The sequence below is a fragment of the Kribbella sp. CCNWLW201 genome (genome assembly GCF_037203805.1).
Lineage (GTDB): Bacteria > Actinomycetota > Actinomycetes > Propionibacteriales > Kribbellaceae > Kribbella.
In genome coordinates this window covers 1-56,283 of record NZ_JBBCBQ010000013.1, presented here as the reverse complement: position 1 = coordinate 56,283, position 56,283 = coordinate 1, and the positions used below count along the sequence as shown (strand labels likewise).

Here is a 56,283-nt window from a genome sequence, read left to right as displayed (position 1 = left end):
TTGTCGCCAAGGTGGAGGAGCGGGTGCGGGCCGGGCTGCCACCGCGGAGCGTGGTCAGCGTGACCGGGTTGCACCTCCGCGAGCAGGAACAGGACGCGCTGCGGCGCGGCGTGTACGAACGCCAGCCGATGTTCACCCGGATCACCCCGGACGGCGTCGAATGGTCCGACGGCCGAACCCTGCCCGTGGACGCGATCCTCTGGGCCACCGGCTTCCGCGCCGACCTGGCCCACCTGGCCCCACTTCGCTTGCGCGAACCCTCCGGCGGCATCCGCATGGACGGCACCCACACAGTCCTCGACCCCCGCATCCACCTGATCGGCTACGGCCCCTCAGCCAGCACAATCGGCGCCAACCGAGCCGGCTTCACCGCCGCCCGAGACCTCCGCAACCTCCTCCGCGAGGCCGCCGCCTGAAGCGTCTCCGGATCAGCTCACCTGGGCGGGTACCTCTTCGGGTTTCTGTTGGGTGCTGGACCAGTGCTGGTGCCGCCGTACTGCGATTGGAATGAGCAAGCCGGCGGTGAGGAAGATGAGGGCGGTGAGGAGCCAGCCGGGCCAGCCCCAGCCGATGGCGATGGTGGTGAGGATGAGGGGAGCGATCATGTCGCCTGCCTGGCGGCCCATGGCGTAGGCGCCCTGGTACTGACCCTGGGCGCCGGGTGGGGCAAGTTCGAAGCTGATCCCCCAGCCGCCGGCGGACTGAAGCATTTCGCCGAACACGTGGACGAGTGCGGCCACGATCAGCAGTCCGATGGTGACCGCGCCCGAGGTGACGTCGGTGAGGGCCAGCACCACGCACGCCACGGCCAGCAGCAGGCCCGCTCGCCGGCCGGCCCTCGCTGCGCCTGTCAGGTGTTCGGTTCCCCGGGCTACCCGGATCTGCAGGAGTACGACGGCGACCGAGTTCAGCACCATCAGGCCGGCGATCAGCCAGCGCGGCGCGTCCGTCGCGGTCGCCACCCAGAGCGGTATCGCGACCTGGGCCATCGCGGCGTGCATGGTGAGCACCCCGTCCAGCGCGACGAACGCGAGGAACGGCCGATCCCGCAGCGCGGTCAGCGCGGACGGACCGGTCGCCGCCGCCACCCGTTCCACCTCCGGCATCCCGAACCGGACCAGCCCGGCAGTGACCAGGTACGTCGCTGCGTTCGCGAGCAAGGCGATCACGTACACCTCACGCCGGTCGACCGCCAGTACGATCCCGGCCAGGCCCATCCCGACCGCCATCCCGACATTCGTCGCGACGCGCAGGATCGCCCGGGTCCGGACCCGCTGATCGGCCGGTGACACTCCGGCGATCAGGGCACCCTTGGCACCACGCTGACCGGAGTCCGCAACCGCGGTCACTGCAGCGATCACGACGTACACGGGAAACGAACGGACCTGGGTCAGTGCGGTCATCGTGACCGCCTGTAGGAGCAGGAAGCCTACGTACGCGCGATTAGGCCCGAGCCGATCCGCGATAGTACCGAGCGGCGTGCTGGCCACCAGCCCGACGAGGCCCGCGACAGTCAGGCCGATGCCCACGTGGCTGACGGACAGACCAGCCGCCCGAGTCAGATAAAGGGCACCGATCGCAAAGTAGAGGCCGTTTCCGAGAGTGTTGACCAGCGTGGCGAAAACTAGCCGACGTACAGCGGGCGGAAGAGATGAGGTCACAGCCGTCCACTCAACAACCCCTCGGCCGACCGACCCGTTGGACTGCAGGAATCCGTCAGCTCACCAGGTCCGCCGGGTCAGCACCTCGCCTCAACCAACCACGGCAGCCCGAGACCACCTGCGGTTGACCCGCGAGCAGCGCGAGCGCGAAAGGGTGGGTGGGGCTGCAGGCGTAGCACGCGTCGGAGGAGGGTGCGGAGCAGGCTGCGGGGGTCGGGGTCAGCGCATGACTAGGTTTAGGAGGTCTTTGCCTAGGTTGTGGAGGGCGCTTTCGTCCAGGCGGTAGGCGACGAAGCGGCCTTGGCGTTCGGCGGTGACTAGGCCGGCTCGGGTGAGGGCTCGGAGGTGGCGGGTGACCTGGGTGGGGTGGAGGCCCCAGAGGCCGGCGATCTCGCCGGCGGTGCGGGGTTCGCTGGCTACGGCTCGGCAGACGAACAGGCGCTCCGGGGCGGCCAGGGCCTCCAGGCGCGCGCGGACCTGTTGGGCGGTGGGTACGACGGGTCCACGTCCCACCGCGGGGTAGATGACGGTGAGCGGCTCGCCGGGGACCTCGCCGAGGAACAGGTGCGGTGCGATGTAGTTGCTGGGGACAAGCAAGAGAGACCTTTCGGCCAGGTCGATGCGTTTGTTCTGCACCTTCTGCACCAGCAGGCTGTCCTTGTCGCGCACGCTGATCGCACCGTCGAGCGAGCACAGCATCGCCGCCACCCCGTCGCGGACCGCCAGATCACGGTCCTGCCGACCACGCGCAGCCAACGCGTCGCGCGACTGCTCCCACACGTCCTCGAACCACTCCGACCAGCAGTCGTCGAGCAGCTCGAGGAACCGCCGTACCGGCTCCGCTGGATCAGTCAGGAGCGCCTCAACGAGCGCTCCGACGGATCGGCCTCGGCTACGCGCCCAACGCAGTACGGCGTCTGTGTCGGTGGTCCTGCTGTTCGACGGCAGGCCGCGCAGCGGGCGAATCAGGTCGGCCGCCAGGTCCTCGGGATTGCGCGACCTCAGCCCCTCCAACTCGTCCTGCCAGGTCGGCATCCCGGTCGCTGAACTCGTCGCGAAGCAGCGGGACCGGATCGCCCGCACAGTCCAATTCCATTGCGCCAGCTCTTCCCGCAGTACGTCGGATAGTCGTACACCAGCCGCCCATTCGGTCCGGCCGTGGTGGCGCGGTTCGGCCAGGACGTGCAGGGCGCAGCCGAGTTCGATCAGTGGTGAGGCGACGTGGCGGATCCGCTCCGGGTCGAGCCGGCTGATCCCGGCGAGGACGTTCGGCACCGGCTCGGTCAGTCCTTCAGCTTGAACTCGAGGTCGGTCTCCCAGTCGTTCATGTCCGGGACCTCGCGCGGGTCGGACTTGTAGATCTCCAGCCGGGCCGTCCAGTTGTTGCCGTAGGCATCCCACTCCAGGCCCTTCTCGGACGCCCAGGCGAGCAGGTCGCGGGTCGCGTCGAGCAGGCCGTCCGGGTGGCCGTGGTGGGTGACGGTGGCGTACCGGCCGGCCGGGAGTACGCCGGTGACGATCTCGCCCTCGCCGTGGTGCAGGTCGTCGACCGGGAACCCGATCTCCAGCACCAGGCCGGCGTCCATGTCCACCACGTCGTACTTGAAGAACGGCGCGTCGTTCGGCGCGATCTCGTGCGCGGCCAGCCAGGACACCACCTCGCCCATCCGGTCGGCGAAGGCCCCGATCCCGTCCATCGCGACCTTCCCCCGCAACGCGACGTACGGCCGCTCAACCCGCTCCACGATCTCCGGCATCCCACACCCTCCCGACTCGGCGCTCCCCCTCAACCTAACGCCTGCCGGATGGCGTAGGTGTCTTGGTACTCGCGCCAGCCGGCGATCTTCCCGTCCCGCACCCGCAGTACGCCGATGAAACGCGCAGCGGCCCGTTGCCCGGTCGTGGTGACCACCCCGCCGAGCTCGTACTCGACGACCGCGACCTCCGGATCCAGCGTCTCGTGCACAGCCAGTTTGGTGAACCGGTCGAACCTCGCCGGGAACCCGGCCCTACTGGGTACGGCGAACGCGAGCCACTCCTCACGCCCGTCCCACCGCAGCGGACCACCCGGCGCGAACGGCACCTCCATCACCACGTCCTCGGCGAGCAGCTCGTCCATCGCCGCCGGATCCCCGAGCCAACCCTGTCCCATCCGATCGATCACCGCATGCAGATCCGACATCGCCGCCTCCAGAAGATGAGTCACCACTCAGGTTTCACTCGACTATAGTGAGTGGCCACTCAGCTTTCAACGAGAGGGCAGCGGAATTGCGGACGGACGCACAGCGGAACCGGACGGCGATCCTGGCCGCGGCGGCTGAGACCTTCGCCGAGCACGGGCCGAAGGCGACGACCGAGCAGGTCGCGATCCGGGCCGGCGTCGCGGTCGGCACGGTGTTCCGGCACTTCCCGACCAAGGACGCGCTGCTGGTCGCGATCATGAAGGAGTCGCTGCAGCGCCTGACCGAACTGGCCGCCAACTCGACGCTGTTCGACTTCGTCAGCGCGGTCGTCGACGAGGCCGTGCGGACCAGGACGGTGGTCGCGGCGCTGGCCGGTCCGGAACTCGATCTCGGTGACGCGTTGCGGGGACTGACCGACGAGATCGCGCGACTGCTGAAGCAGGCGAAGTCGGCCGGCGAGGTGCGTGCCGCCGTACGCGTGGATGAGGTGATGGCATTGATGACCGCGGCGGCTCAGGCTGCGCAACTGGGCGGCTGGTCGGTGGGACTGCGGCGGCGGACGCTGGCGATTATCTTCAGAGGTCTGGCGCCTGGGTGAGGCTTTGGCGTGTACTTGGGTGGGGGTGATCGCGATGATTCGCGTCAGGTTCATCAAGGTGTTGTTCGTGGCTGTCGCCGTCCTGTTGTTCGGCCTGCCGGCACCGGCCTCAGCCGAGCCGACCACACCACTCACGTATCCGCCCGGGGCTACGGCGACGCGGTTCACCGGGCTCGCGTTCGATACCTGCACGGCGCCGACGGTCGCGCAGATGACGGCCTGGAAAGCCTCGCCGTACAAGGCGATCGGGATCTACATCGGCGGCGTGAACCGCAGTTGCGCGCAGCCGCAACTGACGCCGAGCTGGGTCAGTAGCGTGACGCGGATGGGCTGGCGGCTCGTCCCGATCTACATGGGCTACCAGGCGCCCTGCACGACCCGGACCAACGCGGTGAAGATGACAGTGCCGTCCGCGACCTTCCAGGGAACCCTGTTGGCCGGATACGCCGCCAGGGATGCCCGCGCGCTCAATCTGCTGCCAGGCAGCGCGATCTATGCCGACATGGAGCACTACAACGCGGCCGACGCGACCTGCAAGACGACGGTACTGCGCTACCTGTCGGCCTGGACGAAGGAACTCCACCGGTTGGGCTTCCTGTCCGGGGTGTACGCCCACCAGAACTCCGGCGCAGTTCACCTCGCGTCAGCGTACAACTCCACGTCGTATGCACGACCCGACGCACTGTGGATCGCCCGCTGGGACGGCAACAGCTCACTGACCGGCTGGCCGACTGTGCCCAACACCTTCTGGGCGGTCGGCCAGCGCGGCAAGCAGTACGTCGGCGATCACAACGAGACGCACGGCGGTGTGACGCTCAACATCGACAGCGATCGCTTCGACGCCCCGGTCGCGAGTGTCTGGTACACCTACACGGTCCGTACGACGATCTACTCCTACAGCGGCCCGTCGACCGCGTACCCGATCCGCTCCACGATCGCCGCGAACGCCGGCGTACGAATCGTGTGCCAGACCTTCGGCCCGAAGATCGGCACCACCACCGTGTGGAACAAGCTGATCGACGGCACCTACGTGACCGACTACTACGTCCGGACACCCAACAAGACCGGCTACTCCGCCCCCATCCCCGGCTGCAGCAACCCGTTCCAGACGACCATCAACAATCTGACCAGGCGGACCGGCCCAGGTACGTCGTACAGCGCGTACGCGAGTACACTGCCGATCGGCTCACTGGCGTGGATCACATGCCAGCGAGCCGGATCGAAGGTCGGTACGACGTCAGTGTGGGACCGACTGAGTGACGGCAGCTGGGTCACCGACTACTACGTCGCCACCACCAGCAAGACGACCTACACCGCGCCGCTCCGCCGTTGCTGACCTACTGAGCCCAGGGCGGCTGGATTGTCGTACCGTCTGCCATCGTGCCGGTGAAACCAGCGGTGATGGCGACGTACAACTCAGCCGTGCCCTCACCCAGGTTGGTCAGCCGGATCGGCTCGCCCGCTGCGACTACGACGGCGTCGCCGGGGCCTACCTTGTCGCCGTCCGGCGTGATCTGCACGGTGCCACTGAGCACCATGAAGACCTCGTCCCGGTCGATCGTGTGCGGCTCGCCGCCGCCGGCGCCGGGATCGACCGTGAGCTTCCACGTGCACAGCCCGGCCGATCCACGGCTCGGCGCCGCCAGACCGGTGAACCGGACCCCGGGCGCCAACTGGAACGTCGGCGCCTCGTCCGCGCGAATGACCTGCATCGGATCCCCCTTCTGAGATAGTCAAGCTGACTTGACCAAGCCAGCTTGACTATCATGGACGCTATGACGCGTTCGGGCAAGCCAGATTTCGGGATTCTGCTGTTACTCGCGGACCAGGAGTTCGTCCGCGCACTGCGCGCCACGACGGCCGAGCAGGGTTTCGACGACCAGGGCCGGTCGGACGGCTTCGTCCTGCGCACCCTGGCCGGCGGGCCGACCAGTATCAGCGGGCTCGCGGAGCGGCTGGAGATCACCAAGCAGGGGGCGAGTCAGATCGTCGATGACATGGAGCGTCGCGGGTACGTCGAACGCCGTCCCGACCCGTCCGACGCCCGGGCTCGCCTGCTTCAGCTCACGCCAAAGGGTGAGGCCGCACTCAAGGCCGCCCGGCGGTTTCACCAGGCCTACGAACGCAAGCTCCGTCGGCAGTTCGGCGACGAGGTGATCGACAGTATGCGCGACGTACTGACCGCGATGGCCGGTGAAGCCCAGGTCAGTACGCCGCACTTCAGAGCCCTGATGTTCTAGCAGGCGGCTGCAGTCAGCCGGACCCGCCAGACCGGGTTCCAATCGATGTTGTAGCGGACGTATCCCGCGGGCACGCAGCCGAGTTGACCGCCGCTCACGTTGTCCCACCTGGCGCCGGCGTTGTCCGTCTGATTGTTGACAAAGTAGCCGGTGCCGAACCAGTTGCTGACGGAGTAGCCGTCGTACCGAATGAACTTGAAGATGTAGGCGCCGTTGCCGTACGGCACAGCGGCGCACGCATAGCCCGGATGGCACGGCGTGGTCTGGCTTCCCGAGACGAACACACGCTCCACGGCCGGCGACGTCCCCGGCACCGCGGCGATCGAGCGCGACGCTGCCGGAGTGCCGGTGACACCGATCAGGATGGATCCGTCGGCCGCCCGGGTCTGCGTCACCTTCAGGTTCGACGCGGCCGGGTCGACCGGCTTGGCCTGCGCGGCGGGGACCGACGCGGCGGCGGCGAACAGGCTCGCCAGTACGCCGGCAGCCGCGAGGATCTTGCGTTTTCCGATCATGCTTCCTCCCCAGAGACCTGCGCCCGCCGCCAGCGCGGCGAGTCACACCGAAGACGGTAGGACTCGCCGCTGCGAGCGGGCCACGCTTTTCGGTCTGGTCCGAAAAGCGTGACAGGTCAGGAGAAGTACTTCGAGAAGTAGTCGTGCGTCGGCCAGGACTTCACGCCGTTCGCCGCGGTCCACAGCGCCGCGTCGATGTCGCCGTACGACTTGCCGCTGGCGTCGTCGCGGCGGTTGAACAGCGCGGCCCAGCTCATCCCGGAGTAGGTCCGGACCAGGATCGAGAACGTCCCCGGCAGACTGCCGGTGTGCCAGGTGTTGCGGCCGGTGCCGCCCGTGGTCGGGCGCACCTGCCAGCCGAGGCCGTAGTACGAGCCGTTCGTGATGCCGATCTCGGGCTTCGCCCAGATGGCGTTCAGCGAGGTGGTGTTCAGCACGCTGGATCCCGCGTCGAACATCTTCGCCCACTTGACCAGATCCGGCGCGCTGGCGATCCAGCCGCCGTTCGCGTCCTGGATGCGCATGCTGAACGACCCGTACGGCGCCTTGACGACGGTGCCGGAGTTGTCCAGCACGGTCTTGCCGGTGTACTGCGACTCATAGGGCATCTCGCCGGTGTGCTTGGCGATGCTCCAGCCGAGTGCCATCCGGTTGATCTTCAACGGGGTCAGCAGCTTCTGCTGCACATAGGTCTGGTAGCTCAGCCCGCTGACCTTCTCGATCACCCGGCCGGCCAGCACGTACCCGAAGTTGGAGTAGGCGTACTTGCTGCCCGGAGCGAAGTCGAGCTTCTGCCCGGCCATGTACTTGATCTCGTCGGCGTGCTTGAGCTCCATCGGGACGCCGAGGGCCTTCGCGATGACGGCGTCCTTGAAGTTCGGGTCACCCGAGACGTCGCGGTCGAAACCGCCGAGGTGCTGCAGCAGCCGCTTGATGGTGACCGCGGACCAGCGGGTGTCCTTGGTCTGGCCGGCCGGCGGGGTGATCGCGATGATGTTGCCGACCGGCGTGGACAGGCTCAGCTTGCCGTCCTGCACGAGCTTCATGATCGCGGCCGCCGTGATCGTCTTCGACACGCTCGCAACACGGAACAGCGAGGTCGGCTGGACCGCCAGCGTGGTGGACGTGCTGTAGCCGCGGGCAAGCACCAGCCGGCCCTTGTAGGTGACCGCGAGCTGCCCGCCGGTGATGCCGCGCGCCTGCATGAACGACTTCATCTGGTTGTCGAAACCGGCCAGCGCCGAGACCGCGGTCCCGGTCGTCTTCCAGGTCGCGGCGGCATCGGCGGATCGGCTCAGGGGCGTCCCCACTCCGGTGCCGACGGCGGCGGCCGCCCCGGTCGCGACTGCAAGCTTTCCGAGGGTCCGGCGCGTCAGCTCCACGGACGTGTTCTCCTTCAGATGTTCAGGGCAGGGGGTACCGCGGGAGCGAGTCTGTCACCGCAAAGGTCTAGTCGACGGTCTAATCGATCATCGACGCGTACGAGATCACACCGCGGCGGATCTCGTCGACGACGGACCGTGCGGTACGACGCAGCGGCGTGTCACCGGCGGCGTCGGCGACCTGCTCGGTGAGGTCGATGAGCTGCTTGACCCATCGGACGAAGTCACCAGCGGCAAGGTCGGACTCGTACAGCACCTCGGCCAGCGAAGCACCCGACGCCCAACGGAACGCGGGCCAGCAGAACCCGAGGTCCATCGAGCGCAGGAAGTCCACCCGCATGTCGCGTTCGAGCGCGGACAAATCCCGCCAGATCGACCCCATCCGCTCCAGTGCCAGCCGTACGTCGCCGCGCGGCAACCGTGGTGACGTCGGCTCGTCCTTCGACCGCGCCTCGTAGACCAATGCGGCCAGGCACGAGGCCAGCTCCGGAACCGTCAGGTCGTCGAACACGCCCTGCCGCAGGCACTCCGCGGCGACCAGGTCGAGCTCGGTGTAGATCCGCGACAGCCGGTCGCCGGCCTCGGTCGTCTTGTCGCCGTCCAGGTAGTGCAACGCGTCCAGCACCTGGCAGACCCGGTCGAACTGGCGGGCGATCGTGTTCGTCCGCTGCTCGATCTTCCGCTGCACGTCGCGGTTCTCCCGGTCGAGCCGGAAGTACCGCTCCGCCCAGCGCGCGTGGTCCTCACGATCGGAGCAGCCGTGGCACGGGTGAGCGCGCAACTGCGCCCGCATCTCCTGCAGCTCCGGGTCGTCCGCGTGCGTGACGATGTCGCGACCGCGGGAGCGTGACGGCGGGCCCTCCTCGCCGATCATGTCGGTGCGAGTCCGCAGTACCTGAGCCAGCTCGCGCCGCTGCTGCGGGTTGCGCGGGTTGAACTTCTTCGGAATCCGCAGCGACCCGATCGCCTCGACCGGAGTTGGGAAGTCGATCATCGACAGCTTGCGAACCTGACGATCCAGGGTCAGCACAGTCGGCCGCGGGCCCTCACGCTCCGAGCGCATCCCCGGGTCGAGCACCAGCGCGAACCCCGCGCTCCGGCCGGCCGGGATCCGGATGATGTCGCCGATCCGCAGCTTCTCGATCGACTCCTGCGCCTCGACCCGCCGATCGAGTTTGCGCCGCTTGGAGCCCGAGGCCTCGCGGTCCCCGATCTTCCGGCGCAGGTCGGCGTACTCGAGGAAGTCGCCGAGATGGCAGTCGATCGACTCCTTGTATCCCTCGAGCGCCTCGGTGTTGCGCTGCACCTGCCGGGCCAGTCCGACCACGGCCTGGTCGGACTGGAACTGCGCGAACGACAGCTCCAGCATGTCGCGGGCCCGGTTCCGCCCGACCTGGCGGACCAGGTTGACGGCCATGTTGTACGACGGGGAGAACGACGAGCGGAGCGGATACGTACGGGTCGACGCGAGCCCGGCGACCGCGCGCGGATCGAATCCGGGCTGCCAGAGCACGACCGCATGACCCTCGACGTCGATGCCGCGACGGCCGGCCCGGCCGGTGAGCTGGGTGTACTCCCCCGGCGTGATGTCGACGTGCGCCTCGCCGTTCCACTTGCTCAGCTTCTCGAGCACGACCGTGCGCGCCGGCATGTTGATGCCCAGGGCAAGCGTCTCGGTGGCGAACACGACCTTGATCAGGCCGCGCGCGAACAGCTCCTCGACGACCTCCTTGAAGGCCGACAGCAGGCCCGCGTGGTGGGCGGCGATCCCGCGGCTGAGCGCCTCGGCGAAGTCGTGGTACCCGAGCACGCCGAGATCCTCGTCCGGCAGGTCCGCGGTCCGCTCGGCCAGCACCCGCTTGATCTCGTCCCGCTCGTGCGGCTTGGTCAGCCGCAGACCGGACCGCAGGCACTGCACCATCGCGTCCTCGCAGCCCTTGCGGGAGAAGATGAAGTAGATCGCCGGCAGCAGCGCACCGGCGTCCAGCTCCTCGACCACATCCGAGCGGAACGGCGTGAAGTGGGATCGCGACGGCCTGGTCTTCGGCAGGTCGCGGCGCCGGCGTGGTTTGCGCGAGTCGTCGCGGAAGATCCGGTTGTCGTCGCGGGCGATCCGGACCAGCTGCGGATTGACCAGATCCTTCAGATCAGGCTGCCCTGCCTTGGCCGGGTTACCGGACTTGTTCTTCGCCGGTGCGCCGACCCGAGCGGTCGGCGCTTCCCCGGCGAACAGGTCGTGCAGCCGCTTGCCCACCATCACGTGCTGGAACAGCGGCACCGGCCGCTTCTCCTCCAGTACGACGACGGTGTTGCCGCGGACCGTCGCCAGCCAGTCACCGAACTCCTCGGCGTTGCTCACGGTCGCCGACAACGAGACCACGCTCACCGAGTCCGGGAGGTGGATGAGCACTTCTTCCCACACCGCGCCACGGGCCCGGTCGGCCAGGTAGTGCACTTCGTCCATCACGACGTACGACAGGCCGAGCAGGGTGTTCGAACCGGCGTACAGCATGTTCCGCAGGACCTCGGTCGTCATCACGACGATCGGGGCCTCGGAGTTGATCGAGTTGTCGCCGGTGAGCAGCCCGACCTTGTCGGAGCCGTAGCGGCTGACCAGGTCGGCGTACTTCTGGTTGCTCAGGGCCTTGATCGGGGTGGTGTAGAAGCACTTCTGCCCCCGCTGCAGGGCCAGGTGGACGGCGAACTCGCCGACCAGCGTCTTACCGGAGCCGGTCGGCGCCGCCACCAGCACCTGGTGACCGTCCTCGAGGGCGGCACAGGCGCGCAGCTGGAACTCGTCCAGCTCGAAGTCATAGAGCGCCCTGAACTCCTTCACGGCCGGATGCTCCTGGTCCGAGCGGAACGACGCGTACTTCTCGGACGGGCTACTCATGCCCCCAATCTATGCGACGGCACCCCCAAGAAACCGCGCGGCGTGGTCAAGCGCCTCGTCGGCCTCGTCCATGACGCCCACCATGAGCTGGTAGACGTGCGGCGCACCGGCCACAACGTCCAGGCTGACGTCCACCTCCTGCGCTGCAGCCCGGACCGCCAACTGCAGTGCGTCGTCGAGCAGGACCTCGGCCGAGCCGACCTGGATCAGCAACGGCGGGAGACCGGTGAGATCCGCGAGCAGCGGGCTGGCCAACTCGTCCTTCGGGTCGTGGCCGGCGAGGTAGCGCTCGGCGTACTCCGCGATGTGCTCCCGGCTGAAAAGCGGGTCGAAATCACTCCGCCGCTCCAGACTCGCGCCGGACAGCGTCAGATCCGTCCAGGGCGAGAAGACCACCGCGGCGGCCGGTAGCGGCAGGCCTTCCCGGCGCGCGGCCAGCATGGTCGCGAGCGCCAGCCCGCCACCCGCCGAGTCGCCCGCGATGACGATCCGACGACCGCTCTCGAGGAGCTCCTTGTACGCCGCCAGCGCGTCGTCGACCGCGGCCGGGAAGGGGTTCTCCGGCGCGAGCCGGTAGTCGAGCGATACCGCGGGCAGGCCGGTACGACGCGAGAGCGGCGCAGCCAGGTTGGCTCCGGTCCGTGCCGATCCGATCTGGTAACCACCGCCGTGCAGGTAGAGGATCACCGCGTCGCCGTCCGCACCCTCGACGTTGACGTCGAGCGCCGGAACGCCTCCCAGCGTCCGGGGCGTCAGCGTGACGTCGTCTCCCAGCGGCAGGTCCGCGAACAGCGCGTTGAATTCGTCGCGCTGCTGCTCCGGCGTCCGGCCGAGGTCCCCTTTGGAGATCATGCCTCGGGCTGCCGCGCGTTGTTCCTGGCTCATCATCAGCCTCCTGATAGATTCCTTGGAATGTACTTCCTGATAACTAGATTCCGAGGAATCTAATTCCGGGGAACTCTAGGAGCTTCGTGTGACTGATCTCACATCACTGTTCACGGACCTGGTCCGGCTGGAGACACGGCTCTACAACGTGCTCGACGCCCGGCTGAAGGCGGAGCACGATCTACCGCTGGGCCAGTTCGAGTTCATGCGCTACCTCGCCCAGCACGGCACGGCGCGCGTGTACGACCTCGCCCACTGGGCGGCCATCACCGTCGGCGCGACCAGCAAGGCCGTCGACCGACTCGAGTCGTCCGGCCGCTGCCGTCGTACGGCCAACCCGAACGACCGCCGCTCGTCGTTGGTCAGCCTCACTCCGGAAGGCGAACGCATCCTCGCCGCGGCCGCGCCCACCGTCGAGGCCGAGCTCCAGACCTGGGTCGGCTCAGTCCTCCCGGAACGCACCCTCGAGGAACTCGCCACGACGCTCTCGAAACTCCGCCAACGCGCCGAGGTCGACCCCCGAACCGACCGGACAGAGGGGGGCGGATGAGTGGCGGACGCCCAGGCCATCACATTCGCGGCCGACACTCCCGGCTCACGCTGAGGCGAGGGTGCATCGCGCGATTGTGATGGCCTGGCGGTCCGCGTCACCTAGTCGAGGTGGTAGCTGTCGCCGTAGACCTTCCAGCTGAGCGGGGTGTTGAGGTCGAGGTTGCCCTTGCGGACGAAGACGCGCTGGGCGGTGTCGACCCGGCTGGTGTCGCTGTGCGCCTCTTCCTGCTTCATCGCCCACACCCGCGCGTCGAGGAAGGCGTTGAGGTAGGTCGTCTCGTTGCCACCCTGCGCCGGCGGCTTCGCCTTCTGGAGGGCGCGCTTGCGGATATTGCGGAAGCTGGTGGAGTCGGTGCCGTCGCCGTGCATGACGATCGCGTCGTAGTAGATGAACTGGCCGAGCGTCCGCAGCCCATCGGACTTCCCCTGCCTCACGGCGGGGTTGAAGTAGACGCGATCGCGCTCGTTGTTCTGGGCGGTCTTGAAGACGCTGTCTCCCGCGGCGGTCTTCCAGTCCTTGGTGTAGTTCGGGTCCAGGCCTGCGTGCGAATCGGTGCCGTTCACGCGACGCAGGGCGGGCAGGTACTTCGCCAGCACGTTGCCTGGCTTGCGGTCGGCGTACAACTCGACCAGCTCGAGCATGTCGCCGGTGCCGGAGCAGAACCCGATGATGCCGGCGGTGTAGCCGCGGCCGTCGTCGATGTCCTCGATGTACTTGTACTGCGCCTTCCAGTCCAGCGACGAGTTCTCCGCGCTGGAGACCAGCTTCATCGCGATCTCCTTCTTCACCGGATCGTCGAGGCCGGCCGCTCGCGGGGCGGCGATGCGCGGCTCGTACGGTACGGCGAGGGCGGTCGCCGGGGTGGCGGCCAGGGTCAGTCCGAGCAGGAGTGCGGTCCGGCGGGTGGGGCGGTTCGGCATGAGCTCCTCCGAGGGGCGTCCGAGGATGAACTGTTAGGAAGCTTTCCTATCAGATGGTACGCATGCTTAACAGGCTTGGTGTGTGAAGGTTCCGTCTCAGGGCTCGAGGATCAGGCGAAGACGGTCAGGGCGCCCGGGGCGATGGTGATGTCGACCGGGAGGGGGCCGAGGGGCTCGCCGTCGGCGTACGCCGTGATGCCGGGTGAGTCGATCCGGACCGTGCGGCCGCGCAGCATCCGCAGCCGCGGGTCGGTGACGTGCGTGCCCTTGGCGAGCTTCGGGAACATCTGCAGCAGCGTCAGCCGCGAGATCGGCGGGATGATGGTGATGTCCAGCAGGCCGTCGTCGATCTCGGCGCCGGCGCAGATCTGCAGTCCCCCGCCGTACGACGGTCCGGTGCCGACCGCGACCAGCATGGCCTTGGTCTCGATCACCTCGTCGTCGACGGTCACGACGTACTCGAGCGGCTTGAACGTGCGCAGCTCGGCCAGGGTGGCGACGGTGTAGCGGGAGTTGCCCTTCGGCCAGCTCATCGCGTTGGCGCGCTTGTTCACCAGGGAGTCGAAGCCGCCGGCCACGACGGTGGTGATGTATTCGTCCTTCGCCACCGCGAGGTCGACGGTCCGGGTGTTCCCGGCCACGATCAGGTCGGCCGCTTTGGCCGGGTCCTTCAGCGGTACGCCGATACCGCGAGCGAAGTCGTTGCCGGTGCCGGCCGGGATCACGCCGAACGGCATCCCCGACTTGGCCAGCACCTGGGCGCCGAGGTGGATGGTGCCGTCGCCGCCGATCAGCGCGACTGCATCAGCCCCGGATGCGATCACGTCGGCGGAGATCCGGCCGACATCCTCCGCACAGGTCGTCCGGTACTCGTCAACGATCAGCCCGGCCGCTTCCAGCCGACCGCGGACGATCGGCGCCACCCGGGCGCCAAGGCCTTTGCCGGAGGTCGGATTGACCACCAGCGCTATCCGTCTACTCATCAGTCGGCCAGCAGTTCCTCGGTCTTGCGTGCCCGCCGCCGGTCGTTGAGCCGCGAGATGATCTCGGCGACGAAGAACAGCAGGCACATCGGGATCGCCAGCAGGCACATCGTGAACGGGTCACCCGACGGGGTCGCGACCGCGGCGAAGACGAAGATGACCAGGATGATGTACGGCCGGAACCTGCCCAGCGCGGCGCCCGGCACGATCCCCAGGATGTTCAGCAGTACGACGACCAGCGGGATCAGGAACGCGACGCCGAAGACCAGCATCGTGCGCAGGACGAAGTCGAGGTAGTCCGGCAGCTCGACCAGGTTCTGGATGTCCAGCGGGGTGAAGCCGAGCAGGATCTCGATGCCCTTCGGCAGCGTCCAGTAGGCCACCCAGATACCGCCGGCGAACAGCGGAGTGGCGAGCGCGGAGAAGACGTAGGCCCACTTGCGCTCGTTGCGGTGCAGACCGGGCGCGATGAACGCCCACAGCTGGTAGAGCCAGACCGGTGCGGCCAGGATCAGGCCGAACAGCGCCGAGATCTTGATCCGGAAGGTCAGCGCGTTCCCGACACCGGGAAAGGTCAGCTGCGGGGTCTTCTCGTTACCGGCGTCCTTGGCCATCTCGGCGACGCTGGTCAGGAACGGCTTGGTCAGGAAGTCGAAGGCCTGGTTGTAGAAGATCCAGCCGACGATGGTCCCGGCCACGATGGCGAGCACACTGATCACCAGCCGGTTGCGCAGCTCGATGATGTGCTCGCGCAGGGTCATCCGACCCTCGTCGTCCTTCGGGCGACGCTCCTTCGGTTCCTTGCGTCGCCCGAACTTCACCATTGACACAGGTGGGGCGGTCTACTCAGTTGGCCGTGTGCGTCGGCGGCAGTCCGTCGCCCGGCGCCTGGCCGTTCACCTGGTTCGGCTGCTGAGCGGCCTGCGGCTGCGCCTGGGGCGCCGCCTGCTGGGTCGGGCGCTGGGCCGGCTCGACGGAGCCCTCGGTCAGCTCCGCGTCCTTCTTCTTCGGACCGACCTCTTCTTCCCAGATCTTCTTCGACTTGCCGAGCTGCTTCACCAGAGCCGGCAGCTTGGCCGATCCGAACAGCAGCACGACGATGGCGAGGATGATCAGCCACTCCGCGCCCTGGGGCATCCCGATGAGCGGTGCTGCCATGTCGATCTCCCTTTCCCAAAAACTTCTTACTCGTGGCTCAAGCGTGAGAACGTGGGCCGAATACTACGCCGGAGCTCGCTCATCCTCGCGGGTCTGTCCAGACCCGGCCGTGGACATCGCGGCATCCAGCTTGGACTGGGCGGCGACCAACTCACGCGTCAGCGCCTTGCCTTGGCCCCACAGCCTCCGCGCGAGCAGGGCGAGGACGAGCAGCCACACCGCCACCACTCCGAGAAAGAGCAGGAACCAGTACATACCCAGGAGCCTAGCCGGTTCCCGGTGATCGCCCACGCCCTGCGTGGCGTCTCGGTGGACAACGGTGTCGGAACGTGATGGTAAAACCGGGTGTCTGCGGGCCGACGCGGTCGGCCCCCGGGCGGGCAGACTCTGCGGGGACGGAAACTTTCGGTACGGCGAGGGGGCGCGGGAATGCTGCGGATCGGTGTCGAGGAACGGCGGACGCGGATCGGCCGACGGCACCGGCTCGGGCCGGGCGTCCAGGCGGCGGATCCGGTCGAGGCGGCCGCGTCCGTGGTCGCCCTGCATGCCACCGACCCGGCCACGGTCCACCTGTCCGTCGCCGCACGTGTACCAGGCAGTGAGGTCGCGAGCACGGAGCGTGCGCTGTACGACGACCGCACGCTGATCCGGATGCTTGGCATGCGGCGGACTGTGTTCGTCGTACCCACTGCGTTCGCGCCGGTCGTCCAGGCGGCGTGCACGGACGACATCGCGATCAAGCAGCGGAAACTGCTGGTCAAGCACCTGACCGAGGCCGGGATCGCAGCGGACTCCGACGCCTGCGGGAACTGGCTGCGAGCAGTCGAGGAGTCGACCGCCACAGCCCTGGCCCTCCGCGGGTCCGCCACAGCCCAGGAGCTGGCTGCGGACGAGCCACGCCTGCGTAGTCGGCTCAGCATGGCGGAGGGGAAGGCGTACGCCGCTCAGCCCTACGTGACCAGCCGAGTGCTGTTCCAGCTGTCGGCAGAGGGCCGAATCGTGCGCGGACGCCCGTTGGGGACGTGGCTGAGCAGTCAGCACCAGTGGTCGCCGGCGGAGGACTGGCTGCCGGGCGGACTGGGCGACAAGCTCACGGCCGACGAGGCGCGGGTGACACTGGCCCGGGCGTGGCTGTCGTCCTTTGGACCGGGTACGGCGGCCGACCTGCAGTGGTGGGCCGGGTGGACGGGCGGACAGACCAAGAAGGCGCTGGCTGCGGTCGAGGCGGTCGCGGTGGACCTGGATGGTCAGGTGGGTTACGTGCTGCCGGGTGACGAGGCGCCTGAGGTTCCGGTGGAGCCGTGGGTCGCGTTCCTGCCCGCACTGGACCCGACGCCGATGGGCTGGAAGGAACGCAACTGGTACCTCGGTGACCACAAGGCGAAGCTCTTCGACAACACCGGGAACGTAGGCCCGACCGTCTGGGCCGACGGCCGCATCATCGGCGGCTGGGGCCAACCCGAGTCCGGCGAGGTCCGCTTCCAGCTCCTGGAGGACGTCGGCCAGGACACCGTCACCCTGGTCGAAGCCGAAGCCGCCCGCTGGACCACCTGGCTGGCCGGCGTCCGCATCACGCCCCGCTTCCGAGCCCCCTTGGAAAAACACCTCAGCCAAGCCTGATCCCCCGGCCCTCGCCCCGTCCCCGGCCCCTCGCCGCCATTTGAGGGGTCAACCCCTGAGGTGATGGGTTTGGCCGCCGGATTTTGGGTCCGCAACCCACCAACTGCGGGGTTGACCCCTCAAATGGCGGCCGGGGTGAGGGGGTGGAGCGGGCGAGGTTGGGGCAGGTCAGGGGAGGTCGTCGTACGCCGACAAGGCCTCGCGCGCTGTGGCTGCTATTTGGGTGGTGAGGTTGGGTGGGTCGAGGACTGTGGCGGCGCCGCCCAGGCGGAGGACCAGGCGTTGGAGCCAGCCGGTGTCGGCGACGCGGAGTTTGACGATGAGGGAGTTCTCCGGGCCCTCTTCGACCGACTCGTTGGGGTAATACTCGGCGACCCAGCGGGCCGGCGGCGCGAGCCGGATGGTGGCCAGCAGGTCGCGTTCGGACGGCTGGAACATGCCGTTCGACAGATCGCGTGGAGTCGCCTCGGGCGGCGGCTCACTGGGCAGGTCGAGGAGTTTGACGGCTGCGATGCGGTCGAGGCGGAACAGCCGCACGTCCTCCGCCAGTCGGCACCAGGCCTCCAGGTAGGTGCGGCCCTCGGAGACGACCAGGCGCATCGGGTCCACGTCGCGCTCGGTGGTCTCGTCGCGCGACGGGACGTCGTACGTGAGGTGCAGGCGCCGCTTGCCGGCCAGGGCCCGGTTGACTGTCTCGGCGATCTCGGGTGCGGCCGGCTCGACGTGGACGTGGGCCGCCGCGCCCTCACTCGCGGCTGCGGCCTCCCCCGCGGCGCGCTCGAGTTTCCCGATCGCCCGGTCGACCGCGTCCCGGTCCTGCCCCGCGGTCACCTCGCGCAGGGTCCGCAGCGCGGTCAGCAGGGCCAGCGCCTCGTCCGCGGCCAGCCGCAGCGGGCGGGCCAAGTAGTCGGCGTTGTTGATGTGGATGACGCCTTCACCCTCGGCCGCCTCGATGTCGATCTCGATCAGATCGCCCATCTGCGCACCGGGCAGCCCGCAGAACCACAGCACCTTCAGGTCCGCGATGATCTGCTTCGGCCGTACGCCGAACTCCGCGGCTACGTCGTCCACGCGGGCACCGTCGTTCTCCCGCAGATAAGGCACCAACGCCAGCAGTCGCTGCACTTGGTCACGCGCATTGCTCATGCACGTCCTCGCTTCGCTGCGGGCGCGCATGAGCAAGACTCGCTGTGCCTATTGATGAACTCGCTTCGCTCCTTCATCCGGCAACCGTCCTAAGCCGCCACAAGACGCCGTCCAGTACGTCGCCTGGGCCTTCGACCACTGCGTCCGGGCCGTAGGACGCGATCTCCTCGGCCAGCACGCCTGAGTCGGCGTACGGGACGTGCAGGAGGTCCCAGCCCTCCTCGTACGGCTCGATCGCGTTGGCCCGGCGGCGGAGGCTGACACACGAGCCGGTGCGGGCCCGGACCTTCGCCTCGGACGTCGGCCGCGGCGGACCCAGCTCGGCGACGAGCGAGCGCAGGTCGGTGCCCTCCGGGACAGTGAACGCGTTGGCCTCGCCGACCGTCTTCACGTCACCGCCGATCCGGGACAGCCGGAACATCCGGGTGGCCTGACGGTCGCGATCACGGCCGACGACGTACCAGCGACCGTGCCAGGAGACGATCCCCCACGGCTCCAGCGTCCGCGTGGTCGGCTCCGACGCGCCGCTGCGAAGGTGCTGGAACCGTACGGCGGTCCGGCTCACCACGGCCGACCAGAGCGGGTCGAAGGCCGGCTCTGAAGCGCCGACGTGCGGCTCGATCGCGCTCAGCGCGGACTGGTCGGTCTGGATCCCGGCGGCCTTCAGCTTGAGCACGGCCGACGTGGTCGCCTCGGCCAGGCTGGCGTGCTGCCAGACTCTGGCGGCGACACCCAGTACGGCGGCCTCGTCCGGCTCCAGGTGGACCTCGGGCAGCTCGAACACGTCCCGGCGGATGCGGTAGCCGACCTCGTCGGAGAAGAACTTGTCTATGGTGCCCATCTCGATCGGGATGCCGAGGTCGCGCAGCTCGTCCTTGTCCCGCTCGAACATCTTCTCGAAGGCGTCGTCGGTCTGGCCCGCGTACCCCTCGACCACTTCGCGGATGCGTTCCTTGGTCACGTAGGTGCGCGCGACCAGCAGGCAGATGACCACGTTGAGCAGTCGCTCACTCTTCCGCGCCGACACCCGACCACCTTACGGCCTCCGGGCGTCAAAACCCGCCCGCACGCACCGAAATCTTCGAACACCGGTTCGACACACTACAGTCGGTCTGTGATTCGGTGGCGCGACGGTGTGGTGCGTGAGGTCGGTCGGAGCTGGGCCGGTGCGGTTGAACTGACTGTGACGGTTGGTGAGCAGACTGTACGCGCTCTCGCCTACCCAGACCTGGTCGGTACGCCAGTAGCCGGCGACAGGGTGTTGCTGAACGTCGGCGCACTCGACAAGGGCCTTGGGACGGGCGGTTACGCGCTGGTGGTCGCCGTACCGGATCGGCTGCCTGCAGACCCGCCGGAGCACGGCCACCTGGTCAAGGCTCGCTACACGCCGCTGCAGACGATGGTCCTGGGTGCGGACGAGCAGGACTCACCGGACCACGACGTACTGCGTGATGCCGACGACCTCTTCGGTACGCCGGTAGTCGTGGCGGACCTGCATTCGGCGCTGCCCGCCGTACTGGCTGGTGTGTACGAGGCCCGGCCGACCACTCGGGTTGTGTACGTGATGACTGATGGTGGGGCGCTGCCGCTGGCGTTCTCGCGGACTGTGGCTGCACTGCGGGACAGTGGCTGGCTGAGCGGGACTGTGACCGTTGGGCAGGCGTACGGCGGGGATCGGGAGGCTGTCACGGTTCACACCGGGCTGCTGACTGCTGTGCACGTGCTGGCGGCTGAGGTCGTCGTACTGACGCAAGGGCCGGGCAACCTCGGCACTGGGACCCGGTGGGGGTTCTCCGGGGTGCAGTCCGGTGAGGCGGTCAACGCGGTCGGCACGCTGGGTGGACGGGCTGTGGCGTCGCTGCGGATCTCAGAGGCCGACCCTCGACCACGGCACCGGGGTATCTCGCACCACAGCCTCACTGCGTACGGTCGGGTGGCGCTGCAGTCGGCAGATGTCGTCGTACCCGATCTGCCGGGTGAGTTCGGCGATGCGGTGCGTGACGCCGCTGAACCGCTGAAGGCGCGGCACCGCGTCGTACGGGTCGGTGTCGACGGCCTGTACGACGCCATGCGGGCGGCACCGGTGAAGCTGTCGACGATGGGGCGTGACCTCGACGGCGACCGCGCGTACTTCGAAGCAGCCGCCGCTGCCGGTCGCCATGCCGCCGGGCTGGTGGACGTACCACCACCGGGGTTGGGGTCTCAGTACTCCTGATCCACAGGGCTTTCGCGGCGACGCTGGAAGCATGGCAACCATTGCTCCTCCTCAGACACCGCTCACTGCTCACTGGGCCACGTGGATGTGGTTGCTCGCCGTCGGTGCGGGCGTCGCGGAGACCGTGGTCGGCGCGATCGACGCGATCCACGACGGGATCTCCCTGCCCGCCCTGGCGGCACAGCTGGCCATCCGCACCCTGGTGTACGGCGGTCTGTTCGTCACGATCGACCGCGACTTCCGCCACGGCGTCCCGTGGTCCCGCTACCTCCTGGCCGGGCTCCTGGGCACTGTGGGCCTCGCCTCCCTCATCTACCAGCCCATCACCTGGCTGACCGACAACGACCTGACCGCCCTCCCCTGGTCAGCCCAGTTCCTCATCTCAGCCACCCTCCGCGCCGTCCACCTCAGCGCCCTGCTCGCAGCACTGGCGCTGAGCTTCCACCCGGACACCAACCGCTGGGTCAGACACCGAGGCTGAAATGCCGAGGAGCCGGTGTCCAGACAGGACACCGGCTCCTCGGTTCGTTCGTCGGATCAGGCCGGGCTGATCGGCATGCTGTCGATCAGGTCCAGTACGACGAAGGCGGCCTGGCCCTGCTGCGGCGGCAGATGCATCAGGATCCGGCTGCCGAGCGGCACGCCGACGAGGTTCGCCAGCGCGCCGGCGTTCTGCGCACCGGTCGGAGCGATCGGCTGCGCGACCGGCCCCGGCGTCGGCGACTCCTGCGACGGGTCGAACGTGCTGAACTGCTTCTTCCCGGTGTAGTCGAAGATCGTGTAGTTCGTCTCGAGCATGGTGTTCTTCTCGAGCGGCTTGCCGGTGCCCTTGGTGATGATGATCGGCACGCTGTTCTTGGCCGGGGCCTTGTAGCCCTTCGGCACGGTCACCTTGGCCTCGGCGGTGAGCGGACCGGTCACCGTGGGGTTGCCGGCCGGGACCGTCGCCGGCGTACCACCGGAAGGCTTCTTGGTCAGGTCGAAGGCGCCGATGATGTCGACCACGAAGATCAGCGTGTCGGTGCCCTGGATCCCGGCGTCCGGGTTGCCCTGCTCCTTGTATCCCTTGTCCGGCGGGATCGACAGCAGCACCCGGCTGCCGGCCTTCTTGCCGACGAGTCCCTCGTCCCAGCCCGTCACGACCCGGCCGACGCCGATCGGGAACGAGGCCGGCGCACCGCGGTCGTAGGAGTTGTCGAACACCTTGCCGTCGCGCCAGATCTGCCCGAGGTACTGGGCGACCATCAGCTCGCCCTTCTTCACCTCAGGACCGTTGCCCTCCTTGAGAACCTCGGTCACCAGAGCCTTGTCCGGCTCGCCCTCCCGGTGGGTGACGGTCGGCTTCTTGCCGAACTCCTCGGTCACCTTGATCCCGGACTTGCCGAAGTCGTCGGCGGCCTTCTTATCGTCCGATCCGCAGGCTGCCAGGGAAGTCCCCAGCGCCAGCACCACGACCAGACTCAACAACTTGCGCACGAACGAGCACCTCAAACATCCCGGCGCGGGTCCGCGCCGCTCGACTCAGGGGGCAACAACGCGCCCACCCTAGCCTGCACCCCCAACAACACCACTGTCCGCCTGCGTCACCGTTGGATCACACCACGTACGGTCACGGCCGGGGACAAGTGCTTACATGCTGGCGATGAGTTTTTCGACTCGTTCGTCGTGGGACTTGAAGGGGTCCTTGCAGAGGACGGTGCGCTGGGCCTGGTCGTTCAGCTTGAGGTGCACCCAGTCGACGGTGAAGTCGCGGCGGCGCTCCTGCGCGCGCTTGATGAACTCACCGCGCAGCCGCGCCCGGGTGGTCTGCGGCGGCACCGACTTGGCCTCGAAGATGCGCAGGTCGTCGACGACCCGGGTGACCGCGCCCTTGCGCTCGAGCAGGTAGTACAGACCGCGCGGCCGGTGGATGTCGTGGTACGCCAGGTCGAGCTGGGCGACCCGAGGGCTGGCCAGACCGAGGTTGTTCTGGTGCCGGTAGCGCTCGATCAGGCGGTACTTGATCACCCAGTCGATCTCCCGCTCGATCCCGCTCAGGTCGCCGGACTCGATCGCCTTCAGCGTCCGCTCCCACAACGACAGCGCCCGCTCGACGGCCGGCGTACCGAGCTCGCGGCGGTCGACGAAGTCCCGCGCCTTGCTCAGGTACTCGCCCTGGATGTCGAGCGCACTCGCCTCGCGGCCGTTCGCCAGCCGGACCTCGCGGCGGCCGGTCATGTCGTGGCTGATCTCGCGGATGGCCCGGATCGGGTTGTCCAGGGTCAGGTCGCGCATCACGATGCCGGCCTCGATCATCCGCAGCACCAGGTCGGTGCTGGCCACCTTGAGCAGCATCGTCGTCTCGGACATGTTCGAGTCACCGACGATCACGTGCAGCCGGCGGAACCGCTCGGCGTCCGCGTGCGGCTCGTCCCGGGTGTTGATGATCGGGCGGCTCCGCGTGGTCGCGCTGGAAACGCCTTCCCAGATGTGCTCGGCCCGCTGGCTGACGCTGTAGACCGCACCGCGCGGCGTCTGCAGCACCTTGCCCGCGCCGCAGATCAGCTGCCGGGTGACCAGGAACGGGATCAGTACGTCGGCCAGCTTGGCGAAGTCGCCGTGCCGGCTGACCAGGTAGTTCTCGTGGCAGCCGTAGCTGTTGCCGGCCGAGTCGGTGTTGTTCTTGAACAGGTAGACGTCGCCGAAGATGCCTTCGTCGTGCAGCCGCTTCTGCGCGTCGACCAGCAGACCTTCGAGGATCCGCTCACCGGCCTTGTCGTGCGCGATCAGGTCGGTGACCGAATCACACTCACCGGTCGCGTACTCCGGATGGGAGCCCACGTCGAGGTAGAGGCGTGCCCCGTTGCGGAGGAAGACGTTGCTGCTCCGCCCCCAGGACACGACGCGCCGAAACAGGTACCGCGCCACCTCGTCGGGGGTCAGTCGGCGCTGACCGCGAAAGGTACACGTGACGCCGTACTCGTTCTCCAGACCGAAGATTCGCCGGTTCACACACCCACACTACGTGGCAGCTCCGACAAGCGGGCCATGTCTCAGGCGCGCCGTTTCGTGGCGTTATCCCTTTGATGTCAACACACTGCGAGTTGACAGGGGTCCAGACCGGTGGGTGGAACCTCGGGTGGAGGTCTCGTCGACAGTAGTGACGGTGCCGGTTGCGACTGCCAGCGTCGACGTCATGAGGAGACGAACCTTCACTGCCGCTGTCGCATCAACCATCCTCGCCGGGACGATGCCCGCATACGCCGCACGCGGTGAGCTGACCCTGACCCTGCCCGCACCCACCGGACGATGGAGAGTCGGTACGACGACCCGTCACCTGATCGACCGTGATCGGTCCGATCCGTGGAACGGTGCGATGACGCGCGAACTGATGACCACGGTGTTCTACCCGGCGGCCGTCGTACGCGGGTGTCCGCTTGCTCCCCAGCTCACGCCGGCCGCGGCCGCGGTGTTCAAGGGCCTCGACGCCGGTCTTCTCCATCCGGAACTGCCGACCAGCGGCGTCGACTGGGCCGCGACGATGACGCATTCGTACGTCGACGCACCCGCGCTCCCGGTACGACGTCCTGTCCTGCTGTACAGCCCTGGTGGCGCGGACCCGCGGACGATCGGTACGTCGTTGGCCGAGGACCTCGCCAGTCATGGTTATGTGGTGATAATTATGGATCACCCCGGAGAGGCGAGCGAGGTCGAGTTCCCGGGTGGACGACTGCGGACGATCGAGCTGCCGCCGGAGGTTCGCACCGATCCGGTGCTCGCGCGGAAGATGATGACGACGCGGTTCGCGGACGTGAAGTTCGTGCTCGACCAGTTGGAGGATCTGCATGTCGATCCGCAGCGGGTCGGGATCTACGGGCACTCGGCCGGCGGCGCGACCGCGGCGGTGTCACTCGAGGACCCGCGGATCCACGCGGCGGCGAACCTTGAGGGCTACCTGGACACTCTGGACGGCGAGCTCTACCCGATCGCCCGACACGGCACCGACAAGCCGCTCCTACTGGCCGGCACGGACGGCTTCCGCGACGCCCGCTTCGACCGCACCTGGGATGCCGTCATGTCCCACGGCGGCCCGGTGCGGCGCGTCGAACTCCCGAACGCCAACCACTGGATCTTCACCGACTACGCCGCCCTCACCCCGCAGTTGCAGTCAGCCGGCCTGGTCACACCGGAGGCTCGAGCCCGCCTGATCGGCAGTACGTCGTGCGGCATCCGCGCCGTACGACGCCTCGTTCGTACCTTCTTCGACCAGGCCCTGAACTAGAGGTCGACGAGGTCCAGGAGTTGGCCTAGTTCTTTGTGGTCGAGTTCGCGGAGGTCGCCGGTGTGGAGGTTGCCTCGGCGGACTGGGCCGATGGCGGTGCGGGTGAGGCGTTTGACCGGGTGGCCGAGGGCGTCGAACATCCGGCGGACGATGCGGTTGCGGCCCTCGTGCAGGCTGATCTGGATCAGGGTGCGGCCGCGGATGCTCGAGATCACCTTGACGGTGTCCGCCCGGGCGGGGCCGTCGTCGAGTTCGATGCCGTCGAGGAGGGTGCGCAGGACCGCCGGTTTCACGTTGCCGTCGACTTCGGCGACGTACGTCTTGGAGACCTCGTACGACGGGTGCGTCAGGCGGTGCGCGAACTCGCCGTGGTTGGTGAGCAGCAGCAGGCCCTCGGTGTCGGTGTCGAGGCGGCCGATGTGGAACAGGCGCTCGGGGCGATCCTGCACGTAGTCGGCGACGCACGGGCGGCCCTGTGGGTCGGACATCGTGGTGACGACGCCGCGGGGCTTGTTGAGCACCAGGTACACGTGGGCGCTGGTCGGCGGGATGCGTTCGCCGTCGACCCGGATCACCGAGACAGCCGGATCCACCCGCTTGCCGAACTCGGTCACCACCGCGCCGTCGACCTCGACCCGGCCCTCCTCGATCATGATCTCGGCCGTCCGCCGGCTGGCCACCCCAGCCTGAGCCAGCACCTTCTGCAGCCGAATCCCCTCGTGCTCACTCATCGCGCTGCCTATCCCCGCTGCGCGAGAGCTCCGGCTCCTCAGTGGACCCGACCTCATCGGACGGCACCAGCTCGCCCGCCTCATGCTCAACGTCCAACTCGACGGGCTCGTCCGTCCTCAGATCCCCATCAATGCCGGTGTCGCCCTCAGACGGCTCGCCCTCCGCCTCGGTGAGCTCGTCGGCTCCGGCAGGTTCGTCCTCGTCCGCGGACAGCTCGTTCTCGGCGTCGACAGCCTCGCCCGTCGCCTCCGTGAACTCGTCGTCGGCGTCGGCGGGCTCGTCGTCGGTCTGCGCGGGCGCGTCGGTCGGCTCCTGGTTCGGTTCGGCCGGGGTTGCCTCGGCTGCGGGGTCCTCGGGGGTCGCCGGTGGGAGGGTTTGGGCGGCGAGTTCGTCCTCGATGTCGTCCATGTCGGGGAGGTACGGCGCGAGTTCGGGGAGGTCGTCGAGGGACTGCATGCCCATGCGTTCGAGGAAGTACGACGTGGTGCGGTAGAGCGTCGCCTGGGACTCGGTGTCCGCGCCGGCTTCCTCGACCAGGCCGCGGGCGATGAGGGTACGCATCACGCCGTCGACGTTCACGCCACGGATCGCAGAGACCCGGGCGCGGCTGACCGGCTGCTTGTACGCGACCACGGCGAGCGTCTCCAGCGCGGCCTGGGTGAGCCGCGCCTGCTGTCCGTCGAGCACGAACCTCTCCACGTACGGCGCCGCGTCGACGCGCGTGTAGTAGCGCCAGCCGCCACCCACCTCACGCAGGTCGAACCCACGCCCCTGCTCGGTGTACTCCTCGGCCAGCGTCCCCAGCGCCGCCGCCACATCCCCGGTCGGCCGCCCGACCGCCCGAGCCAGCGTCAGCACCGGCAACGGCTCATCCGTCACCATCAGGATCGCCTCGAGCGCCCGCCGCATCGTCTCGTCATCGATGACCACCTCATCCCCAACCGGCACCTCCGTCTGCCCCGGCGGCAGATGATCCTCCAAGGACTCATCGTCGGCGGGTACGGCGGAGTCGGCGGGTACGGCGGAGTCGGCAGGTACGGCGGAGTCGGCAGGTACGGCGGAGTCGGCGGGTATGGCGGAGTCGGCGGGCTCCGCGGGACCGTCCGCCTCGTCGATGGGTGCCGTGGAGTTGCCGTCGCCGAACTCATCGGAGGCATCCGGGGTGAACTCAGCTTCGTCGGACTCGGCGTCTGCCTGGGTGTCCTCGGGAGCGTCCTCGGCGGGCTCGAGTTCGTCGGCGCCGTTGTCTACGAAGCTGGGGTGGTTGGTTTCCGGGGTTTCGGCGGCGGTGTCCGGGGTGTCCAGCTCGGTGGGGTTGGGTTCGGTCACTGCTCCGCCGTCTCGTTCGGGGGGCCGGCCGGCTGGGGGCTTGGCTCGGCGTCGTCTGTTTCGGTCAGGATTTCACCTGGTTCGAGGAAGTCCACCTCGTCGGAGACCTGAGGTGCCTCGCCCTCCTCGGACTCGGGCTTGGCGACCTCGTCGAACTCGTCGCTGACATCGATCTCGCCCTCGTCCGAGCCGGTCCAGCGGATGGTGAGCTCCCCCAGCGGCGTCACCTGCTCGAACGAGACGGCCGCCTCCCGGAACAGCTCCAGCAACGCCAGGAACCGGCAGACCGTAGTCACGGTGTCCGGCGAGTCCGAGACCAACGCGCGGAACGTCGTACTGCGCTGCCGGCGCAACCGGTCGACGATCACCACGGCCTGTTCCCGCACCGTCACCTGGGAACCGTGCAGGTGCATCAGCGACACAGATTCGGGTACGTCGGTCTTCGGCGCCAGCGCACGAGCGGCCAGTGCCGCGAGACCGGCCGGGTCGATCCCCAGCAGCACCTCGGGCAGCAGTTCCGCGAAGTGCGTCTCCATCCCCACGGCCCGGGGGAAACGCTTGGCCTCGGCGGCCATCCGCTCCTGCATCAGCGCCGCGATCTGCTTGAACGCCCGGTACTGCAGCAGCCGCGCGAACAGCAGGTCGCGCGCCTCCAGCAGCGCCAGGTCCTCGGAGTCCTCGACCTCGCCCTTCGGCAGCAACCGGGCCGCCTTCAGGTCCAGCAGGGTCGCCGCGATCAGCAGGAACTCCGACGTTTGGTCCAGGTCCCACTCCGACCCGAGCGCCTTGATGTGCGCGATGAAGTCGTCGGTGATGACCGACAGCGCGATCTCGGTGATGTCGAGCTTGTGCTTGCTGATCAGCTGCAGCAGCAGGTCGAACGGGCCCTCGAAGTTCACCAGGTGAACACTGAACCCCTTGCCCTCAGCAACAGTCGGGACAGCGGCATCGTCCGCCGTACCGGCCGAGAGGTCCAGAGGGAGCGAGTCCGACGAGCTCATTCCGAGGCCTTGAGCCGCCGTACCAGCACCGAGTCCGGCCCGTGGTCGACGAAGTCGGCCAGCAGCACGTCGATCGCCTCGCGGACGATCCGGCCGCGGTCGGCGGACAGCCCGTGTTCCTTGCGCAGCGCGAGGCGCGCTTGTTCCAGGCCGATCAGCTCCTCCTCCGTCACGTACACGGTGATCTTCGTGTCGTGCCGGATCCGACCGCTGGACTTGCGGTCCTCGACGACGGCCGTGCCGGACCGCCCGTTCGGTGACGGGCGGTCGGCGAGCGCCGATCCGTCTGGAGTGGTGCGCTTCTCGGGTCTGGTCTGCTTCGGTGCCGCACCCCCGAAGAGTTCACTGGCACCTGGCAGGCTCACCCGGCGGGACAACGCGCCAGCACCTCCTTGGCAAGATCGCGGTACTGGGTCGCCGCGGACGAGGACGGGGCGTACGTCGTGATTGGTTCGCCGACGACCGTGGTCTCGGGGAACTTGACGGTACGCCGGATGACGGTGTGGAAGACGCGTTCGTCGAACGCCTGGACGACCCGGTCGAGCACCTCGCGGGCATGCGTGGTGCGGCCGTCGAACATGGTGCCGAGGATGCCGACGATCTCCAGCTTCGGGTTCAGCCGGTCCTGCACCTTGCCGATCGTGTCGGTCAGCATCGCCAGCCCGCGGAGCGCGAAGAACTCACACTCCAGCGGTACGACGATGCCGTTGGACGCGGTCAGCGCGTTCACGGTCAGCAGGCCGAGCGACGGCGCGCAGTCGATCAGGATGACGTCGTAGTTCGGGATGATCGGCTCGAGTACGCGCTGCAGGGTGTACTCGCGGGCGACCTCCTGGACCAGCTGCACCTCGGCCGCGGACAGGTCGATGTTGGCCGGCAGCAGGTCGAGGTTCTCCACCCTGGTCGGCCGGATCACCTCATCCGGGGTGATGTCGCGCTGCATCAGCAGGTTGTAGACCGAGATGTCCAGGTCGTGCGGCTGCACGCCGAGGCCGATCGAGGCCGAGCCCTGCGGGTCGAAGTCGATCAGCAGCACCTTGCGGCCGGTCTCGGCGATCGCCGCGCCGAGGTTGATCGTGGTGGTGGTCTTGCCGACGCCACCCTTCTGGTTGCACATCGCGATCACCTGCGCCGGGCCGGTCTTGGTCGGCGGCAGCGGCGTCGGCAGGTCCGGGAGCGGACGGCCGGTCGGGCCGATCTTGTTCCTCGGGCCGTGCGCATCAGTCACAGGTGCGATGTCCTCCGCGGTGAGCTTGGCCGTCGGCCGGGGCATCTCCGCATAGTTCTCGGGTGGGGTCAGGTTCCGCTGCGGCTGGGGCGTGGCTGCAGGCTGGGTGACCGTCGGCGCGATCGGTTGGGCCGGCGACGGGAACTGCTCGGTGCCCGGGAATGTCGACTCGTTCATGACTCGTCAAACCTTTCAACCGATACGGGCGATCCCAGCGACTGTAAGCGTGCATTCAAGCACTCTCAACCAGCCACTCCGCACCGGGGTGGGGTGGTTTGTCGACAAAGCTCCGGACCTGGCCGATCACTGCCTCACTGTGACCAACCGTGACCAAATGATCGCATACCGTCCCCGAAATCCGTGCACTGGGGCCTACCGTTTCACACGACGCGAACCGGGCCGGCACGAGCCCTACTAGTCTCCGCTCCATGCACCCACCGGACGACTCCTTCCTGGACCGGATCACCGACCAGTTGGCAGGCCTGCCGGCCGTCGAAGCCGTCGCCCTGGGAGGTTCCCGGGCCAGCGGAACGCACCGGCCGGACAGCGACTGGGACTTCGCGATCTACTACCGCGGACCGTTCGCACCCGACAGTCTGCGCGCGCTCGGCTGGCCGGGCGAGGTCTCCGAGATCGGAGGCTGGGGCGGAGGCGTCTTCAACGGCGGCGGCTGGCTGGAGGTCGACGGTCGCCGGGTCGACGTGCACTACCGCGACCTGGACGACGTCGAGCACCACCTGGCCGAGGCGCAGGAGGGCCGGTTCCACATCGAACGGCTGCTGTTCCACCTGGCCGGGATCCCCAGCTACATCGTGGTAGCGGAACTGGCCGGCAATCGAGTCCTGCACGGGTCGCTGCCACGGCCTGACTACCCGGAGAAACTGAAGCAGGCTGCGCACGGACGCTGGTGGGGTGAGGCCGAGCTGACACTCGACTACGCACGGACGGCGTACGCCGAACGCGGACTGCTGGCCGAAACCGTCGGAGCCGTCGCGACCGCGACCTGCATGGCGGCTCACGCCGTACTGGCCGGCCGGGGCGAGTGGGTGACCAACGAGAAGCGGCTGGTCGACAGGGCCGGGCTGCGCGGGATCGACGCCGTCCTGGCCGGTCAGGAGCCGGTGACTCTCATCGAGGAAGCCGCAGCGTTCCTGCGGGGCTCAAGAGGAGAGAGCGCGCGGGTGTGAGGTGGCGTAGACCTCGCGGAGTTTGTCCACCGTGACGAGCGTGTAGACCTGCGTGGTGGTGACGGAGGCGTGACCGAGCAACTCCTGGACGACACGGACGTCGGCGCCGCCGTCGAGGAGGTGGGTGGCGAAGGAGTGGCGGAGCGTGTGCGGTGAGATCTCCTTCGCGATGCCGGCTCGTTGGGCGGCACGTCGCAGTACGGTCCAGGCGCTCTGGCGGGACAGCCGACCACCGCGGGCGTTGAGGAACAACGCCGGCGTTCCGCGTCCTCGTCCTACCAGGTCTGGACGGCCGCGGACCTGGTACGCCGACAACGCGTCGCGGGCGTAGGACCCGACCGGGACCACGCGTTCCTTGCTGCCCTTGCCCCGGAGCAGGACCGCACCGGCATCGAGGTCGATGTCGTCCACGTCCAGCCCGACAGCCTCCGAGATCCGCGCACCCGTTCCATAGAGGAACTCGAGCAGTGCCGCATCCCGCGTCGCCAGTACGGCGGGCTCGGCCTCAGCACCCGCGGCCGCGGTGAGGATCCGCGAGACCTCGTCGACGGAGAGTGCCTTGGGCAACCGTTGAGGCGGCGCCGGCGGCTTCACCGCCGCGGCGGGATCGACCGCGGTCAGGCCTTCGCGCAGGCAGAAGCGATGGAACCCTCGTACGGCGACCACAGTCCGGCCGGCCGAGGACGCGGTCAACGGCGGATGGTCCGCGTCGCCCTCGCGCAACCGCATCAGGAAGTCGCTGACCACGGCCTCCGAGATCCGCCCGAGCGCATCGATCCCAGCGTCCGCGAGATAGGCGTCGTACCGGCGAAGATCCCGCCGGTACGACGCCAACGTGTTGGCGGCCAGCCCGCGCTCGACCGTCAGGTGGTCGAGGTACGAGCCGATCGCACGAGTGATGTCCCGGCTCAGACCAGCACCTCGTCGAGCTTCAGCTGGGACAGGTCGTGAGCGTCGGCGATAGGCCCGTAGGTGACGTGACCTTCGAAGGTGTTGAGGCCGAGCGCGAGGCTGTGGTCCTGCTTCATCGCTTCCCGCCAGCCCAGGTTCGCGAGCTCGATCGCGTACGGCAGCGTCACGTTGGTGAGCGCGTACGTCGACGTGTTCGGAACCGCGCCGGGCATGTTCGCGACGCAGTAGAACAACGAGTTGTGGACCTGGTAGACGGGATCCGCGTGCGTGGTCGGACGCGAGTCCTCGAAGCAGCCGCCCTGGTCGATCGCGATGTCGCAGAGCACACTGCCCGGCTTCATCCGCCGGACCATGTCGTTGGTGACGACCTTCGGAGCCTTTGCCCCCGGCACCAAAATGGCACCGATCACCAGATCGGCCTCGAGCACCGCCCGCTCGATTTCGTACGAGTTCGCGGCGATCGTCAGCAGGTGACCCTGGTAGATCCGGTCGGCCTCGCGCAGGCGTGCGATGTTGCGGTCGAACAGCTGCACCTGCGCCTGCATGCCGAGCGCGATCGCGGCCGCGTTCATCCCGGCGACACCCGCGCCGATGATCACGACCCGGGCCGGGTGCACGCCGGACACGCCGCCCATCAGGACGCCGCGACCACCACCGCTGCGCATCAGGTGGTAGGCACCCGCCTGCGGTGCGAGCCGGCCCGCCACCTCGCTCATCGGCGCCAGCAACGGCAGCGAGCCGTCCGGAAGCTGAACCGTTTCGTACGCGATACCGGTGATGCCGGACTTCAGCAGCGCCTCGGTGCAGTCGCTGCTCGCGGCCAGGTGCAGGTAGGTGAACAGGACCTGGTCCCGCCGCATCCGGTGGTACTCCTCCGCCACCGGCTCCTTCACCTTGAGCACCAGCTCCGCGTCCTGCCAGACGTCCTCCGCGGTCGGCACGATCTGTGCCCCGGCCGCGACGAACTCGTCGTCGGGGATCAGCGAACCGGTCCCCGCGCCCTGCTCGATCAGAACCTCGTGCCCGCTGCGCACGAACTCGTGCACACCGGACGGGGTGATCGCCACCCGGTACTCGTGGTTCTTGACTTCCTTCGGAACTCCGACCTTCACAACTTGCCCTTCTTTCCCAATCCAGGTGTGCGGCCCACGTCGTTGTGTCCGCGGCCCGGCGGTGAGGGGTGTGCCGCTAGGTCGCTGCCGAGTGTAAGCCCGCAAGGTTCATACCACCTGATCGGATGGTCCTATCCGGTGGCGACTCGCGGAACCGTTGCCCGGCGGTTCGGTTACACTCCTATGAGACGCTGTGGCAGCCCGTGACGTTCACACCGGAATCCCTTGCCCGGCAGGCTTTGCGCAATCTTGACGCAATCTCCACCTCCCCCTTTACCCCAGTTTTGCACTGCCCCAAAAGGGCAGACAGCCGTGCTCTCAGGTACCCCTGATGGAAACGCTTGTTGGAAGGTTCTGACATGGACAACGAGATCGCCCTCCCGGGTGGCAACGTCGGCGGCGCGGTCCGGGTCGGCGACACGGTCCGCCGCGCCACCGGCCCGTGGACGCCGGCCGTTCATGGATTGCTCAACTACCTCGCCGATGCGGGCCTGACCGGCATCCCCAGGGTGCTCGGATTCGACGAGCGCGGTCGCGAGATCCTCGATTACCTGCCGGGTACGTCGTACGGCGAAGAGGTCCCCGACGACGTGCTGGCGGACGCGATGCGCTGGCTGGCCGAGTACCACCGGGTGGTCGCGTCGTACCGGCCCGAGGGCGAGATCGTGTGGCGGACGAGCCGGGGCGAACTCGCGGCCGGGCAGATCATCTGCATGCACGACTACGGCTGGTACAACTGGATCGGCACCGAGGACGGGTTCAGTGGCGTGATCGACTGGGACATGGCCGGACCGGGCGTCCCGCTCGACGACATCGCCTTCACCGCCTGGAACACCGCACCCCTCGCGATCCCGATGGACCCGTCGTACCAGGCCGCACGCCTGCGCCTGATGGCTTCCGCGTACGGCGGCACCTTCAGCCCACTGCAGATCCTCGAGGGCGCCCCGATCCGCGCTCAGCGGTCGGCCCGCGTCATCCGCGCCGGACAGGAAGCAGGCGACTCCGGCATGCTCAACCTCGCCAAGGTCGGCGAACCGGAACGCACCGAGCACCGGCTGAAGGACCTCCAACGCCGCATCCCCGAAATCGCCGCACTGCTGTAGTCAAGTGGTCCACATGATGGTTGCGTGAGCAGTCATCATTGACGCGGCCTGCAGGCAGTCAGAGATGCTTCTCGGAATGGAGCCCGCCCGCTCCCGGTTGGAACCTGAGAATGGGTCGACGAGAGGAGTACGCGTGGCGGTGGACATTGGACGCTTCGGGGTCTGGCACGGACCTCAGCACTGGGGGCCGGAACTGGCGGCCGGACTGGAGCAGGCCGGGTACGGCGCGCTCTGGCTGGGGGCCTCCCCGGACGCCGGCCTGCGCGATGCCGAAGTGTTGCTGGCGTCAACGAACTCGGTTGCCGTCGGCACCAGCATCGTGAACATGTGGAAATCGCCCGCGGCCGACGTCGGTGCGTCGTACCACCGGCTGGAGGACGAGCACCCGGGCCGGTTCCTGCTCGGCGTCGGCATCGGTCACCCGGAACGCACCGGCGAGTACAAGTCGCCGTACGAGACGATCGTCAACTATCTGGACGATCTCGACGACGCCAAAGTGCCGGTCGACCGGCGGGCGCTGGCGGCACTCGGTCCGAAGGTGCTGCACGTCGCGGGTACGCGGACCGCCGGGGCGCTCCCGTACCTGACCACACCGGAGCACACCCGCGAGGCACGTCGTACTCTCGGCGGCGGCGTCCTGCTCGCGCCTGAGCAGAAGGTCGTCCTCGAGACCGACGACGAGATCGCGCGAACGACGGGCCGCGACTACCTGGCGTCGTACCTGCAACTGCGCAACTACCGGTCGAACCTGAAGCGGCTCGGCTTCACCGAGGAGGACCTGGACGACGGCGGCAGCGACCGGCTGGTCGACGCGCTCGTCCTGCACGGTTCGGCGGTGCAGATCGTCGAGGGGCTGAACGCCCATCTGGAGGCCGGCGCGGACCACGTCGCGATCCAGCAGCTCGGTCGGGAGGGGATCGACCTGCTGCCCGGATACGAGGCGTTGGCAACCGTTCTCCAGTAGGTCGTGACGGGACCGTCCGGCGGGGCGCCTGATCGCCGGACGGAGCCCTCTTGACGGCCGCCCGAAGCGGAGGAATATCAGCAGTAGACGCACCGTATTTCGCGGTGCGCGCACTGGAGGTGTTTCCCCATGACTGAGCGACACGAGTTGCGTTGGGGTGGCTTGGCCGGGCTGGCGTTCGTCGTCCTGGCACTCCTGGGCAGGTTCCTGCCCGGCAACCTACCCACCGTCGACGAGTCCGAAGGCACGATCACGAGTTTCCTCAACGACACTCGGACCTCGATGCTGATCAGCGCGCTGATGTGGACCGCCGCGGCCGGACTGATCATCTGGTTCGCCGCCGCGTTCGCCGAGGCGATCCGGGAGCGGGACGAGCGCAGTGACGTCCATCTGGCGCTGCTCGCGGGATCGGTGCTGGTGGGCAGCGCGATCTTCGTGACCGCGGCCCTGACCGCCGCGACCGCCTTCAGCATCGACGGCCGGGGCGCCGCGATCACCGTCATGTTGTACGAGCTGACCGCGGTGATGACGACGATGATCGGCTTCGCCGCCACCCTGCCGCTGGCCGCGGCCGGGATCGGCGTACTGCGCACTCATCTGATGCCGAACTGGCTCGGGTACCTGGCCCTGCTGGCCGCCGTGGTGTCGTTCGCCGGCGCGTTCGGCGTGTTCGCCACCGACGGCTCGTTCGTTGCCGGCGGCTTCCTGATGACCGGCGTCCCGCTGCTGCTGTCGGCGGTCTGGATCGCCTGCGCCGGCGGCTACATGGTGCGCGAGCACCTGCCGGAGGTGACCGCGGGCGAGGGCATCGTGCCGCAGATGTGAGTCGGATGTCCTCCGGGACGGCGTGCCCCTGACCCGTCCCGGAGGGCCCTCCTAGCGCAGGGTGAAATCCGCGAAGTCGAACCCCGGCGAGACGATGCAGGACACCAGCACCGGCTGATCCCCGGCGGGCCGCGCCGCCTGCCAAGCCCCCGCCGGTACGACGACCTGCGGCTGCTCCCCCGCGGCGACGTCAGGTCCGAGGGTGACCGACTCGTCGCCGTACTCGAGGGTCAACGGCCCGCCGGAGTGCCACAACCAGATCTCCGCCGACCGCACGCGGTGCAACCGGGACTCCTCCCCCGGTGCCAGGAGGAAGTAGATCGCGGTCGCACTGGCGCGCGTCCCGCCGTACCCCTCGGGTGTGATCTCGACGTCCGACCGCCAGGTCTCCCGGTACCACCCGCCCTCCGGATGCGGCTCGAGATCCAGTAACTCGGCCAACTCAGGCTTGTCCATGAAAGGCATTGTCGGACGGTCAGGGGTTCGGCAGAGTGCGGCGCATGACTGAACTTCCTTCCGAGTACCACCCGCAGGCTGCCGTACGGCGAACGGATATGAGCCGGACCGGTCGGTGATCTGGCGGGACGACCAGTGGCACCTCAAAGCCGGATTCACGCCGAGTGGTCTGGAACCTCAGCGGTCTTTGGCCGGCCAGGGGCTGTCGGCGGGGCGGAGGGTGTCGAAGCCGGGGCCGTTGAGGGCGGTCCAGGTGGCTAGGGAGCCCATGACGAGGATGGGGTTGTGGAGGTGACCGGCCAGGACAGCGCCGACGACGTCGATCAGCGGGGCCCAGACGGTCTCCATGTCGGCTTCTTCGTGGAGGCGGTCGTAGGCCTCGTCGGCCGGGGAGAGATCGCGGGCGAGGAAGATGCGGACCGCCTCGTCGGTGAGGCCCGGGGAGGTGAAGGCGTCGACGAGGACGCGCCAGTCGGCCGCCTTCGTGCCGGTCTCCTCCCAGAGCTCACGTTCGCCGCCCAGGCGGTACTGCTCCCCCTGGACGTCGAGCAGGCCGGCCGGCGGCTCGAGCAGCCGGTAGCCGACCGGGTGCCGATACTGGCGAACCAGCAGCATCCGATTGTCTGCGTCCAGCGCGACCACGCCAACCGCACCGGGATGCACGACCACGTCACGGACGAAGGGGTCGCGACCCGGTGGGTCGATGTGATCCCGCCGTACCGAGATCACCCGGCCGGTCTCGTGCACCACCTCGGACGAGGAGACCGGCCACTGCTCGGGTACGTCGGCCAGGCCGGCACCGAACCGCAGTTCGGGGTGCTCCTTCATCGAGCCTTGACCGCGGTCTTGCCCGCGGCCGCCTTCTTCGTGACGGCCGGCTCCTCGACCGGCAGCCGGGACTCGCGCTGACGGACCAGCGCGGCGCTGATCAGGCCGGAGAACAGCGGGTGCGGCTTGGTCGGCCGGGACCGCAGCTCCGGGTGCGCCTGGGTGGCGACGAAGTACGGGTGCTGGGCCCGATCGAGCTCGATGAACTCGACCAGCTCGTTGTCCGGGGACAGGCCGCTGAACACCAGGCCGGCCGTCTCCAGCTTGTCGCGGTACGCGTTGTTCACCTCGTACCGGTGCCGGTGCCGCTCCTGTACCGACGGAGCGCCGTACAGCTCCCGCACGATCGAGCCGTCGGCCAGGTTGGCCGGGTAGAGGCCGAGCCGCATGGTGCCGCCGAGGTCACCGGAGCCGGAGACGATGTGCTTCTGCTCCTCCATCGTCGCGATCACCGGCTGCTCGGCATCCGGGTCGAACTCGCTGGAGTTCGCCTCGACCAGGCCGGCCAGGTCGCGGGCCACCTCGATCACCATGCACTGCAGGCCGAGGCACAGCCCGAGGATCGGGATGCCCTGCTCGCGGGCGAACCGGATCGCGCCGATCTTCCCCTCGATCCCGCGGACACCGAAGCCGCCCGGGATGCAGACCGCGTCGACGTCACCGAGCAGCCGCGCGGCCGCCTCGGGCGAGCCGCACTCGTCGGAGGCGATCCAGCGCAGGTCGACCTTCGCGTCGTTGTCGAAACCGCCGGCCCGCAGCGCCTCCGCGACCGACAGGTACGCGTCCGGCAGGTCGATGTACTTGCCGACCAGCGCCACCGTGACGTGGTCCTTCGGCTGGTGCACGACCCGCAGCAGCTCGTCCCACCGGGTCCAGTCGACATCGCGGAACGGCAGGTTCAGCCGCCGTACGACGTACGCGTCGAGGCCCTCGGTGTGCAGCACCTTGGGGATGTCGTAGATGCTCGGCGAGTCGACGGCGGCGACCACGGCCTCCACGTCGACGTCGCACATCAGCGAGATCTTCCGCTTCACGCCGTCCGGGATCGGCCGGTCGGCGCGGCAGACCACGGCGTCCGGGGCGATACCGATCGAGCGCAGCGCGGCGACCGAGTGCTGGGTCGGCTTGGTCTTCAGCTCACCGCTGGGGGCGAGGTACGGGATCAGCGAGATGTGCAGGAAGAAGACGTTGTCCCGGCCGACGTCGTGCCGGACCTGCCGGGCCGCCTCGAGGAACGGCAGCGACTCGATGTCGCCGACTGTGCCGCCGATCTCGTGCAGCACGACGTCCACGTCCGGGCCGGCCATCGCCAGCATCCGTTCCTTGATCTCGTTGGTGATGTGCGGGATGACCTGGACGGTGTCGCCCAGGTACTCGCCGCGGCGTTCCTTCGCGATCACGCTCGAGTAGATCTGTCCGGTGGTCACGTTGGCCACGGCGGACAGATCACGGTCGAGGAACCGCTCGTAGTGACCGATGTCCAGGTCGGTCTCGGCGCCGTCGTTGGTGACGAACACCTCGCCGTGCTGGAACGGGTTCATGGTGCCGGGATCCACGTTCAGATACGGATCCAGCTTCTGCATGGTGACCCGGATGCCCCGTGCCGTCAGCAGACTGCCGAGGCTGGACGCTGTCAGCCCCTTGCCGAGACTGGATGCCACGCCACCGGTGACGAATACGTGCTTGGTCTGCTGGGAGTTCGAAGCCCTGTCCACGGGCCTTCAGCCTACCTGTTGTCAAGCAGTGGTCGCGACGAGACCCGCATAGATGTCGAGCAGATTCTTCGCCACCGCGTCCTCGTCCGGCCATCTGGCGGCCAACTCCCGGCCGCGCGTCCGCATAGCGTTCGCCGTCTCCGGCTCCGCGAGCACCGCCCGGACCCCGTCGGCCAGCCCGTCGGCATCCCCGGGAAACGCCAGTACGGCGCTGTCCTCGACCAGCTCCGGTACGCCGCCGACCGCCGTCGCCACCACGGGTACGCCGACCTGGAGAGCCTCCTGGATGACCAGAGCCCGCGCCTCCCAGTGAGAGGTCAGCAGGAACACGTCAGCCGCGCCCAGGAGGTCCGCCACGTCGTTCCGGTGACCGAGTAGGCGTACCGGGAGCTCTTCCGCGTCGATCCGCGTCTGGAGGCTCTCACGCAGTGGACCGTCTCCGACGATCGCGAAGACCACGTCCGGGTTAGACTCCCGCACCGACGCCGCCACGGACAGTAGCGTCGGGTAGTCCTTCTGGGGTGCTAGCCGGCCCACGGTCAGCACCAGCGGGCCTTCACCGACGCCGAGCTCGCGCCGTACCTCGTGGCGGGGTGTGCGGACCTCTGGCATGGCGGGAGCCGCTACCGGGGCCAGCCGGGCCTGCCGTGCGCCCAGGCTCTTGGCCAGGTCCACGAGGTCGCTAGAGGCTCCTAGAGTCAGGTCCGCTCCCCTGGCGACCAGCCGCTGACCCAGCCGCATGACGAGCCCACGTGGCCCGGGAGCGATCACTGCGTTGTGCCACGTGACGACCAGCGGCCGAAGCCGTGACCTGTCCTTCAGCGCGGCCATCCCGGCGCGGTAGCCGTGGGCGTGGACCACATCGGATCCGCGCAACGCCGTTGCCTGCGTCACGACTGTCGCAGCGCCGAAGTCGAAGTGCTCCGCCGTACCAGGTGGTGCACACACGACCACCTCGTGGCCGGCACTCAGGAACCGCGGCACCAGGGAGGCGACATGTTGCCCGATCCCGCCTCTCGACTCCGCGAGCAGCAGGCCGATCTTCATTGCGTCTCCTCTACAAGTCCCCGACGTCTGAGTGCGCGGACGTCCGCGCGGTCCAGTACCACGGCGACGGCGGCGTAAACGACGACAACGGTCAGGCCGGACAGCACCGAGAACACCAGTGCACTCCCCACTCCGGCGTTGCCAGCAGGCAGGGCGACCACCCAGCCGGCTGCACCTGCGAGCGCGGCTCCTACCAGAGCGGTGAGATGCGCTCGCGGGACTCCGGCGAGCACAGCCGGCCCAGCCTCACGACGAAGGACGAGCAGGAGCGTTACAGCACCTAGGACCATGCCGATCGACATCGCCGCCGCCAGCGCCGGGACTGCATCCCATTCAGCAGTCAGCACCACACCGGCGATCGCCACTACCACCCAGGCCGCAGACGTCACCACAGCGACCTGACGGCCCGCGTGCCTCGCGTAGAGGACTCGGCCGAGGTGCATCAACACAGCGAAACCAATAGCAGCTGGAGCGAAGGCGATGAGGCCGTTGCCCAGTGACGTCGCCTTGGCCTCCTGCACCGCGCCATCGTCGTACGCGAAGATCCGTGCGACCGGAACCGCAGTGCCAACCAGCAACGCGGCTCCAGCACCACCGGCCAGCATCACTGCCCTGGCCGACGCGGCTGCGTAGTAGTCGAAGCGCTCACCAGCCTCAAACGCCGCAGCGAGTCGTGGGAACACCGCTGTGGTGATCGGCACGGCCAGTACGGCGTACGGCAGCAGATAGACCGCGTTGGCCCACGTGTAGACGGCGATGCTGCCCGCAACGCCCCTGTGGTTGGCCAGGTACGTCGTGACGACGAAGGTGAGCTGTTGTGCGATCAGTACGGCGAGACCGGCCAGTGCGAGCTTTCGCAGTACTGGAGCGACGGCCGGGTCGAGTCGCAGCGTCGGCTTGATCGGGAGGCGCAGCAACAGCATGGGAACCAACACCGTGAGCGCCAGCGCGGCAACGCCGGCCGTCGTACCCCAGGCCAGCAGATCGGCCGCTCCCCGCGACGCCGCATCGGCATCGGGGGCGGCGGCCGCGAACGCCAGATAGGTGCCCACGACAACGAGACTGGAGATGAGCGGCGCCAGCGCACCCGCCGCGAACCGCTTGTGTGACTGCAGTACGGCGGTAGCGATCACAGCAATCGCATAGCCGAACACCTGCGGCACGAAGATCGCCAGCATCCGCGTCGCCGTCGCAACCGAACCGCTGCACTCAGCTCCCGGATCGAGCATCGCGTCCGAGTAGGTGGACGCGAGAACCCAAGCCAGCAAGGCGAACGGCGCCAACAGCACGAAGGACCACGTCAGCAGCGCACCGATGATGCGCCCCTGGGCGGCCCGGTCGCCGCGAGCCACCGGGCCGGCGAGCACCGGGATGACCGCGCCCGCCAGCGCCCCACCGGCGACGACCTCGAAGAGGATGTTGGGCAGTTGGTTCGCCGTCGCGTAGGCCTCCGCGAGACAGCCCGCACCGACAGTCTTCGAGAAGACCAGCCACCGGCCGAATCCGACCACCCGGGCCAATACTGTGACCGCGGCGACCAGAAGTGCGGCCCGGGCGAGCCGGCTCACCTCGGCCTACGGCCCCACTGGTCGATCTTGTCCAGCACCGGGTTCTCGGCGATCACCTTGGTGAAGCTGACCTTCTCGCTGGCCAGGTTCAACGCGACGACCGCACCGAGCGCCAGCACCTTGAGCGGACGCGGCAACGACGCGGCCAGCGCCGTACCGGTGATCGCACCCAGACCGTTGGCACCACAGTCGCCCAGCATCGACCGCTCGCCGAGGTCGGACGGCGCCGCGGCCGCGGCCGCACCGACAACCGCACCGGCCGGACCGTTTACGACGGCCAGCGGAGCGTTCACCGCGGTGACCGCCTTCAGCGCACGGCCGGGCCGTAGATCGAGCAGGTTGGTGAGGTTCGCCGTACCCGCGATCAAGGCGCCGTCGGCAACGACCCCGGCCAGTGCCTTGACCCCGGAGGACTTCCGCGGCAACAGCGCGGCGGCCGCGAGACCGGCGGCGCCGACACCGAGGATCTTCACCGCTCCGCTCGTCACCTCGCCCCGCTTCAGCGCGCTGAGGTGACCCCGGAATCCCTTCGCCTGCGTGGTTCCGCGCAGGTCGTCGTACGCGCCGACCGCTCCGGACACCGAGCCGGCGAGCAGCGCGGCGGCCTTCACCTTGCCCGGCGTTGATGGCGAGGCCGCGACACCGGCGAGCGCGCCGAGCACGGCGACCGGGCCTTCGAGCAGGGTGACCGGCTCGCCCCGGTGGTTCGTCCGCTCGAACGGCTCTCGGTTCTCCTTGGGCAGTTTCGCCGCGGCCCGTTCGAGCGCGGCGGTAGCGGCTGCCGCGACGGCAGCGCTCAGAATTCCCACGTCAGTTGTCCTTAGTCTGTACGTCCGACGGCGCTACGCCGTTCTTCGCGTCGACCGCGCCGTACTGCCCCGCCTTGCCGCTCGCCTGCTCGGCCAGCGAGAAGACGACCGTCGCCTGCCCGGCGGGTATGTCGGCCACGTCCACCGAGGAAACGATCTTGGTCGCGTCGGAGTCACTCCGCAATGCCTTGAGCAGACCGCCGTCCTTCGCCGTCACCGGCGTACCCGCCACCACGACCCCGCCGCTGCCTTGGTCCAGGCCCTCGATGAAGTCCACCGAGTCGCTGTACGACGAGTTGTCCGGCACCGGGGTCGGGGGCTTCGCGGCCACCACCAGGATCAGGCTGGCCCGGTCCTTGATCTGCGACGGCTTGAGCGCCAGCAGCTTCGACCCGGCCAGACCGCTGAGGATCTTGGTCGACTCGCCGTCGGCGGTCTTGCCCTCTTCCTTGGCCGCGAGTCCGCGGGCCAGGATCAGTCCGGCCCGCTGGTACGTCGTACTGTCGGCGGGGATGTCGATGTCGGCGATGACGAGCTCGTTGACGAGCTGCTCGACCAGCTGGCGCTGACCGGCGTCGAACAACTTGCTGTCCAGCGCGACCCGGGTGGTGACCTGGCCGCCGGCCGTCTGCAGCTCCTCGGTCAGCGTGTTGGCCAGGTCGCCGTCGGCGCCCGGCATGGTGACGACGACGATCTTCTTACCGGTCAGCTTGCCGTTGGTCAGCCCGGCGGTGACCTTGGCGACGTAGTCGTCGCGGTACTTGTCCAGCGTCTTCGCGTCGGTCAGCTGGTCCCGGGTCTCGGCGAGCTGCTGCCGGTCCCGCTCGGCCTGACTCGCGACGAGCTCGCTGCCAGTGCCCTTCAGCGGGCCGGCGCCCAGCACCACACCGGCGCCCAGGGCGAAGAAGATCGCCACGATCGAGACGATGTGGTAGCGAAAGTCGATCACGTGAACAGCTCCCGGATCCAGTAGACGAAGTCGCTCCAGCGCGCCCGCAGGATCGACCAGAGCACGTCGTCGGCGCCGATCGCGACCAACGCCATGCCGAGTGCGAACAGGCCGGCCGCGGCCAGCGCGACCACCTGGAGCGTCGACACCCGGCTGCGGTACAGCCGGCCGACACCCTTGGCGTCCACCAGCTTGGCACCGACGCGCAAGCGGGTGATGAAGGTGCTCGCCATCCCGGCGCGCCCCTTGTCGAGAAACTCGACCAGCGAGTTGTGAGTGCCGACCGCGACGATCAGCGAGGCACCCTTGGAGTCGGCCAGCAGCATCGCGACGTCCTCGCTGGTGCCGGCGGCCGGGAACTCGATCGACTCCACGCCGAGCCGCTCCAACCGCTCCGAGCCCGGCGCGCGGCCGTCACGGTACGCGTGCACGACCACCTCGGCGCCGCTCTTCAGCGTCTCGTCCTTGACCGAGTCCATGTCACCGACGATCAGGTCCGGGACGTAGCCGTTCTCCACCAGTGCGTCCGCGCCGCCGTCGACACCGATCAGCACCGGCCGGTACTCGCGGATGTACGACCGCAACGCGACCAGGTCCTCGCGGTAGTCGTACCCGCGGACCACGATCAGGACGTGCTTGCCTTCCATCGGCGTGTGGATGTCCGGTACGCCGACACCGTCGAGAAGCAGATCGCGTTCGCGGCGCAGGTACTCCAGCGTGTTGGCGGTGAACGCCTCCAGCTGGGTGGACAGGCCGGACCGCGCGTCGTCCATCAGCTCAGCGACGGTCGTGCTGTCCTGCGTGACGCCCTTGGCGACGACCTCCTCGCCCCGGTACAACGAGCCCTCGTTCAGCCGGACCCGCTCGCCCTCGTGCAGGATCGAGAACACCTCGCGGCCGACCCCGTCGACCAGCGGGATGCCCGCCTCGACGAGGATCTCCGGACCGAGGTTCGGGTAGCGGCCGCTGATCGAGTCGGCCACGTTCACCACCGCGGCGACCCGGCAGTCGACCAGCGCCTCGGCGCTGACCCGGTCCAGGTCGACATGGTCGATGACCGCGATCTCGCCCGGTTTCAGCCGCTTGGTGAGGTTCTTGGTACGGCGATCGAGCCGGACCACGCCGGCGATGCCGGGCAGTTCAGTGGGACGTGCTCTTCGCAGGCTGGGCAGTTTCATCGCGCTCTCATCCTGCCATGTCAAGAGCCCTCTCCCGGTTCATTTACCCGGCGGGGGTCTTGTTCACGCACAGAAACCACAGTCACTGTGCGTCAAATCATCCTTTCGAACGACCCTTCCTGCGTGGTTTGTGACGCTCCGCGGCGAGCGCGAGCAACTCCTCGGCATGGGCCTGGGCGGCATCGGAGTTCTCCAGGCCGGCCATCATCCGGGACAGCTCCTTCAACCGCGCGTCGTCGTCGAGCGCGACCAGGCCGCTGGTGGTGACGGATCCGTCGTCGCTCTTCAGTACGACGGCGTGACGGTCCGCGAACGCGGCCACCTGGGGCAGGTGCGTCACCACGATCACCTGGGTCTTCTCGGCCAGCCGGGCCAGCCGCTTGCCCACCTCGACCGCGGCCCGGCCGCCGATCCCGGCGTCGATCTCGTCGAACACCAGCGTCGGCACCGGATGTGTGTCGGACAGGATCACCTCGAGCGCGAGCATCACCCGGGAGAGCTCACCGCCGGACGCCGCCTTCTGCAGCGGGCGTGCCGGGCTGCCCGGGTTCGCCGCGAAGCAGAACTCGATCTCGTCGATTCCGAACGGGCCGGCCGTGGTCTCGTGCACCTCGATCGACAACTTCGCGTGCGGCATCGCCAGACCGGTCAGCTCTTCCGACACGGCGACACTCAGTCGCTCTGCTGCCTCCTGGCGCGCCGCCCGGATCTGCTTTCCAAGATCGGCGAGTTTCGCGTCCAGCTCGGCCAGCTCGGCGGTCAGGTGCTCGACCCGCTCGTCACTTCCGTCCAGCTCGGCCAGCCGATCCGCCGACCGCTTCACCCAGTCGAGCACCTCGTCCACGGTGCCCTCTTCAGCGCCGTACTTGCGGACGAGGCCGGTCAGCAGCGACCGCCGTTCGCTCACGACGGCTAGGCGTGCCGGGTCGGTGTCGACGTCAGCGGCGTACGACGAAAGCTCGCCGGCCAGATCGGCGGCGAGGTACCCGAGCTCACCGGCTCGATCCGCGAGCTCGGCCAGCTTGGGGTCATGCTGGCGCTCGGCATCCAAGACCTGCTTGGCGAGCGAGAGCAGCCCGAGTACGTCGTTGGGCCTGGTGGAATCCAGATCCTCCGCGGTCAGCGCGTCGGCTGCCGTGGTGGCCGCCGTACGCAGACCGTCGGCGTACGCGAGGCGGTCCTCCTCGGCGGCCAGCTCGGCGTCCTCGCCCGGTAGCGGCTCGGCCTTCGCGACCTCGTCGAGCCCGAACCGGAGCAGATCCGCCTCGGCGAGGCGATCGCGCTGACGGGTGGTCAGCTCGGTCAGCTCGGCTTCGACCTCACGGTGCCGCTTGTAGGCGGCGACGTACTCCTGCAGCGGGACGAGCACCGGCTTCCCGGCGAAGGTGTCGAGGGTCTCGCGCTGTCGCGACGGTTGAAGGAGTCGCCACTGTTCGGCTTGGCCGTGGATCGCGACCAGGTCGCCGGACACCTCGGCCAGCACGGACACCGGAACGGACGCGCCGCCGAGGAACGCGCGAGAGCGGCCCTCGGAGGAGAGCTCGCGCGCGATCAGCAGCTCGTCGTCGTCCAGCTCGCCGCCGCGGTCCTCGGCCTGTTGCACGATCGCCTTCGGTACGGCGCTGGCACGGCCCTCGACCCGGGCCCGACGGGTGCCGTGGCGGACCAGGCCGCTGTCGGCGCGGCCGCCGAGCAGCATGTTCACACCGGTCACGACCATCGTCTTACCGGCACCGGTCTCGCCGGTGACCGCGGTGAACCCCGGATCGAGGTCCAGCGTCGCGTCCTCGATCACGCCCAACCCGGTGATGCGGATCTCCGAGAGCATGTCTAGGTCTCCTGTTGTCGGTTGCGTTGACCGTTTCCGTTGTTGTTGCGGTTGGCGTCGCCGTTTCTTTTGCGCTCGGCGGCGCCGCGCCAGCCGAGCACCGGGAGGTCGAACTTCGCCACCAGCCGATCGGTGAACGGCGCCTCGTGCGCCCGCGCCAGCCGGACCGGCCGGTTGCCGCGCCGGACCTGGATCTCGGCACCCGGCGGCACCTCGACCATCCGGCGGCCGTCACACCACAGCACGCCGCGACCGTGCCACGACGGCACCAGCTCGATCGACAGCTGCGACGTCGGCGCCACCACGATCGGCCGGGAGAACAACGCATGTGCGCTCAGCGGCACCATCAGGATCGCCTCGACCTCCGGCCAGACGATCGGACCACCGGCCGAGAACGAGTACGCCGTACTGCCCGTCGGCGTGGCCACCACGACCCCGTCACAACCCCACCGGGACAGCGGCCGGTCGTCCACCTCGACCATCACCTCGAGCATCCGCTCGCGGGCCGCCTTCTCCACACTCGCCTCGTTCAGCGCCCAGGTGTCGAAGATCAGCTCGCCGTCCAGCCGTACGTCGACCGCGAGCGTCATCCGCTCCTCGACCTTGTAACTGCGATCGACCACCACCTGGACGATCCGCTCCAGGTCGTCCACCTCGGCCTCGGCCAGGAACCCGACGTGACCGAGGTTCACCCCGAGCACCGGCGTACCGTGCGGACGGGCCAGCTCGGCACCGCGCAGGATCGAGCCGTCGCCGCCGAGCACCATGATCAGCTCGACATCCAGCGCCGCCTTCTCGTGATCGTCGACGAGCTCCACGGGATCGAGCTTCAGCGCCTCGGCCTCGTCGGCGAGCAACCGGACCTGCATCCCGGCGTCGGTCAGCAGCCGGTGCGCGTCGCGCGCCACCTCGACCGCCTGCTCCCGCCCGGTGTGCGTCACCAGCAGCACGCGCCGCGGCTCGTGCTCACCCACGTCAGACCCCGCCTCTCACTGGGGACCGCTCTCGATGGCGGTCTGGAGCATCGTCTCATCGAGAGGCGGTGCTGATCGGCGTATCCACAGGAAGTATTCGACATTTCCTGACGGACCAGGCAACGGGCTCGCGGCGACACCCTCCACACCCCAGCCCAGCTCGGCCGCCTTGGCCGCCACTCCCCGCACCGCGTCGGCGCGCAGCTCCGGATCGCGGACGACGCCGCCCTTGCCGAGCCGCTCCTTGCCGACCTCGAACTGCGGTTTGACCATCAGCACCAGATCGCCGTCGGGTTTCACCACCCCGATCAGCGCCGTAAGGACGAGCGTGAGCGAGATGAAGCTGAGGTCGGAGACGACGAGATCAACCGGTTCACCGCCGATGTCCTCGAGGGTGAGCGTACGGACGTTGGTCCGGTCCATCACCGTGACACGTTCGTCGGTCTGCAACGACCACACCAACTGGCCGTACCCGACATCGACCGCGATCACATGGGCCGCTTCGTTGCGCAGCAGTACGTCGGTGAACCCGCCGGTCGACGCACCCGCGTCCAACGCCTGGCGTCCCTTGACCTGGACGCCGGGGAACGCCTCGAGGGCCCCGATCAACTTGTGCGCACCGCGACTCGCATACCCGGGATCGTCCGTCTCGGAGACGTCGACGACGATCGCCGCGTCGATGCCGACACCGGTCGCGGGCTTGCTGGCGACCGTGCCCGAGACCTTCACCTTGCCGGCGGCGATCAGCTCGCTCGCGTGCTCACGGGACCTGGCCAGGCCCCGTCGTACCAGCTCGGCGTCGAGCCGCGACCGCTTGACTCCCTTGGCCACTCAGAACTTCCGTCTAACCCCGGTCACCGGGATCGGCGTCCGCCTCCACCAAAGCACTCTGCAATCGCTCATGCAGATCGGCGTAAACCTCCACATGCTCCCCCACCGGCCGATCCCGCAACTCATCCAACCGCCCCATAGTCTCCTCCACCAACGGATGAGCCCGCTCCTCGTCAGGCACCTCCGCCGCCGCGAACCCGGGTACGGCGTCCGCGGTCGGGTCATCATCGCCGGAGTCGTTCACCGAGTCCTCGGAGCCGCTTTCGTCAGCCACCTCCTGCTCGCCCACGCCAGGCTCAGCCGCAGCAGACTCGGCCACAAAGGAATGCTCATGCTCCTCCCCCGGCGCCCGAGCAAACTCCGGCCCAAACTCCACCTCAGCCGGATCCACATGCCCACCCACCAACTCCCCACCTGCGTCGGTGTCCACCTCGGCCTCCCCCTCGGCCGCAGACACCTCCCCCAACGACGCCTCAAACACCGCCTCGGTGTCTACCTCTTCCGCACCTTCGCCATACGCCTCACCAGCAACCCGACCGGCTTCCTCGCCATCCGGCTGCTCAGCAGCGCCCACGTCGTACGACTGCTCAGTGGAACCTCCGCCGTACGTGTGCACGGCTTCCGTCCCCACCGCCGGCTCGTCGGCGACCCCGTCGTACGAGTCGCCGGACGCTTGGCCATGCGACTGGTCGGCAGCGGCGCCCCCGTACGACTGCTCAGCGGTGTTTCCGCCGTACGTGCGGACTTCTTCCGCCACCGGCTCGTCGGCGGTTCCGCCGTACGGTTGGTCGGCGGTTGTGGCGTGTGGTTGTTCGGGGGTGACGGTTTGGGGGGCGGGTTCGGTGTCGTAGTCGGGGGCTTGGGGGGTTTCCTCGGGCGGGTAGGGATCGAAGCCCGGCTCGACGTCGGGGTCGACGTCCGGTGGGAACTGCTCGCCAGGGTGCTCGGTCACATCAAGCCTTCTTCGCCGTAGCCGTCTTCTTGGCCGCCGTCTTCTTGGCCGGCGCGTTCTTCGCGGCAACCTTCTTCGCCGGCGCCTTCTTCGCAGCCTTCTTGGCAGCCGACTTCTTCGCCGCAGCCTTCTTCGCCGGCGCCGCCTCCGCAAGCACGTCCCCAGCCGGAGCCGCCGGAGCAGCCGTCGCGGCACGCGCCTCGGCCAGCTCACTCTCCAGCGTCTGGACCCGCCGGGTCAGCGCAGCGACCTCCTCGGACCGGACGAACCCGAGCCGCGCGACCGCGCCCTCGACCTCGTTCGTCACGATCGCCTGCAGCAGTTGACGGTTGCTCTTGCTGGTGGCAACGATCTCGTCGGCCAGGTCGCTCACCTTGGCGGTCACGCCGGACGTCAGCTTGTCCGCACCGGTCTGCTGCAGCAACGCCTTCGCCGCCGCCTCGGCCCGCTGCTTCGTCACCTCGGTCAGCCCGTTCGCCAGTTGTATGTAGCCGCGCAGTGCGTCCATCACCATGACTGCCTCCTCGCTTCGTTCCAGCAACGGTATCGCCTCGCCCCCGCAATACCACCCACCCCCACCGCCCACACTCCGACCCCACCCGCCGACCGCCCGACCGGCCACCCCGCATTCGAGGGGATAACCCTCCACCCCCAGGGTTCTCCATCCATGTCCGAGCAGAGAACCCACCACCCGAGGGGATATCCACCCGGCTCGGGGGTTGCCCACTCAGATTCTCAGTGGGCAACCCCGACCCGCGAAGGCAACCCCCTCATCTGAAAGAGGCAACCCCCGATCTGAGTGGATATCCCCCGAGCTCGGGGGTTGCCTGTTCGGAATCCGAGGGGGCAACCCCCGATCCGAGTGGGCAACCGCTGACGTGAGAGGGCAGCGCCTTAGGTGTCGAGGCCGATGCGGTGGAGGGCGGCGTCGATGGCGATGGACCCGGGGGTCGGGGCGGGCTTGGGGAGGGGGCGGCGGCCTCGGCCGGCGCTCTTGGCGGTCTTCGCGGTCGGCTTGACCGGAGCGTCGACCGCGGCCCACACCGCGGAAAGGATCGCGCGCAGACCGTCGTACGACGATCCCTCGCCCTTCACGCTCACCGCGTTGTTGGCGACCTCCGCGGTCCACCCCTCACACGTGTGCCGCGAGCCCTCGACCGTCACGCCCGGCTGCTTCTCCGCCAGCGCCCCCAGGTCGGCCGCGATGTACGTCGGCCGCTGGTTCTTCGGTGCCCGCGCGAGATCGTGCGCGTCGTGTACGCCGGTCGCCACCCAGAGACTCGCGATCCCGACCGCGTTCGCACCTTCGATGTCGGAGTCCAGCCGGTCGCCGATCATCAACGGCCGTTCGGCGTTGAGCCGCTCGATACTCGTCTCCAGCAGCGGCCGTTCCGGCTTCCCGGCCACGATCGGATCCACCTCGACGGCGGCCCGGATCGCCTGCACCAGCGTGCCATTCCCCGGTGCCATACCCGCAGCTGTCGGGATCGTCAGGTCCAGGTTGGTCGCGTACCACTTCGCGCCCTCGTTGATCGCGTGCGCGCCGTCCGCGAGCATCACCCAGTTCACGTCCGGGTGAAACCCTTGGACGACGGCCACCGGGTGCGCGTCGCTGGTCCGCACTGGGTTCAGCCCGTACTCCTCCAGCGCCGACGTCAGCCCTTCACCGCCGACCACGAGCACCGGCGACCCCTTCGGGAACTCGCTCGCGATCAGCTTCGCCGCCGCCTGCGCGGAGGTCACCACGTCGTCGGCGGTCACATCGAGCCCGAACGACGCGAGGTGCTCGGCGACGATCCGCGCCGGCCGGCTCGCGTTGTTGGTGATGTAGCCGATCCGCAGGCCCTCCTTGGCCGCCTTGCGCAGGTTCTCCGGCGCATCCGGCACCGGGTCCGGACCCACGTACACGACCCCGTCGAGGTCGAGCAGCGCGACGTCGTACCGGCTGGCGAGCGGTTCGTCACACGCCGAGAGTGGTGCGGGCGTCGTTGATGCCGTGCTCATGCTTCCCCCCGTACGATGCCGCCCATGCCAGCAAGCGGGCCAGAACCGAACGGGAGCGTGTTGCGGCTCGAACCGTTGCGCGCCTGGCGGTTCGTGGCCGGCAAGGTGAGCGCGCTCGGCGCCGTCACGTCTCCGCCGTACGACGTACTGGAACCCGCCATCGTCCGGCGGCTGACTGACTCTGATCTGCACAACATGGTGAGGCTCATCCTTCCACGCGATCCGGAGCTCGGTCCCAGCCGGTACGACGAACCAGCCCGGCGACTCGCGGAGTGGCAACGGGCCGGTGTGGTGATCCAGGACGAGCGGCCAGCGCTGTACGTCTACGAGCAGCAACTGGGCAACGCCGTACTGTGCGGACTGGTCGGCCTACTCGGCCTGGACCCGGCCCGGCAAGTGGTGCTGCCGCACGAGGACGTGATGCCGCACTGGGTCGACGACCGGCTCGAATTGATGGAGGCGACCGACGCCGACCTGGAGCCCATCCTGCTCGCGTACGGCGATGGTGGAGCGGCCAGCGATGTCGTCGACAACGCACGTGCAGGTGAGCCGTGGGTCGTGGCTGACACGTACAACGGGGCGCACCACCGCATCTGGCGGGTCGACGACCCTTCGACGCTGGCGATGATCGCTGCCGAGCTGGCCAACCACCAGGCGCTGATCGCGGACGGGCACCACCGGTACGCCGCCTACTTGGAGCGACAACGGCGCGAATCCGGTCGATCGGGCAGTGGGGTCGGTCTGGCGATGCTGGTCGACTACAACCGCCACCCACTCACGCTGGACCCGATCCACCGCGTCATACCGGGACTGGACTTGGCCACTGTCTCCTCCCGTACGCCGGAAGGCTGGCAGGTGCTGCCGGGTCGGGTACACCACGTACCGGACCGGATCGCGGTGACTGACGGGACCGACTGGGTGACACTGCGCTCTACCCGCGGTCAAGAGGCTCCGACGGTCTCACTGCTGCATGACGTGCTGCTGCCGGCGTGGGGCGTTGTAGAGGTGGAGATCACCTTCCACCACGCGCTGGCCGACGCACTGGCCCTGGCTGGACCTCAGCAGGCTGTTGTGGAGCTTGCCGCGCCCCGGATGGACCAGGTACTGCGTTCAGCCGTGCAGGGCGTCGTACTGCCGCAGAAGGCCACATCGTTCGGCCCCAAGCCGCGGGTGGGGCTGTTGTTCCGGACGCTCTGAGCGGCTAGGGCCGGTGGTACAGGCTGAGGAACTCCTCGCGCAGGGGCTTGCGGGCAGCGCGGTGGCGCTCAGTGAGCCGTCCGAGAGTGAACGACAGCTCTGGGTCGTCCTGCGCAGCCGCTTCCCTGGCCATCGCGGTCAGCGCGTCCGCGGCGGCACAGTGGTCCTGATGCTGGCCGAGTAGCTCCTGGTACTTGGCGGCGTGGCTGGCAGTCTCCTTGGCCTCATCCCCGAGTACGGCGGCACTGGTGTCGGCGGCGTACCGGACTCGCTTGGCCAGCAGCCGTACCTCGTGCCAGTCGTCGTCGACGGTCCACGGCTTGAGCTTGTCAGCCTGCTGAGTGAACGTGCGGTTAGCCGCGTCCAGCAGCTGCGGCAGCACCTCGCCACAGGGCTTCTTGGCCTTCGGTTTGAGGAGCGGGGACGCAGCAACTGCTTCCAGCGTCTGGATGAGCGCCGCCGTACTCTCGCCAGTCACTACCTCTGCCGATCGAGCAGCTGCCCGGTCCAGTCCGACCGTGAGCGTCGTGAGGATGGTCTCGACGTGCTCCTGGTCGTCCTCGCTGTTGGCGGTCTCCCGCACGAGCGCGGCGATCACCTCGAGGTCACGAGCCTCTCCGCAGGCATCGGCCAGCGCGGCAAGGTCAGTCCGAAGGTCCTGCGCCCAGTCCCCCGCCAGGAGCTTCCGGAACAGCTTCAGATCACTCCGCAACCGCCGGCACGACACCCGCACCTGGTGGATCGCGTCATCCTCAGCCTTCTCGACCATGAGAACGGCGCCCTGGAGCCGGCTGGTCCCCCTCGTCAGCGCGTTGACCACCAACACCCCAACAGGAGCCTCCGCCGACAACGCCCCACTCCAACCCAAGCTCTCCACCATCGCCCCATTCTCCCCGCAACAAATGAACACCGCCCCCACCCGCGCGCCACCACCCCGCACACCCCGTCAGCGCGCGTACAGCGGCTCCTGCACACCGTTAGCCGCTAGTACGGCGGCCATCGCGTACGCGGTCCGGAGCGGCCACACCAGCAACACACGCACGGCCTGCCCGAGTCCACCCCCAGACCACCCCGCCAGCCACCTGGCCACGCACCTGCGCACGCACCAGCCACTGGCACGGCTCAGCCACCCCAAGGACCGCAGTGGGCGCACCACAAGCCCGCCCCGCTGTCACGGCGCCAAGCCGCGGGAACGCGCCACCACAACCCGCCGGTCGCCTGAGATGCACCCGCGCACACGTCATCCGCCGGGGCCGCTTCCGCCGGCGGATCGTGCCAAGCGCGTACCGGCTGTCAGTCCTCCGGCTTAGCGGCGGGCGGCTCGACCTCGCCGTCCAGCGCGTCGTCAACAATCAAGTCGTCCACGTCACCCTTGAGTTCCGCAGGCTCCTCGTCGTCCTCGAGCTCCGCAGCCTCGTCGTCGGTCTCCGCGTCGTCGACCTCCGCAGCATCCGCCTCGTCCTCGAGCTCCGCGGCGTCCGCGAGGTCCGCGGTCTCAGCCTTGTCCTCGAGGTTCGCAGCGTCCGCCGCGTCCTCGAGCTCCGCGGTGACTGCCTCGTCGTCGAGGTCGGCGTCGTTCGAGTCGCCGACTTGGTCGTCGTACACCTCGTCGAGTTGGTCGCCGGGCTGGGCGTCGTACGGCTCGTCGTCCTCGTCGTAGTCGTCTTCGTCGAGGTCGGTGAACTCGAGGCCTTCGAGTTCGGCGGCGCGTTCGGCGGCTCCGGTGGAGCCGTCGCCGTCGGCACCGGCGGCGCGGTGGAACCAGATCAGCGCGTCGTCCTTACGACCGGCTTCCTCGAGGGCGTCGGCGTACGCGTATCGCAGCCGCGGCAACCACTCGGCGCGGGTGCGCTTGGTCAGCTCCGGCACCTCGAGCGTCTGAATCGCAGCCGCCGTCTGCCCCATGTCGCGCCGTGCCCCGGCCGCGACGATCAGCAGCTCGACCTGCGTCGCCTCCGACAGGTCGCGGACGTGCTTGTCCTGCGCCAGCGTCAGCGCCTTCTCGGGCCGCCCGAGCGCCCGCTCGCAGTCGGCCATCATCGCGAGCACCTCGTGGTTCCCGGTCATCCGCCGTACTGCCCGGAACTCTGTTAGCGCCTCGTCGTAGTGCTCGGCCAGGTACGCCGTGATCGCCACAGCCTCCCGTACGCCGCCAAGTCGCGCAGCCAACCGGCGCGCCGTCCGGGCGTGCAGGTACGCCCGCTCCGGCTCGTCGTCGAGGAACCGACCCGACGCGACCAGGTGCTGTGCGACCAGGTCCGCCAGCCCGCGCGGCAACGACCGCAGCTCGGCCTTCACCGACCGGTCCAGCTCGGCCCCGGTGATCCCTTCCGGAATCGCCGGGTCATCCCGACGCGGCCCGGCCTTCTCCTCGTCGCGGTCTACCCGCCGAGCCCCGCCCCGATCATCTCGGCGGAATCCTCCGCGCCCACCAGCACGCTCGTCCCGACCGCCCCGCTCATCCCGCCGCGGGCCGGACCGATCACCGCCACGCGAGTCAGCACCGCGCTCGTCCCGCCGAAACGCCCCGCGCTCCCCACGCCCCGGCGCCGAACCCCGGTCCGCACGGAACCCGTCCCGCCGCTCACCACGCCCGCCCGACCGCTCATCCCGCTGCCGCTCATCCCGACCGCCACGCTCATCACGCCGATAGCCACCGCCCGAACCCGCACGGTCATCACGCCCACCGCGATCGTCCCGCCGGAAACCACCACCGGAGCCCGCGCGATCGTCACGCCCACCCCGGTCATCACGCCGGTAACCACCGCCCGAACCCGTGCGGTCGTCACGGCCACCGCGCTCATCGCGGCGGTAACCACCGCTTGAACTGGCGCGGTCGTCACGTCCACCGCGCTCGTCGCGCCGATAGCCGCCACCGGAGCCCGCGCGGTCGTCGCGACCACCGCGGTCATCACGGCCAGCGCGGTCGTCACGCCGGTAACCGCCGCCGGAGCCCGCGCGGTCGTCGCGACCGCCCCGGTCATCACGGCCAGCCCGGTCATCACGCCGGTAGCCGCCGCTAGAGCCCGCGCGGTCGTCGCGCCGGGAGTCTCCGCGGTTGCCGCCTGAGCGGTCGTCACGGCTGTCGGTACGTCGGTAGCCGCCGGGACGGTCGTCACGGCCGGCCCCACGTCCGCCGCGATCGTCGCGGTCTCCACGGGACATCTGACCGCCAAACGGATCCCGACCGGACTTGTCGTCCCGACCGGAACCGGCGAAGCCACGCCGGTTGTCGTCGCGATCGTCACGGTACGACCCACCGGAGCGCGCACCACCACTCCGCGGCGCACCCGTCCGCGGGCTGTCACCCCGGCTGGACGCACCGCGAGGCCCACCAGACGCCCGACCGCCGCCAGAACCCGCGCGGCCGCCGGCACCTCCAGAGCGCCCTCCGCCGCCGGAGCCGCCCGTACTCGAGCCGGACCGTCCGCCGCCGAACCCGGAACGTCCGCTGGAGCCCGACCGGTCTCCACCGAAGCTTGAGCCACCGGAGCCCGAGCGCCCTCCACCGTCGCGACCGGAACGGCCGCCGCCTCCGGAGGAACCGCGACGGTCCCCGGAACCGGAGCGAGGATTGCGAGGTGGCGTCGCCACGTTGACTCCTAAGATGCTGTAGCTCGATCGAGCAGCTGTGCTGCAGCCATCTGCAGCACACGGACAAAGGACTAAGGTACCGCCGCAAGCCCCGCCCCAAGACATCCAGGTGCTCACGCACCCCAGGCGGAACCCACCACCCACACAACGAACAGCCCCGCTCACACCGAGTGGGGTTACCTGAGCCTCAGCCGGACCGGAGCTACGCCGACGTAGACGTGCTCCGGCACGACGGTGGCCGGTGGTGAAGATGTGCGGGCCAGGACGAGCGCTGCCACGTAGGTGCTCGGGCCTGACAGGACCAAGCCGGGTCCGTCGACGGTGAGACGCATGGAGTGCTGTGCACACGGATGCGAGCGCTTGCCGGTTCTGGGCGGCGATGAGCGGTCTCCAGGCCTGTGACCGGCCGCTGGCTAGCAACCGTCCAGGCAAGAACGCTGGTAGGTCCGTTCGCCCTGCGGCCCGCGTGCCGCGCGTGGAGGTGTGCGGGTCCGTGGGCCGGCGCAAGGAGATGTGTGGGACCGCGGGCCGGCGCAGGAGATGTGTGGGTCAGATACAAGCGTCTGGAACGGCGTGAGGGCATGCCGAGCCACCTCGGCCGCCACTGCGTGTGGCGCCGTGGCCGGGCCGGGGAAAGGTTGCCTGGGGAATTGTTAAAGCCCACCCCGTTGGGGGTGGGCTTTAACAGTGTGAATGTCCGGCGGCGTCCTACTCTCCCACGACCTCCCGGTCGCAGTACCATCGGCG

At 68.7% G+C, this 56,283-nt stretch carries 56 protein-coding genes (1 of these 56 only partly in view); 14 read left to right on the top strand and 42 right to left on the bottom strand.

Features of this window, described 5'->3' with window-relative positions:
• A protein-coding gene (locus tag V9K99_RS37635) for an FAD-dependent oxidoreductase (protein ID WP_337009992.1) crosses the window boundary here: on the top strand, nt 1-416 show its end. The gene continues 634 nt to the left of window position 1, outside the view; 416 of the gene's 1,050 nt are visible here — the last part of the coding sequence; the start codon falls outside the window, past its left edge; its stop codon occupies nt 414-416.
• Nucleotides 417-428: 12 nt separating this feature from the next.
• On the opposite strand, the gene V9K99_RS37630 is transcribed toward V9K99_RS37635, so the two are convergent.
• The 4 genes from V9K99_RS37630 to V9K99_RS37615 all read right to left on the bottom strand — a co-directional run bounded on the left by V9K99_RS37630 (nt 429) and on the right by V9K99_RS37615 (nt 3,843).
• A complete protein-coding gene (locus tag V9K99_RS37630; RefSeq protein WP_337009990.1) occupies nt 429-1,661 on the bottom strand; it encodes an MFS transporter in 1,233 nt (410 codons plus the stop codon).
• A 219-nt stretch (nt 1,662-1,880) separates the two neighbouring features.
• Nucleotides 1,881-2,936 carry an ArsR/SmtB family transcription factor gene (locus tag V9K99_RS37625; RefSeq protein WP_337009988.1) on the bottom strand — a complete coding sequence of 352 codons (1,056 nt, stop codon included), beginning with the start codon at nt 2,934-2,936 and terminating at the stop codon, nt 1,881-1,883.
• Between the two features lie 8 nt (nt 2,937-2,944).
• Nucleotides 2,945-3,418 (bottom strand): GyrI-like domain-containing protein, encoded by a 474-nt coding sequence (locus tag V9K99_RS37620; protein ID WP_337009986.1) that lies wholly within the window; start codon nt 3,416-3,418, stop codon nt 2,945-2,947.
• A 29-nt stretch (nt 3,419-3,447) separates the two neighbouring features.
• Complete coding sequence (locus V9K99_RS37615; protein ID WP_337324166.1) at nt 3,448-3,843, bottom strand: nuclear transport factor 2 family protein; 396 nt, start codon at nt 3,841-3,843, stop codon at nt 3,448-3,450.
• A gap of 86 nt (nt 3,844-3,929) precedes the next feature.
• On the opposite strand from V9K99_RS37615, the gene V9K99_RS37610 reads away from it, so the two are divergent.
• Both V9K99_RS37610 and V9K99_RS37605 read left to right on the top strand, forming a co-directional pair.
• A complete protein-coding gene (locus V9K99_RS37610; protein ID WP_337009983.1) occupies nt 3,930-4,442 on the top strand; it encodes a helix-turn-helix domain-containing protein in 513 nt (170 codons plus the stop codon).
• A gap of 34 nt (nt 4,443-4,476) precedes the next feature.
• Entirely contained in the window at nt 4,477-5,778 is a 1,302-nt protein-coding gene (locus V9K99_RS37605; RefSeq protein WP_337009981.1) for a glycoside hydrolase domain-containing protein, read from the top strand.
• Nucleotide 5,779: 1 nt separating this feature from the next.
• Here V9K99_RS37605 and V9K99_RS37600 read toward each other — a convergent pair whose 3' ends face one another.
• Nucleotides 5,780-6,154: a cupin domain-containing protein gene (locus V9K99_RS37600; RefSeq protein WP_337009979.1), complete on the bottom strand. Its 375-nt coding sequence runs from the start codon at nt 6,152-6,154 to the stop codon at nt 5,780-5,782.
• Nucleotides 6,155-6,217: 63 nt separating this feature from the next.
• Between V9K99_RS37600 and V9K99_RS37595 the strand changes: the two genes are divergently transcribed.
• On the top strand, nt 6,218-6,682 hold the full coding sequence (locus tag V9K99_RS37595; protein ID WP_337009977.1) for a MarR family winged helix-turn-helix transcriptional regulator: 465 nt from the start codon (nt 6,218-6,220) through the stop codon (nt 6,680-6,682).
• Here the strand turns inward: V9K99_RS37595 and V9K99_RS37590 are convergent.
• The 4 genes from V9K99_RS37590 to V9K99_RS37575 form a co-directional block, all read right to left on the bottom strand.
• Complete coding sequence (locus V9K99_RS37590; protein ID WP_337009975.1) at nt 6,679-7,197, bottom strand: hypothetical protein; 519 nt, start codon at nt 7,195-7,197, stop codon at nt 6,679-6,681. The two genes, V9K99_RS37595 and V9K99_RS37590, sit on opposite strands and share 4 nt — an antisense overlap.
• Before the next feature lie 116 nt (nt 7,198-7,313).
• Nucleotides 7,314-8,579: a serine hydrolase domain-containing protein gene (locus tag V9K99_RS37585; RefSeq protein ID WP_337009973.1), complete on the bottom strand. Its 1,266-nt coding sequence runs from the start codon at nt 8,577-8,579 to the stop codon at nt 7,314-7,316.
• A 79-nt stretch (nt 8,580-8,658) separates the two neighbouring features.
• Nucleotides 8,659-11,472 carry a DEAD/DEAH box helicase gene (locus tag V9K99_RS37580; RefSeq protein WP_337009970.1) on the bottom strand — a complete coding sequence of 938 codons (2,814 nt, stop codon included), beginning with the start codon at nt 11,470-11,472 and terminating at the stop codon, nt 8,659-8,661.
• Between the two features lie 9 nt (nt 11,473-11,481).
• Nucleotides 11,482-12,357: an alpha/beta hydrolase gene (locus V9K99_RS37575; RefSeq protein ID WP_337009969.1), complete on the bottom strand. Its 876-nt coding sequence runs from the start codon at nt 12,355-12,357 to the stop codon at nt 11,482-11,484.
• Nucleotides 12,358-12,445: 88 nt separating this feature from the next.
• On the opposite strand from V9K99_RS37575, the gene V9K99_RS37570 reads away from it, so the two are divergent.
• Entirely contained in the window at nt 12,446-12,907 is a 462-nt protein-coding gene (locus V9K99_RS37570; protein ID WP_337009967.1) for a MarR family winged helix-turn-helix transcriptional regulator, read from the top strand.
• A 101-nt stretch (nt 12,908-13,008) separates the two neighbouring features.
• Here V9K99_RS37570 and V9K99_RS37565 read toward each other — a convergent pair whose 3' ends face one another.
• The 5 genes from V9K99_RS37565 to V9K99_RS37545 all read right to left on the bottom strand — a co-directional run bounded on the left by V9K99_RS37565 (nt 13,009) and on the right by V9K99_RS37545 (nt 16,226).
• A complete protein-coding gene (locus tag V9K99_RS37565; RefSeq protein WP_337009965.1) occupies nt 13,009-13,830 on the bottom strand; it encodes a chitosanase in 822 nt (273 codons plus the stop codon).
• Nucleotides 13,831-13,940: 110 nt separating this feature from the next.
• Nucleotides 13,941-14,813, bottom strand: a complete 873-nt coding sequence (locus V9K99_RS37560) for a diacylglycerol/lipid kinase family protein (protein WP_337009963.1) — start codon at nt 14,811-14,813, stop codon at nt 13,941-13,943.
• The gene (gene tatC, locus V9K99_RS37555) at nt 14,813-15,637 is read right to left on the bottom strand and encodes a twin-arginine translocase subunit TatC (RefSeq protein WP_337009961.1); all 825 of its coding nucleotides are present in this window, start codon (nt 15,635-15,637) and stop codon (nt 14,813-14,815) included. The genes V9K99_RS37560 and tatC overlap by 1 nt, the downstream gene beginning before the upstream one ends.
• A gap of 22 nt (nt 15,638-15,659) precedes the next feature.
• Nucleotides 15,660-15,971: a twin-arginine translocase TatA/TatE family subunit gene (locus V9K99_RS37550; protein ID WP_337009959.1), complete on the bottom strand. Its 312-nt coding sequence runs from the start codon at nt 15,969-15,971 to the stop codon at nt 15,660-15,662.
• A gap of 63 nt (nt 15,972-16,034) precedes the next feature.
• Nucleotides 16,035-16,226, bottom strand: a complete 192-nt coding sequence (locus tag V9K99_RS37545; RefSeq protein ID WP_337009957.1) for a hypothetical protein — start codon at nt 16,224-16,226, stop codon at nt 16,035-16,037.
• A 174-nt stretch (nt 16,227-16,400) separates the two neighbouring features.
• Here V9K99_RS37545 and V9K99_RS37540 point away from each other — a divergent pair, with 174 nt between their 5' ends.
• A complete protein-coding gene (locus tag V9K99_RS37540; protein ID WP_337009955.1) occupies nt 16,401-17,591 on the top strand; it encodes a winged helix DNA-binding domain-containing protein in 1,191 nt (396 codons plus the stop codon).
• 168 nt (nt 17,592-17,759) lie between these two features.
• Here the strand turns inward: V9K99_RS37540 and V9K99_RS37535 are convergent, their stop codons facing one another.
• Together V9K99_RS37535 and V9K99_RS37530 are read right to left on the bottom strand one after the other, a co-directional pair.
• On the bottom strand, nt 17,760-18,737 hold the full coding sequence (locus tag V9K99_RS37535; RefSeq protein ID WP_337009953.1) for a helix-turn-helix transcriptional regulator: 978 nt from the start codon (nt 18,735-18,737) through the stop codon (nt 17,760-17,762).
• Nucleotides 18,738-18,810: 73 nt separating this feature from the next.
• Nucleotides 18,811-19,764 (bottom strand): helix-turn-helix transcriptional regulator, encoded by a 954-nt coding sequence (locus tag V9K99_RS37530; protein ID WP_337009951.1) that lies wholly within the window; start codon nt 19,762-19,764, stop codon nt 18,811-18,813.
• An 87-nt stretch (nt 19,765-19,851) separates the two neighbouring features.
• Between V9K99_RS37530 and V9K99_RS37525 the strand changes: the two genes are divergently transcribed.
• Both V9K99_RS37525 and V9K99_RS37520 read left to right on the top strand, forming a co-directional pair.
• On the top strand, nt 19,852-20,952 hold the full coding sequence (locus V9K99_RS37525) for a DUF3866 family protein (RefSeq protein ID WP_337009949.1): 1,101 nt from the start codon (nt 19,852-19,854) through the stop codon (nt 20,950-20,952).
• A gap of 31 nt (nt 20,953-20,983) precedes the next feature.
• The gene (locus V9K99_RS37520) at nt 20,984-21,433 is read left to right on the top strand and encodes a hypothetical protein (protein WP_337009947.1); all 450 of its coding nucleotides are present in this window, start codon (nt 20,984-20,986) and stop codon (nt 21,431-21,433) included.
• Nucleotides 21,434-21,489: 56 nt separating this feature from the next.
• On the opposite strand, the gene V9K99_RS37515 is transcribed toward V9K99_RS37520, so the two are convergent.
• Nucleotides 21,490-22,428 (bottom strand): FKBP-type peptidyl-prolyl cis-trans isomerase, encoded by a 939-nt coding sequence (locus V9K99_RS37515; protein WP_337009945.1) that lies wholly within the window; start codon nt 22,426-22,428, stop codon nt 21,490-21,492.
• A 153-nt stretch (nt 22,429-22,581) separates the two neighbouring features.
• Nucleotides 22,582-23,943 (bottom strand): Pup--protein ligase, encoded by a 1,362-nt coding sequence (gene pafA / locus V9K99_RS37510; protein WP_337009943.1) that lies wholly within the window; start codon nt 23,941-23,943, stop codon nt 22,582-22,584.
• 184 nt (nt 23,944-24,127) lie between these two features.
• Here pafA and V9K99_RS37505 point away from each other — a divergent pair, with 184 nt between their 5' ends.
• Nucleotides 24,128-25,213 (top strand): alpha/beta hydrolase family protein, encoded by a 1,086-nt coding sequence (locus V9K99_RS37505; protein ID WP_337009941.1) that lies wholly within the window; start codon nt 24,128-24,130, stop codon nt 25,211-25,213.
• Here the strand turns inward: V9K99_RS37505 and V9K99_RS37500 are convergent.
• From V9K99_RS37500 to V9K99_RS37480, 5 genes are read right to left on the bottom strand one after another with little or no spacing between them, the layout of a single operon-like run.
• Nucleotides 25,210-25,944, bottom strand: a complete 735-nt coding sequence (locus V9K99_RS37500) for a pseudouridine synthase (RefSeq protein WP_337009939.1) — start codon at nt 25,942-25,944, stop codon at nt 25,210-25,212. The two genes, V9K99_RS37505 and V9K99_RS37500, sit on opposite strands and share 4 nt — an antisense overlap.
• Nucleotides 25,937-27,274, bottom strand: coding sequence for an SMC-Scp complex subunit ScpB (gene scpB, locus V9K99_RS37495; RefSeq protein WP_337009937.1), 1,338 nt, complete (start codon nt 27,272-27,274; stop codon nt 25,937-25,939). Before scpB ends, V9K99_RS37500 begins: the two co-directional genes overlap by 8 nt.
• Nucleotides 27,271-28,275, bottom strand: a complete 1,005-nt coding sequence (locus V9K99_RS37490) for a segregation and condensation protein A (protein WP_337009935.1) — start codon at nt 28,273-28,275, stop codon at nt 27,271-27,273. Before V9K99_RS37490 ends, scpB begins: the two co-directional genes overlap by 4 nt.
• Entirely contained in the window at nt 28,272-28,652 is a 381-nt protein-coding gene (locus tag V9K99_RS37485; RefSeq protein WP_132217131.1) for a hypothetical protein, read from the bottom strand. Before V9K99_RS37485 ends, V9K99_RS37490 begins: the two co-directional genes overlap by 4 nt.
• Entirely contained in the window at nt 28,637-29,548 is a 912-nt protein-coding gene (locus V9K99_RS37480; protein WP_442914766.1) for a ParA family protein, read from the bottom strand. Before V9K99_RS37480 ends, V9K99_RS37485 begins: the two co-directional genes overlap by 16 nt.
• Before the next feature lie 383 nt (nt 29,549-29,931).
• Here V9K99_RS37480 and V9K99_RS37475 point away from each other — a divergent pair, with 383 nt between their 5' ends.
• Nucleotides 29,932-30,690 (top strand): nucleotidyltransferase domain-containing protein, encoded by a 759-nt coding sequence (locus V9K99_RS37475; protein WP_337009926.1) that lies wholly within the window; start codon nt 29,932-29,934, stop codon nt 30,688-30,690.
• Here the strand turns inward: V9K99_RS37475 and xerD are convergent.
• Together xerD and ald are read right to left on the bottom strand one after the other, a co-directional pair.
• On the bottom strand, nt 30,664-31,578 hold the full coding sequence (xerD, locus tag V9K99_RS37470) for a site-specific tyrosine recombinase XerD (RefSeq protein ID WP_337010167.1): 915 nt from the start codon (nt 31,576-31,578) through the stop codon (nt 30,664-30,666). The genes V9K99_RS37475 and xerD overlap by 27 nt on opposite strands.
• A gap of 20 nt (nt 31,579-31,598) precedes the next feature.
• On the bottom strand, nt 31,599-32,714 hold the full coding sequence (gene ald / locus V9K99_RS37465) for an alanine dehydrogenase (RefSeq protein WP_337009924.1): 1,116 nt from the start codon (nt 32,712-32,714) through the stop codon (nt 31,599-31,601).
• A gap of 359 nt (nt 32,715-33,073) precedes the next feature.
• Between ald and V9K99_RS37460 the strand changes: the two genes are divergently transcribed.
• From V9K99_RS37460 to V9K99_RS37450, 3 genes are all read left to right on the top strand, one after another.
• Nucleotides 33,074-33,817, top strand: a complete 744-nt coding sequence (locus V9K99_RS37460; RefSeq protein WP_337009921.1) for a phosphotransferase — start codon at nt 33,074-33,076, stop codon at nt 33,815-33,817.
• A 133-nt stretch (nt 33,818-33,950) separates the two neighbouring features.
• A complete protein-coding gene (locus tag V9K99_RS37455) occupies nt 33,951-34,781 on the top strand; it encodes an LLM class F420-dependent oxidoreductase (protein WP_337009919.1) in 831 nt (276 codons plus the stop codon).
• A gap of 129 nt (nt 34,782-34,910) precedes the next feature.
• Nucleotides 34,911-35,606: a DUF4386 family protein gene (locus V9K99_RS37450; protein WP_337009917.1), complete on the top strand. Its 696-nt coding sequence runs from the start codon at nt 34,911-34,913 to the stop codon at nt 35,604-35,606.
• Between the two features lie 51 nt (nt 35,607-35,657).
• Here V9K99_RS37450 and V9K99_RS37445 read toward each other — a convergent pair whose 3' ends face one another.
• From V9K99_RS37445 to V9K99_RS37380, 14 genes are all read right to left on the bottom strand, one after another.
• A complete protein-coding gene (locus tag V9K99_RS37445) occupies nt 35,658-36,062 on the bottom strand; it encodes a cupin domain-containing protein (RefSeq protein WP_337009915.1) in 405 nt (134 codons plus the stop codon).
• Between the two features lie 177 nt (nt 36,063-36,239).
• Nucleotides 36,240-36,890, bottom strand: a complete 651-nt coding sequence (locus tag V9K99_RS37440; RefSeq protein WP_337009913.1) for an NUDIX hydrolase — start codon at nt 36,888-36,890, stop codon at nt 36,240-36,242.
• Nucleotides 36,887-38,605: a CTP synthase gene (locus V9K99_RS37435; RefSeq protein WP_337009911.1), complete on the bottom strand. Its 1,719-nt coding sequence runs from the start codon at nt 38,603-38,605 to the stop codon at nt 36,887-36,889. The genes V9K99_RS37440 and V9K99_RS37435 overlap by 4 nt, the downstream gene beginning before the upstream one ends.
• A 21-nt stretch (nt 38,606-38,626) precedes the next feature.
• Nucleotides 38,627-39,652, bottom strand: coding sequence for a glycosyltransferase family 4 protein (locus V9K99_RS37430; protein ID WP_337009909.1), 1,026 nt, complete (start codon nt 39,650-39,652; stop codon nt 38,627-38,629).
• Complete coding sequence (murJ, locus tag V9K99_RS37425; protein WP_337009907.1) at nt 39,649-41,220, bottom strand: murein biosynthesis integral membrane protein MurJ; 1,572 nt, start codon at nt 41,218-41,220, stop codon at nt 39,649-39,651. Before murJ ends, V9K99_RS37430 begins: the two co-directional genes overlap by 4 nt.
• Nucleotides 41,217-42,029: a hypothetical protein gene (locus tag V9K99_RS37420; RefSeq protein WP_337009905.1), complete on the bottom strand. Its 813-nt coding sequence runs from the start codon at nt 42,027-42,029 to the stop codon at nt 41,217-41,219. The genes murJ and V9K99_RS37420 overlap by 4 nt, the downstream gene beginning before the upstream one ends.
• A gap of 1 nt (nt 42,030) precedes the next feature.
• The gene (locus V9K99_RS37415; protein ID WP_337009903.1) at nt 42,031-42,978 is read right to left on the bottom strand and encodes a copper transporter; all 948 of its coding nucleotides are present in this window, start codon (nt 42,976-42,978) and stop codon (nt 42,031-42,033) included.
• On the bottom strand, nt 42,975-44,156 hold the full coding sequence (gene steA, locus V9K99_RS37410; RefSeq protein WP_337009901.1) for a putative cytokinetic ring protein SteA: 1,182 nt from the start codon (nt 44,154-44,156) through the stop codon (nt 42,975-42,977). The genes V9K99_RS37415 and steA overlap by 4 nt, the downstream gene beginning before the upstream one ends.
• Before the next feature lie 97 nt (nt 44,157-44,253).
• Nucleotides 44,254-45,984, bottom strand: coding sequence for a DNA repair protein RecN (recN, locus tag V9K99_RS37405; protein ID WP_337009899.1), 1,731 nt, complete (start codon nt 45,982-45,984; stop codon nt 44,254-44,256).
• 2 nt (nt 45,985-45,986) lie between these two features.
• Nucleotides 45,987-46,958 carry an NAD kinase gene (locus tag V9K99_RS37400; RefSeq protein ID WP_337009897.1) on the bottom strand — a complete coding sequence of 324 codons (972 nt, stop codon included), beginning with the start codon at nt 46,956-46,958 and terminating at the stop codon, nt 45,987-45,989.
• Between the two features lie 15 nt (nt 46,959-46,973).
• The gene (locus tag V9K99_RS37395; protein WP_337009895.1) at nt 46,974-47,789 is read right to left on the bottom strand and encodes a TlyA family RNA methyltransferase; all 816 of its coding nucleotides are present in this window, start codon (nt 47,787-47,789) and stop codon (nt 46,974-46,976) included.
• A 13-nt stretch (nt 47,790-47,802) separates the two neighbouring features.
• Nucleotides 47,803-48,741, bottom strand: a complete 939-nt coding sequence (locus tag V9K99_RS37390) for a hypothetical protein (RefSeq protein ID WP_337009893.1) — start codon at nt 48,739-48,741, stop codon at nt 47,803-47,805.
• Between the two features lies 1 nt (nt 48,742).
• A complete protein-coding gene (locus tag V9K99_RS37385) occupies nt 48,743-49,255 on the bottom strand; it encodes a phasin family protein (protein ID WP_337009891.1) in 513 nt (170 codons plus the stop codon).
• Between the two features lie 380 nt (nt 49,256-49,635).
• Nucleotides 49,636-50,745 (bottom strand): HAD-IIA family hydrolase, encoded by a 1,110-nt coding sequence (locus V9K99_RS37380; protein ID WP_337009889.1) that lies wholly within the window; start codon nt 50,743-50,745, stop codon nt 49,636-49,638.
• Between the two features lie 24 nt (nt 50,746-50,769).
• On the opposite strand from V9K99_RS37380, the gene V9K99_RS37375 reads away from it, so the two are divergent.
• A complete protein-coding gene (locus V9K99_RS37375; protein WP_337009887.1) occupies nt 50,770-51,942 on the top strand; it encodes a DUF1015 domain-containing protein in 1,173 nt (390 codons plus the stop codon).
• A gap of 4 nt (nt 51,943-51,946) precedes the next feature.
• Here the strand turns inward: V9K99_RS37375 and V9K99_RS37370 are convergent, their stop codons facing one another.
• From V9K99_RS37370 to V9K99_RS37360, 3 genes are all read right to left on the bottom strand, one after another.
• Nucleotides 51,947-52,822, bottom strand: a complete 876-nt coding sequence (locus V9K99_RS37370) for a CHAD domain-containing protein (protein ID WP_337009885.1) — start codon at nt 52,820-52,822, stop codon at nt 51,947-51,949.
• A 413-nt stretch (nt 52,823-53,235) separates the two neighbouring features.
• A complete protein-coding gene (locus V9K99_RS37365; protein WP_337009883.1) occupies nt 53,236-54,240 on the bottom strand; it encodes a hypothetical protein in 1,005 nt (334 codons plus the stop codon).
• Nucleotides 54,241-54,323: 83 nt separating this feature from the next.
• Nucleotides 54,324-55,190 (bottom strand): hypothetical protein, encoded by an 867-nt coding sequence (locus V9K99_RS37360; protein WP_337009881.1) that lies wholly within the window; start codon nt 55,188-55,190, stop codon nt 54,324-54,326.
• Nucleotides 55,191-56,283: the final 1,093 nt, after the last annotated feature.

What these genes read in the sequence shown, in the direction of transcription:
- V9K99_RS37500 (WP_337009939.1), bottom strand. Translation starts at nt 25,944, where the DNA reads ATGAGTGAGCACGAGGGGATTCGGCTGCAGAAGGTGCTGGCTCAGGCT.
- V9K99_RS37615 (WP_337324166.1), bottom strand. Translation starts at nt 3,843, where the DNA reads ATGTCGGATCTGCATGCGGTGATCGATCGGATGGGACAGGGTTGGCTC.
- V9K99_RS37520 (WP_337009947.1), top strand. Translation starts at nt 20,984, where the DNA reads ATGGCAACCATTGCTCCTCCTCAGACACCGCTCACTGCTCACTGGGCC.
- V9K99_RS37380 (WP_337009889.1), bottom strand. Translation starts at nt 50,745, where the DNA reads ATGAGCACGGCATCAACGACGCCCGCACCACTCTCGGCGTGTGACGAA.
- V9K99_RS37370 (WP_337009885.1), bottom strand. Translation starts at nt 52,822, where the DNA reads ATGGTGGAGAGCTTGGGTTGGAGTGGGGCGTTGTCGGCGGAGGCTCCT.
- V9K99_RS37385 (WP_337009891.1), bottom strand. Translation starts at nt 49,255, where the DNA reads ATGGTGATGGACGCACTGCGCGGCTACATACAACTGGCGAACGGGCTG.
- V9K99_RS37480 (WP_442914766.1), bottom strand. Translation starts at nt 29,548, where the DNA reads ATGCCCCGGCCGACGGCCAAGCTCACCGCGGAGGACATCGCACCTGTG.
- V9K99_RS37535 (WP_337009953.1), bottom strand. Translation starts at nt 18,737, where the DNA reads ATGAGCAATGCGCGTGACCAAGTGCAGCGACTGCTGGCGTTGGTGCCT.
- V9K99_RS37460 (WP_337009921.1), top strand. Translation starts at nt 33,074, where the DNA reads ATGGACAACGAGATCGCCCTCCCGGGTGGCAACGTCGGCGGCGCGGTC.
- V9K99_RS37560 (WP_337009963.1), bottom strand. Translation starts at nt 14,813, where the DNA reads ATGAGTAGACGGATAGCGCTGGTGGTCAATCCGACCTCCGGCAAAGGC.
- V9K99_RS37600 (WP_337009979.1), bottom strand. Translation starts at nt 6,154, where the DNA reads ATGCAGGTCATTCGCGCGGACGAGGCGCCGACGTTCCAGTTGGCGCCC.
- V9K99_RS37450 (WP_337009917.1), top strand. Translation starts at nt 34,911, where the DNA reads ATGACTGAGCGACACGAGTTGCGTTGGGGTGGCTTGGCCGGGCTGGCG.
- V9K99_RS37445 (WP_337009915.1), bottom strand. Translation starts at nt 36,062, where the DNA reads ATGGACAAGCCTGAGTTGGCCGAGTTACTGGATCTCGAGCCGCATCCG.
- V9K99_RS37595 (WP_337009977.1), top strand. Translation starts at nt 6,218, where the DNA reads ATGACGCGTTCGGGCAAGCCAGATTTCGGGATTCTGCTGTTACTCGCG.
- V9K99_RS37490 (WP_337009935.1), bottom strand. Translation starts at nt 28,275, where the DNA reads ATGAGCTCGTCGGACTCGCTCCCTCTGGACCTCTCGGCCGGTACGGCG.
- V9K99_RS37545 (WP_337009957.1), bottom strand. Translation starts at nt 16,226, where the DNA reads ATGTACTGGTTCCTGCTCTTTCTCGGAGTGGTGGCGGTGTGGCTGCTC.
- recN (WP_337009899.1), bottom strand. Translation starts at nt 45,984, where the DNA reads ATGCTCTCGGAGATCCGCATCACCGGGTTGGGCGTGATCGAGGACGCG.
- V9K99_RS37375 (WP_337009887.1), top strand. Translation starts at nt 50,770, where the DNA reads ATGCCAGCAAGCGGGCCAGAACCGAACGGGAGCGTGTTGCGGCTCGAA.
- V9K99_RS37505 (WP_337009941.1), top strand. Translation starts at nt 24,128, where the DNA reads ATGAGGAGACGAACCTTCACTGCCGCTGTCGCATCAACCATCCTCGCC.
- V9K99_RS37590 (WP_337009975.1), bottom strand. Translation starts at nt 7,197, where the DNA reads ATGATCGGAAAACGCAAGATCCTCGCGGCTGCCGGCGTACTGGCGAGC.
- V9K99_RS37440 (WP_337009913.1), bottom strand. Translation starts at nt 36,890, where the DNA reads ATGAAGGAGCACCCCGAACTGCGGTTCGGTGCCGGCCTGGCCGACGTA.
- V9K99_RS37575 (WP_337009969.1), bottom strand. Translation starts at nt 12,357, where the DNA reads ATGAGCCAGGAACAACGCGCGGCAGCCCGAGGCATGATCTCCAAAGGG.
- V9K99_RS37540 (WP_337009955.1), top strand. Translation starts at nt 16,401, where the DNA reads ATGCTGCGGATCGGTGTCGAGGAACGGCGGACGCGGATCGGCCGACGG.
- tatC (WP_337009961.1), bottom strand. Translation starts at nt 15,637, where the DNA reads ATGGTGAAGTTCGGGCGACGCAAGGAACCGAAGGAGCGTCGCCCGAAG.
- V9K99_RS37475 (WP_337009926.1), top strand. Translation starts at nt 29,932, where the DNA reads ATGCACCCACCGGACGACTCCTTCCTGGACCGGATCACCGACCAGTTG.
- V9K99_RS37430 (WP_337009909.1), bottom strand. Translation starts at nt 39,652, where the DNA reads ATGAAGATCGGCCTGCTGCTCGCGGAGTCGAGAGGCGGGATCGGGCAA.
- V9K99_RS37605 (WP_337009981.1), top strand. Translation starts at nt 4,477, where the DNA reads ATGATTCGCGTCAGGTTCATCAAGGTGTTGTTCGTGGCTGTCGCCGTC.
- V9K99_RS37580 (WP_337009970.1), bottom strand. Translation starts at nt 11,472, where the DNA reads ATGAGTAGCCCGTCCGAGAAGTACGCGTCGTTCCGCTCGGACCAGGAG.
- V9K99_RS37550 (WP_337009959.1), bottom strand. Translation starts at nt 15,971, where the DNA reads ATGGCAGCACCGCTCATCGGGATGCCCCAGGGCGCGGAGTGGCTGATC.
- V9K99_RS37565 (WP_337009965.1), bottom strand. Translation starts at nt 13,830, where the DNA reads ATGCCGAACCGCCCCACCCGCCGGACCGCACTCCTGCTCGGACTGACC.
- steA (WP_337009901.1), bottom strand. Translation starts at nt 44,156, where the DNA reads ATGAAACTGCCCAGCCTGCGAAGAGCACGTCCCACTGAACTGCCCGGC.
- V9K99_RS37620 (WP_337009986.1), bottom strand. Translation starts at nt 3,418, where the DNA reads ATGCCGGAGATCGTGGAGCGGGTTGAGCGGCCGTACGTCGCGTTGCGG.